The organism is Halopseudomonas sp., assembly GCF_036960865.1.
Taxonomy (GTDB): Bacteria; Pseudomonadota; Gammaproteobacteria; order Pseudomonadales; family Pseudomonadaceae; genus Halopseudomonas.
The window spans coordinates 1-56,055 of record NZ_JBALWE010000004.1; the positions used below are offsets into that span (position 1 = coordinate 1).

Sequence of the window (56,055 nt, forward strand, 5' to 3'; positions counted from 1 at the left end):
CCTAACGATAGATTGTTGAGGTTTGAATTTTGCGGACTTCCATGCGGGCACATTCCTTTGCTTTTATGCCTAACGCCCGCAGCACGGGCAAAATTGTAGCGCAGCGGAAATTTTGTCCCAGTGCCTGCGTTTGTTAAGCATGCGGATTACCTGTCAGCTCATAGCGTTCGATGTAATACTCTGGACTATGAGCTGTGCCGGTTTGTATTAATTTCGCCGTATCGCGCTCCACTATAACGGGCGCATTTCCAGCCAAGGCATATTGTGTGTCCTGGGTTTCGATCCATTTTTTGGATGTGTAAAAAAACACCCAGCCCCAGTGCTTTTCAATAGTTGCACTATGGACGAGTACAATCTCATCATCTGTGGGCAACCATTCATGTGGGCCGCATACCTGCCTGGATACTAACTCTTCAGCTTGCTCTCTAGTGATCATGACTATGACTGCTTAACGCCCCAAGCAGGGGCAGATTTTGCGCTTTGAGCGCAGCGAAGCTAAATATGTCACACTGCCTTGGCTTGTTATGTGATCAAGATTCATATTCGATAAAATCCCACAGCCCTGCATCTTTGAAATTCCGAATAGCTTCTTCAACCAACTCAAGGGAAACCGAATCCTTAAACAGAGTTACTTTACGAGTTCTCTCTGTATCGTCACGGAAAACCTCGACCTGAATCTCGTCATCGCGATATAGCTCAACTCCGATGCCATCTCTTGGATTGACATCACTTGCGATGATGATTCTATCTTTTGGCAATGACATCCGGTCCCCCAGGTTTAAAACACATAACAGCTTACTAGACCGACGGCTTTATAATTGCATATCAGTGCCTTCCGCATATCAACGCTCCTCGCCGCCGACAGACCATAAAAAATGTTATTAAATTCAGTCGCTTGGCCATAAGCACCCAACCACTAGACGTATTATCGTGACTTCCGCATTTTGTGCGTTCAATAACACTGTATGAGATGCCGTGTTTCATACTGTGGTGCAGCTCGCCGCTGCCATGCGGACACAAGAACGCGCCGGCGTGGGCAAGCAAGCAGGTGCTGGAAAGCATGGGATTGGGGGCGGGCATTCTGCCTGGGGGCGAGATGCTTCTGGGTGCTGTAACACTGCGCGCCATCCTTGGGCTCCTGTAATCGGCACATTGCTGCTCATCGAAAGTAGCGCCATATCGATGCGCGGTAAAGCGAATGTTGCTCAGAACCTTACCTCTGCGCCCTCGATTTTCCCGGATGCGTATCGGCGCTCTATGCCCCGTTACACCGCACGCGCGGCCCCTTTTGTAGTGCCTTTCACGTTATCACTACAATTTTGCATACAAAATCTGCCATTTTTTGTACACAATATGCGACCTGCTCCGCCTGGCTAGCTGCTCACTTTGGTTATTGCGCTGTTTGCGCATGGCGCTGTGAGCGCAGGGGCGGAACAAAAAGTGCAAGCGCAACCGGTATGGCTGTAGCACCTGGCCATGCAAGGCAAACACAACAAGACGCAAGGAAGGGCTCATGGCTAACGACGACTTTCAGATCCGCGACATTGATCCGTCGCTGTACAACGAGGACCTGGCGCCACTGCCGCCGGGCAAGCGCACCTGGGGCTGGTTCGAGATTTTCAACGTCTGGTCCAACGATATTCAAAGCCTGTTTGGCTATACGCTGGCAGCGACCCTGTTCATCTCGTACGGCCTGAGCGGTTGGGCGGTGCTGGGCGGCATCGTGCTGGCGGGCTTTATCGTCATGGGGCTGGTGCAGCTGACCGGTAAACCCAGCGTGAAATACGGTATTCCCTTCCCGGTGATGGCGCGCTCCAGCATGGGCATACGCGGGGCGAACTTCCCGGCGGTGGTGCGCGGCATAGTGGCGATCTTCTGGTATGGCGTGCAGACCTACTTTGCCTCCACCGCCGTGGCGCTGCTGCTGAATGCGGTGCTGGAGTCTCCGGCCGATGCGGCCACCTTTATGGGCATGACCGCCATCGGCTGGCTGTCTTACTGCCTGGTCTGCGCCTTCCAGGTGCTGCTGTTTGTGCGCGGCATGGAGTGGATTACCCGCTTCCTGAACTGGGCTGGCCCACTGGTGTATGTGGTGATGATCGCGCTGATGTTGATCATCTGGTACCAGGCCGGCCCCAGCCTGCTGAATGAGCTGGGCAGCATCTTCGCCGGCAGCGGCGAGTATGCGGCGGGCCCGGTGGCCGCCTTCTTTGCGGTGGTGGGCACCATGGTCGCCTACTTTGCGGCGGTGGTGATCAACTACGGTGATTTTGCCCGCTTCGTGAAAGACGATAAGCAGATGACCAAGGGCAACTTCCTTGGCTTGCCGGTCAGCCTGGCGATCTTTTCGTTGATTGCGCTGGTGATCACCGCGGGTACCGTGGTGGTGTTTGGTGAGACGCTGACCAACCCGACGGATATCGTCGCCCGCGTCGACAGCCTGACGCTGACCATCATCGCGGCGCTAACCTTCTTTGCTGCGACCGTGGGCATCAATCTGGTTGCCAACTTTATTCCGCCCGCCTACGACATTGCCAACCTGGCGCCCTCGCGCATCAGCGCACGCACCGGCGGCTTTATTACCGCGGCCATCGCCTTCTGTATTGGTGCGCTCTGGGTGTCCTTTATCAGTCAGGTAGGCATCGCCGCCTTCGTCGATACCCTGGGCGCGATTCTGGCGCCGCTCTACGGCATCATAGTCGCGGACTACTACCTGGTGCGTAAGCAGCAACTGAACCTGCAGGATCTGTTCAGCGCCAAAGCGGGCTCTACCTACTACTTTGACGGCGGCTGGAACCGCAAGGCGATGATTTCCTTTGCGGTGGCCTCAGTGTTTTCCGTGGCCTCGGTATGGGTGCCGGCGGTCAGCCAGCTGCATGGCTATGCCTGGTTGCTCGGCGCGCTGCTGGGCGCGGTGCTGCATTACCTGCTGATGCGCAATGCCGCCGCCCTGCACGCAGCCCGGGGCGTTGAAAGCCAGGGCTAGCCATCGCCTCGCGCCGGTTCATTAGGGCCGGCGCTGGAGCGGATGACTAAAGGCGTTGGAAGGCCTCGCCGATGGATTGGCCGGCCTTGCGCAGCCACACCTTGGTGCGCTGACGCTCCATCATGCTCAGCTGCGCACCATCGCTGCTCTTCAGGTTGATGGCCGACCAGAAGCTGAGGGCCAGCTTGTCGATACGGTGCAGGGTGGCGCTGTGCAGTTCGGGGATGTCGACCACCGCAACCAGCTGCGGCACCTCGGCGCTGCTCAGTACCGCGTCTATGTCGCTGAAGTCGTTGCCCCGGCCGTGGTTTTTGACCACTACAAAGGGCATGACCGCGCCGTACTTCTGCTGAAAGGCCTGCAACAACATAACCGAATCGCGGCCGCCATCCACCACGTACCAGAACACCGTCTTCAGCCCCAACTCTTCGCACATCTCCAGCACGCCGCTGTCTTCCAGCCAGCGATCCAGAAAGCGCTGGCTCTGCGAGGGCAGGTCGACCAGCAATTGCTTGTCTTCGTCATCGGTGGCCATTTCAACGATCTGATCAATGCTTTCAAAATCGTCCAGCACAATGGGCTGGGTGAACTCGGGGTAATAATGGGTGAGGGTAGCGTGCGACTGGTCGGCATCAAAACCGGCGTACAGCAGGCCGTTATCCAGAAAATACTGTGACAGCAGGCGTGACACGACGGACTTGCCGACACCGCCCTTCTCGCCACCAACGAAGTGAATGGTACTCATGAACGCATCCTGTGCAGGGCTGGGAAAGAGATTGCAATGCGAAATATAGGCCAGCAATACGACCGGGTTGTGACGTTAGTTGCGCATCGCGCTCCAGCCTAACCCAATCTGCCGCTAGCCGCGCAGCGCCGCCCAGGTCTGCTGCCCGACAATCCCGTCGACCACCAGCCCTTTAGCGCGCTGAAAGGTCATCACCGCCAGTTCGGTGGCCGGGCCAAAGTCGCGGTCGATTGCCAACGGCACACCCTTGGCGGCGAGCAGTTCCTGCAACTCGCCTACCGCATCACCAAAGGAGCCGCGACGCAGCGCCGCGGTGCTGCCGCCCTGACGCTGCGAAATGCCGATGGCCTCGATGGCGGCAATCGCGGTTTTGGCCTTTTGCAGATAGTTGCGCCGGTCTTCCAGTCCGTTCAGGCCACCATTGACCAGCCGAGTGGCGCGAATCAGATCGTCGCGATCGGCCACCGGGTTGATGTCGCGCATCTGCCAGTATTCGCAGGCGATGCGCAGCGAGGTCAACGGGTCGGCGGCCAGCTCGGGGTTGTCTTCCAGCGGCAGGTTCAGCCGCGCGGCCATGCTGCGGTAATTGGCCCGGCCGGTCAGCTGGATCAATCCCCGACCCTTATAGCGCCGGCCATCGCCGCGCTGGGTGTTGCCCAAGTCGCGGCGACCCTCGTAGGCAGCGCCGGTGGCGAATTCTTCGGTGGTGCGGAAACCCGCGCACTCATGGGTTACCTGCCCCATGAAGTGGGCAATGCGCAGGCGATTGTTGATCTGATAATGCGCCAGGGTGGGCGCGAGGGCGGCGGAAATCTCACCGACAATGCGCATTTGCGCCTGGGCCAGATTGCCGGAAAATCGCGGTGCTACTGCAAGAATGAAGTTGCCATCGACGGGAATCATGCGGCCGGGCTCCCCTGTTGAGTGTGCAGGTTAATGATCCGGAGATCACCAGACGGCACTGCTCAACGTCGCCGCGACTTGCGGCTTGCCGGCCACAACGACCCCATTTATCAGACGCAGGGGTCGAGGTGTTCGATGCAACAGCGGCAAGCACATCTGCAAGCTTAGCCGGGCCGGCGCTGAATGCCAGACCGCAAGTCGGAGAATCAGAGCGCCAGCGGCAAGCCAAGGGTGACGTTGCGATGCTGCTGCAACAGCTGCATAAAGCGGGCGGGGTCTTTCACCAGCACGCCGCGCTGACCGCTGTGCTGCTGCGCGGCCAGTTGACGCGACAGCCAGAAGCGCAGTGCGGCGACGCGCAGCATGTCGGGCCAGCACTCGTGCTCGGCAGCAGTAAAGCTGCGCTGGCTGGCGTACCCGGCGAGCAGCGCCTGGGTGCGGCGCGGGTCGAGGCTGGCATCGGCGCGCAGGCACCAGTCATTCACGGCGATGGCCACATCGTAGAGCGTCCAGCCACTGGCCGCGTTGTAAAAATCGATCACGCCGCTGAGGTGGTGGCCATCGAACATGACGTTGTCGCGGAACAGGTCAGCATGCAGCACGGCGCGCGGCAGCCCTGGGTCTTCACGCTGCCAGGCCGCCAGGGTGCTCAGCAGGCTGTCGAGCAGCTCGGCCTGCGCGCCGCTGCTGGCGGCCAGTTGCTGGCGAGTTTCGCTCAGCATCCATTCCAGCCCGCGCTCACTGGGCCGCGCCAGTGGCGTTTGCACCGTCGCGCTGTGCAACCGGGCCAGCCAACGGCCAACGGCCTCGCAATGCGCCGGGTCGGGCTGTTCGACATGCCGTCCCGGCAACCTCGGCTGCAACAACGCAGGCTTGCCATTGAGTTGCTGCAGGCAGCGGCCTTGGCGATCGGCGATTGCGTAGGGCACGGATAAACCCGCCTGATGCAAGCACTCGAGTAGTTCGACAAAGAACGGCAGAGCTTCGTTATCGCCGCGCTCGACCAGCGTCAGCACGTATTCGCCGCTGCTGCAGCTCACGAAAAAGTTGCTGTTCTCACTGCCGCCGGCAATGCCGGAGAAGGCCACCAGGCGCCCCAGCTCATAGCCCTCCAAGAAGGTCTCGAGCTGCGCCTGGCTAACCTCGGTAAAGACCGACATGGCTCAACTCACCACTCAAAGATTTTCCAGGAAGGAATGCGCATGCCATCGGGCTGGTCGGAGCGCATGTAGTTGCCCTCATCATCCACCGCGACCAGGTAGTAGGGCGCGCCGTTCTTCGGAATGACTTTGATGGCATAGAGAAAGCCGTTCACGCGGTACTCTTCCACCGTACGTTCGCCCTCTTCACGGATGGTCACATCGGGCTCGGCGGTAACTGCGTCCTGCGCCATAACCGAGAAACTACTTGCCAGCAGAAGCGTGGCCAGGCCACGGCCAAATAGTCGAATCATGGTAGTCTTGTCCTATTGTTGAGTAACGCCCCCATTCTAGACCCTTTACCTCCGGAAATGTTGACCTGACGCATGACTGACTCCGCTCCCCTTGTATTAGTAGATGGCTCCTCGTACCTGTACCGGGCCTTCCACGCGCTGCCCCCGCTGACGACCTCAAAAGGCCTACCCACGGGCGCAGTCAAGGGCGTGCTGAACATGCTCAAGAGCCTGCGCAAGCAATATCCGCACAGCCCCATTGGCGTAGTATTCGATGCCAAGGGGCCGACCTTCCGCGATACCATGTTCGAGCAATACAAATCCCACCGCCCACCGATGCCCGATGACCTGCGCGTGCAGATCGAGCCGCTGCACGCCAGCGTCAAGGCGATGGGCTTGCCGCTGCTGTGCGTTGAAGGCGTCGAAGCGGACGACGTGATCGGCACCCTCGCGCGCGAAAGCGCTGCCAACGGCCGCGCGGTGGTGATCTCGACCGGCGACAAGGACATGGCGCAACTGGTCGACGGCCATATCACCCTGGTCAACACCATGACCAATACAGTGATGGACATTGACGGGGTCAAGGAGAAGTTCGGCATTGGCCCCGAGCTGATCATCGACTACCTGGCACTGATGGGCGACAAGGTCGATAACATTCCGGGCGTGCCCGGTGTGGGCGAGAAAACCGCCCTGGGCCTGCTGACCGGCCTCGGCGGCGGGCTGGATGTCATTTACGCCAATCTGGAAAAAATACCCGAGCTGCCGATTCGCGGTGCCAAGAAGCTGCCCGAGAAGCTCGCCGAGCACAAGGACATGGCCTATATGTCCTACGCGCTGGCGACCATCAAGCTCGACGTTGACCTGGATATTCGCGCTGATGCGCTGATGCCGGGCGCAGCCAACCGCGAAGCGCTGATCGAGCTGTATCAGGAGTTGGAGTTCAAAACCTGGCTCGACGACCTGCAACGCGAAGCCAAGGCCGCCGCACTCGATGGCGACGCCGCTGCCGAGGTAGCGCCCGAGCAGGAAAACCATTACGAGACCATCACCGAGCAGGCCGACTTCGACCGCTGGCTCGACAAGCTGAAAGCCGCCGAGCTGTTTGCCTTTGATACCGAGACCACCAGTATCCACGCACAACTGGCTGAATTGGTGGGCGTATCGCTGGCGGTCAGCCCGCACGAGGCCGCCTATATCCCGGTAGCGCACAGTTACATGGGCGTGCCCGACCAGCTCGACCGCGATCAGGTGCTGGCCGCGCTCAAGCCCTATCTGGAAGACCCGAACAAGGCAAAAGTGGCGCAGCACGCCAAGTACGACATCAACGTGCTGGCCCATTACGGCATCAATGTGCAGGGCGTGGCCTTCGACACCATGCTCGAATCCTACGTGCTGGACGCCACCGCCACCCGTCACGACATGGACAGCCTGGCACTCAAGTATCTGGGCCAGGGCACCATCAAGTTCGAAGACATCGCCGGCAAGGGCGCCAAGCAGCTGACCTTTGATCAGATCGCGCTGGAGCAGGCCGGGGCTTATGCTGCGGAAGATGCCGATGTCACCCTGCGTCTGCACCAGACGCTGTGGGCAAAACTGCAACCGCAAGAGCGGGTAGCCAAGGTGTTGCAAGAGATCGAGATGCCGCTGATGCCAGTACTGGCACGGATCGAGCGCTACGGCGCGCTGGTCGATGCCAAGCTGCTGGGCGAGCAGAGCATCGAACTCGGCGAGAAGATGGTTGCGCTGGAGCGCGAGGCCTTTGCCCTGGCAGAGCAGGAGTTCAATCTGGGCTCACCCAAGCAACTGGGTGCGATCCTGTATGAAAAGCAGGGCTTGCCGGTGCTGTCCAAGACCGCCAAGGGGCAACCTTCGACCGCCGAATCGGTGCTCGCCGAGCTGGCTGAACAGGGTTACGAGCTGCCACAAGTGATCATGCAGTACCGCAGCGTCAGCAAGCTGAAAAGCACCTACACCGATCGCTTGCCGGAGCAGATCAACCCGCGTACCGGGCGCATCCATACGTCCTATCACCAGGCGGTTGCCGCGACCGGGCGGCTGTCGTCCTCCGACCCTAACCTGCAGAACATCCCGATTCGCAGCGCCGAGGGCCGGCGCATTCGCCAGGCCTTTATCGCGCCCAAGGGCTACAAGCTGCTGGCGGCGGATTATTCGCAGATCGAACTGCGCATCATGGCGCACCTGGCGCAGGACCCAGGCCTGCTGGATGCCTTTAAGCACAACCTCGACGTGCACAAGGCGACTGCGGCAGAGGTATTCGGCGTTGAACTGGATGCCGTCACCAGCGACCAGCGGCGCAGCGCCAAGGCGATCAACTTCGGCCTGATCTACGGCATGAGCGCCTTTGGCCTGGCCAAGCAGATTGTTGTCGACCGCAAACAGGCGCAGGCCTATATCGACCGCTACTTTGCTCGCTACCCCGGCGTGCTGGCCTACATGGAACGCACCCGCGAGCAAGCAAGCGAGCAGGGCTATGTCGAAACCCTGTTTGGTCGCCGTCTGTACCTGCCGGAGATCAACGCCAAGAATCAGGCCATGCGCAAGGGCGCCGAGCGAACCGCAATCAACGCGCCCATGCAGGGCACCGCTGCCGACATCATCAAGCGCGCCATGATCAAGGTCGATCAATGGCTGGCCAGCAGTAAACTGGACGCCCGCGTGATCATGCAGGTACACGATGAACTGGTACTGGAAGTTCACGAAGACCAGATCGAGGCCGTCAGCCAGGGGTTGCAGGAACACATGGGGCAGGCCGCCGAACTGGATGTGCCCTTGCTGGTCGAAGTGGGAGTGGGCAACAACTGGGACGAGGCGCACTAAGCGAGCGACCAGCCGCCGCACGCCTCTAGCTTGCCGGTTGCAGACGAAAAAGCCCGAGCCTAAGCGCGGGCTTTTTCATAACTAACCGATCTAAATCTTTTTTTGAACTTAGCTGCAACTCACCCGTCAGACATTACATGGACGGCTTGATAGCCATTCATGCTCCTTAGATGTGATTTAGTGTTGGCAGAAAACCGGGCACTCCCTTTCCTAGCACAGCCCGGTAGTTAACCCCGAGCCTCCCTCCCCATAGAAGCTCGGGGTTTTTTTTGCCTGCGATTTGGCACCGCGAATCAATGCGCTGCGTCATCACCCCAGTCGTCGTCACTCAGCTCTTCCGGTTCATCGTCTTCCGGGTCGTATCCCTGCAGCTCTTCTTCTGGCGGATACAGCCATTGCTCAAGGCGCGCGTAGGCCTCTTCGATGCCTTGCCGTTTGGGCGCAGAGAACAGCTGCACGGTCGACATCTCACCAAAGGTCTTGCGCATGGTGGACTGAATTTTCAGCAGCGCATTTTTTGCCGCACCAAAGGCCAGCTTGTCCGACTTGCTGAGCAGCACGTGGGCAGGAATATTACTCATCTGCGCCCAGTCGAGCATCATGCAATCGAACTCCGACAGGGGATGGCGAATATCCATCACCAGGACGACACCGGCGAGACTGTTGCGCTGGGTCAGGTAGGCATCGAGATGCTGCTTCCAATGCTCTTTCAGTTCCAGCGGCACCTTGGCATAACCATAACCGGGTAAATCCACCAGACGGCGCTGATCGTCAAGCTGAAAGAAATTGATCAGCTGCGTGCGGCCGGGGGTTTTCGAGGTGCGCGCCAAGCGCGCGTGGGTCAGGGTGTTGAGCGCGCTCGATTTGCCGGCGTTGGAGCGACCGGCAAAGGCCACTTCCAGACCGATATCAGCGGGACACTGCTCGACCAGACTGGCACTTTTAATGAAAGTAGCCTGTTGGCAGAGCGATATGAGAGGCGTAGTAGACGACATGGGAAACCTGTTGATTCCGCCCGACGGGCTGGAAAGCTGATGACATTCACGTTTGCGGCCTGCTTAGTATATAATGCCGCGGTTGTGGGAAGCACTGACCAATTCCCCTGGCATGCACGCCAGGCCGTTTTTCAGTCCTGCTCACCCAGCATCGTGTACCTGCGGCAGTTCGCCCATTGCGCCGGACGAAGGCGGCAGCTAGCATGAGCGGAATATAAGGCAACCTGTGATGAAAACGCGGTCATCAAGGCCGGGCAACAGGTAATGCCACCATTTTTCTTTTAGCCGTAATTGGATTAGCCGATGAATAAACTACTCGTTAGTCTGGTATTGACCCTGGGTGTTGCCGCCTCTGCGCATGCCGTTCAAGGTGATGCAGAAGCCGGCCAGGGCAAGGTAGCCGTCTGCGGGGCCTGCCACGGCGCTGACGGCAACAGCCCTGCCCCGAACTTCCCCAAACTGGCCGGCCAGGGCGAGCGCTACCTGCTCAAACAACTGACTGACATCAAGGAAGGCCGCCGCAACGTAGTAGAAATGACCGGGCTGCTGACCGATCTCGATGAGCAGGACCTGGCGGATATCGCTGCCTACTTTTCTTCCCAGACTCAGACCATGGGCGTTGCAGACCCGGCCTTGGCCGAGCGTGGCGAGGCCATCTACCGCGGCGGTGATCTGGAGACCGGCCTGCCGGCATGCACCGGCTGCCACTCGCCGACCGGCAAGGGCAACCCACCGGCAGGCTTCCCGCACCTGGCCGGCCAGCACGCTACCTATACTGCCAAGCAGCTGACTGACTTCCGCGAGGGTGACCGCACCAACGATGGTGACGCCGCGATCATGCGCACGGTGGCCAGCCGCCTGAGCAACAAGGACATCGCCGCAGTCGCCAGCTACATCGAAGGCCTGCGTTAAGCAGCCTCGTACGGCACGCAAAAAAGGATGGCCTCGGCCATCCTTTTTTTTACCCGGGGAAAATGCGGCGACGTTACCAACGGCAACATGGTGCGGCAGCTTGCATCTGGTAATCAGGGAATCTTTGTTCTACTGTCGGGTCTGAAAAGCAACATAATCCAATTAATTACCTGCTTCACTATCTGCTTTGGAGAACTACATGCGTGCGTTGTTATCCGTTGGTCTGATCTGGCTGCTCGGCAGCTTCGGCATGGTTCAGGCGCAAGATGCCCCTTATCAGGCTGGCGTGAATTACGTAGTCCTGCCGACCCCGGCCCCCACGCTTGACCCCGACAAAATAGAAGTATCAGAACTCTTCTGGTACGGCTGCCCCCATTGCTTCGCATTCCAGCCCACCATCCACGAATGGTCCAAAACGCTGCCCGAAGACGTCAACTTCCGTCCAGTACCCGCCATGTTCGGCGGTGAATGGAACACCCACGGCCAGCTGTTCTATACACTGGAAAGCCTCGGCAAGCTGGATGAAACCCACGATGCGGTGTTCAACGCCATTCACAAGCAGAACAACAAGCTGAAAGATCAGGAAGCGATGATCGAGTTTCTTGAGCCCTATGGCATCAGTGAAGAGGACTTCGTGAAGGCCTGGGACTCTTTCGGCGTGAAGAGCAAGATGAATCAAGCTGAACAGCTCGCCCGCGCCTACCGCGCCAGCGGCGTACCCTGCCTGATCGTCAACGGTAAGTACCGGATTGAGGGCAAGATGGCCGGCAGCTTCGAGAACATGCTGAAAATCGCCGAGTACCTGGTTGAGCAGGAACGCCAAGCGCAGTAAACAGGAGCATCGCATGCTATCGGCTGGCAACATTGCAGGATTTCGCAATACCCGCGGCTCAATGTCGTCGGCCGAACTGCGCACCAACCATCACTGTCAGGGCGCAGCACAGGCCCTGCCCGATGTATTGCGGCTACTTAGCTTCAATATCCAAGTGGGTAACAACACCCAGAAGTTTCATCACTATCTGACCCGCAGCTGGCAGCACCTGTTGCCGCATGCCGGCCGTCAGACGCAGCTGGGCAAGGTCGCCCAATTGCTCAATGACTTCGATCTGGTTGCCCTGCAGGAAGTGGATGGGGGCAGCTTACGCTCCGGTTTCGTCAACCAGGTGGAGCACCTGGCTCGCGAATGTGGCTTCCCGTACTGGTATCAGCAGCTCAATCGCAACCTCGGACGCTTTGCACAGCATTCCAACGGTCTGCTCAGCCGCTATGCGCCAGACTTGCTGGAAGACCACAAGCTACCCGGTGTCCTGCCCGGACGCGGTGCCATTCTCACCCAATTTGGCGACGGCCCGGAATCCTTGCTGGTAGTAATGATGCACCTGGCGCTCAGCCCCAAGGGCCGAGCCAATCAGTTGGCCTACATCCGTGAACGGATCGCGGATCATCGCCACGTCGTCTTGATGGGCGATATGAACACCCACGCTGAAGACCTGCTGGAAAAGTCGCCGCTGCACGGCAGCAAGCTGCACACGGCAACACTGCCCGGCACCTATCCAAGCTGGAAACCGGCCAAGGTTCTGGATCATATTCTGATCAGTCCCAGCCTCAGTATCGAGCAGGTAGACGTGCTGCCGCACGCCATTTCCGATCACCTGCCCGTGGCCATGCACATACGTTTGCCTGCCAGCCTCTGCGAGGGGAGCAGCAAGAGCTAGCCAGAACCTCAGGTTCACCTATAATCTCTGGAAAAACCGTCCGGAGCCACCATGTCTGATACTCACCGATACTCCCCTGACGCCGAGCCAGCGCAAATGGCCAGCGAACAGGAGGAGTTGCTCAAGCGTGGCCTGGTGAGAGTGAGTATCGCCGCCGATGGCATCGATCCTTTACTCGACCGACGCCTGAAGGAGCTGCGCAACTCCCTGCGCAGCGACGCGCCGCCGAAAATGCTGGGCGCCCTGCTACCCGATCTGGAGCGTGCGGTGCTGGCGGCAGACCAGTCGCGTCAGCAACGCAGCAACGAAATATGTACTCAGTTGAAAAAGCTGATTCGGCAGCTGCAGGACCAAGAACCACCCAAGGAAACCGATAGGGCGCTGCGCACCCTGAGCAAGCAGTTGGATGCTGCAGACAATCTGGCACAAAGCCTGCCGCGCCTGCTAAGGGATCTCACTCAGTTGCAAGCCGCGGCCTTGAGCAGCAGCCCGGAAGAGGCTTCGTCCGGGCTCTGGTCACGGCTATTCGGCAAATCCAGCGACTCGCCAGCCGCCTCGCGCGCGCAGGAAGAAGAGGCCGCCCAACCAGCGATCACAGAACCGCTGGCCGAAGCGCCTGAGACCGAGGCCCTAGAGCCGGACGACGCGCCGATCTCCACCGCAGCCGCCGCCCAGGCCGCTGGCGGCAAAGTCAGTGGCAATATCAGCGGCGAGGAGCAGAATTATTCTAAAGTCGCGGCGCATATTGAATCCATCCTGCTCAACCTGCTCAGCGAGATCCAGCTGCTGGACGAACAGGAGCTCGCCTGCCAGCGGCTGCGCGAGCAAATCGGCAGGGGCCTGAACTGGTACGAACTGACCGCTGCACTGGACGCGCTCACCACCTTGGTGCTGAATGCCCAGCAGAACCGGCAGGTTGAATTTGAGCGCTACCTGCAACAGCTGAATCAACGCCTGAGTCAATTCCAGGGCAATCTGGAAGAAGCACAAAATTCCTACGCCGACTCCCTTGATGAAGGCCGTTCGCTTGAAGGTGCGATTCGTGGCGAGGTTGAGGTATTGCACGAAGATGTGAGGGAGGCCGACGACCTCAACTCGCTCAAGGCCAATGTCGAGGCGAAACTCAATGCCCTCTTAAGCAAGGTGGATCAGGCCCGCGAGCTGCGCGAAGCTCGCGAAAGCCAAGTGTCTGAGCGCCTGAAGGTAATGGTAGAGCGTATCCAGGTAATGGAGGTGGAAGCCCACACCTTCCGCAAGCATCTGGAGGAGCAGCGCCAACAGGCCATGGTCGACAGCCTGACCGGTCTGTCCAACCGCGCAGGTCTACAGAAGCGCATGGACGAAGAGTATGACCGCTGGCAGCGTTACGGTGGGCAACTGCTGCTGGTGGTGCTGGACGTGGACCACTTCAAGTCGATCAACGACCGTTTCGGCCACCTGGCCGGCGACAAGGTACTGCGGCTGATTGCCACCCAGCTTTCCCGACGACTGCGCAAGACCGACTACATCGGCAGATTTGGCGGTGAAGAATTTGTCGTGCTGATGCCCGGCACCTCGCTCGAGCAGGGCGCGATCGCGCTGGAGGAACTGCGCGCCGGAATTGAGGCCAGTCCCTTCCACTTCAAGAACGAGCCGGTGCCGGTGACCATCTCCATCGGCTACACCCAGTTCTGCCAGGGCGACACCCTCGACGAGATCTTTGATCGAGCAGACAAGGCGATGTACCGCGCCAAGGAGCTGGGCCGCAACCGTGTTGTGCAGGATAGCCAAAGCGCGATGGCCTGACCTGCAGCCGTGTTAACCTGCGTTTTTGCGACCGCGACAGGAATCTCCCCTTGAGCTATTGGAAAGTCTTGCTGCCGGCGCTGGCCCTGTTGGCCGGCTGCAGTGAGCAATTGATCATCGACGACCGTTATCACGCTCGCAGTCAGGACAGCCGTGTGCAGTACATCGTGCTGCATTACACTTCATCGGGCTTTGAGCGCTCGTTCAAGGTACTCACCGAGCAGGACGTCAGCAGTCATTATTTGATCAGTGACCACGATCCGGTGATCTACCGGCTGGTCGATGAAAATCGGCGTGCCTGGCATGCCGGTGACAGCAGCTGGCAGGGACGTACCTGGCTTAACGCCAGCTCCATTGGCATCGAAATGGTCAATGAAGGTTACGTGGATCAGCCCGACTGCCGCCGCTGGCAAGCCTGGGATCAACGCCAGATCGACGCCCTCATCTTACTGCTGCGAGATATTCAACAACGCAACGATCTCGGCCCCGATGCCGTGATCGGTCACAGCGATATTGCACCGCAACGCAAAGTCGATCCCGGCCCGCTGTTTCCCTGGCAGCAGTTGGTGGATGCTGGCGTGGCCAGCGGTCCGGATACACAACGTGTGCACGTCATGCACAACTGGCTGGACGGCCGCGTACCCGCGGTCAGCTGGTTTCAGGGGGCACTGGCCGAGTACGGCTACCAGGTGCCACAACACGGCGAGCTGGACGGCGCCACGCGCAATGTGCTCGCGGCCTTTCAGATGCGTTTCCGGCAGAGCGATTATAGCGGCCAGCCGGATAGCGAGACCGCCAGCCTGCTGGCAGCACTCGCGCCCGAGCAGGCCAGCGCGCTGATCAGTGCCCCGGCGCCTCGCTGGTACACACCAGCCGAGAATCCATCAGTGCCGCCGTCCGGTGCACGGCTGCCGCCCTGTACTGCTCATCCTCCAGCAGGCTGAAGAAGGCGGCCAGGGTCGGAAACTCGAATACCAGTACCTGATCCCATTGTTCGCCCTGCGGCGCGATCAGGGTGTGCAATACCCTGCTCTGCAAACGGATATGCGCGCCCACTGCCGCCATGCTCTCGCTGACCGCGCGCAGGTAACGCGCGTAGGCTTCGCGCCCCGCGCAGGGGTGGGCGTCGGTGCCGGAGGGGTATTCCGCGTGGGCATTGAAGCGCAGCAGGTTGAGCATCTGGATCGGCGCATCAGCCGGCACTTTCTCACGCAGGTTCTTCAGGTTGCTGGTACTGGTATCAAGACTAGGCATGTCGCTTCCTTTGCAGCAGGGCTGGACTAACTGTCAGCAAAGCAGGCAAGCTCGCCCTACGCCAGCCGCCTGCGGCAGAAAACCCGGCGTTGTAGATCGCATCACAGGATCGTTTCACAGGACATCAGGCATACATGCTCAACTGGATCTGGCTTGGCTTCTTCCTTAGCGCCTTTGCCGCAGCCCTCTGGCAATGGCTGGGGCTGGGCGATACCGAGGTGTTCAGCCGGCTGGTCAGCGCGCTCTTCGACATGGCCCGCCTGAGCGTCGAGATCACCCTGGTGCTGGTCGGCACCATGACCCTGTGGCTGGGCTTTCTGAACATTGCCGAGAAGGCCGGGCTGATCAAGCTGATGGCCCGCTTGCTTGACCCGCTGTTTCGCCGCCTGATGCCCGAGGTGCCCAGCGGGCACCCGGCGCTGGGGCACATCACCATGAACTTTGCCGCCAACGTGCTGGGCCTGGACAACGCCGCCACGCCAATCGGCATCAAGGCCATGCACTCCTTGCAGACGCTGAACCCGAGCAAGGATACCGCCAGCAACGCCCAGATCCTGTTCATGGTGCTCAACACCTCCTCGCTCACCCTGCTGCCCGTGACCGTGTTCATGTACCGCGCCCAGCAGGGCGCCAGCGACCCCACCGAGGTCTTCCTGCCGATCCTGCTGGCCACTACAGCGTCGAGTCTGGTGGGCCTGCTCAGTGTGGCGCTGATGCAGCGGCTCAAGCTATGGGACCCGGTGGTACTGGCCTACCTGGCCGCCGGCGCGGCCTTCCTCGGCCTGCTGCTGACCACTCTGGCAGGGCTGTCTTCCGAGGCCTTGGCCGCCACCTCTACGCTGGTCGGCAACCTGACGTTGTTCGGCATCATCATAGCTTTTTTGCTGGTGGCCGCGCTGCGCAAGGTGAACGTCTACGACAGTTTCATCGAGGGCGCCAAACAGGGCTTTGAGGTGACCATCTCGCTGTTGCCCTTTCTGGTCGCCATGCTGGTGGCCGTGGGCGTGCTGCGTGCCAGCGGGGTGCTGGACGCCGGGCTGGGCGGGATTCGCTGGCTGGCCGAGGCCTTCGGCTGGGACACCCGCTTTGTCGACGCCCTGCCCACCGCCTTCATCAAGCCGCTGTCGGGCAGTGGCTCACGCGCGATGATGATCGAAACCATGAACACCTTCGGCGTAGACAGCTTCCCCGCGCAACTGGCTGCCACATTTCAGGCCAGTACGGAAACCACCTTCTACGTGTTGGCCGTATACTTTGGCGCGGTGGGTATCAGCCGCGTGCGCCACGCGCTGGGCTGCGCCCTGTTGGCCGATCTGGCCGGCATGCTCACGGCCATTGGCGTGTGTTACTGGTTTTTTGGCTGACCCTGCTGACCACGCCAGGGCTTGGCGCTGTGCTAACCTGCCCCTAACACACACCCGCTTGCGGCCTGCAGTCAGCCGCTGCTAGCCGAGAGAGACGCATGCCCGCCCCCCGTTTTGAACAACTGCACCGCAGCCCCGGCCCCTGGTTTGTCGCGCTGGGCGGGGCCGGTATGTTCGGGGCCAATTTCTATCTGTACGGCTCCGCTGGCGAGTGGATTGCGATTGACTGCGGCTTTGCCCTGAATGCCACGCCCAGCGGGCGCAACAGCGTGTCGGTTCCTAGCCTGTCGGCACTGGAGCGGCACGACATCAAGCTGTCAGCTATCCTCATCACCCATGGCCATGAGGATCACATCGGCGCCATCCCACATATCTGGCGCGCCATGGACTGCCCCATCTACGCCAGCCCCTTTGCCGCACGACTGATTCGCGCCAAGCTCGACCCCGGCCTGAGCTGGCCGCGCATTCACGAGATTCAGCCGCTGGAACCCATCGGCATTGGCGCCTTTCAGGCTGAGTGGATACCGGTCACTCACTCGATTCCCGAGTCCCACGCCATCATGCTGGAGGTCGCCGGCAAGCGGTTGTATCACAGCGGCGACTGGAAGCTCGATCCGCAGCCGCTGGTCGGCGGCCTGACCGCACAGGGCCGTCTGCAGGCGCTGGGGCGCCAAGGGGTCGATGTGATCATTGGCGACTCCACCAATGCCCCGGTGGCTGGTGCCAGTCGTTCTGAAGCGGCAGTACAGAATGGCCTGCAGGATGCCATTCGCGGTTGCCGCGAACGGGTGATCGTCACCTGCTTTGCCAGCAACCTGGCGCGCCTGCACAGCCTGGCCGAGATCGCCTTTGACTGCGGACGCTACGCCGCGCTGCTGGGCCGCAGCCTGGTCAGCATGCATGGCTTTGGTCGGGCACAGGGTTACCTGAACAGCAGACCCGGTTTCATCGGTCCGTGGGAGCTGGGACACCTGCCGCGCGAACAGCAGCTGTGGATCTGCACCGGTAGCCAGGGCGAACCGGCCGCCGCCTTGGGACGCTTGGCCAGCGGCAACCATCCGCAGCTGAGCCTGGAGGCGGGCGATACCGTAGTGTTCTCGTCGCGCTTGATTCCCGGCAATGAAGAAGCGTTGGCACGGATCAAGCAAGGCTTGAAAGAGCAGAGCGTGCAGATCATCGATGACGAGATGGCACCCATTCACGCCTCCGGCCACCCGCCGCAGGAAGACCTGCGCCAGCTGTACGGTTGGTTGCAGGCACGCCACCTATTGCCGGTGCACGGCGAGCTGTATCACCAAAAAGCGCACATGCAGTTTGGCCGCAGCCTTGGCCTGGGCGGCCTGGTACCTAACAACGGCGACCTGATCGATCTCAGCGCCCAGCCCTGCAAGGTAGCCGAGCTACCGCACGGGCTGGTTGAGCTGGAACAGCGCTAAAGCCAACCGCCTACCAAGGCTCGTGGAAAGGGCGTATTTCAGCCAGGAAAGACCAGGCGTCACGCGCCTGATGCGCCAGATGAAACACCTCATCGGCAATGGAGGCGGGGTGAATGAAAAAGTCATCCGGCGCATCGGGCAGGCGCTCGCGCTGCCAGGGCAAATCGATAACCGCATCGATGATCAGATAGGCCACGTGCACGCCCTTGGGCCCCAAGTCCCGCGCGATGGACTCGGCCAGAATCCGCTGCGCGGCCTTGCTCGGTGCGAACCCGGCAAAGTGTGTCTTGCCGCGTTGCGCTGAGGTATTGCCAGTGACGATCAAGGCACCCTCACCAGCCGCGACCATCGCGGGTGTGGTCAGGCGCGCCAGATGCAGCAAGGCCATGGTGTTGATCTCGAAATTGCGCCGCAGCACTTCGGGGTCGATATCCATGAAGCTGCCAAAGGCACCACCCACCGCGTTGTGCACCACCACCTTGGGCGAGCCCACCTGGCCGATAGCCGCTTCCAACGCCGCCAGATCGGTTACATCGCACGGCATCGCGATAGTATCAGGCAGCTCTGCAGCAAGCGCCGCCAGGCGCTCGGCATCGCGCGCCAGCATGGCTACCCGATAGCCGCCTTCGACAAAGCGCCGTACCACGGCGGTACCGGTACCCGGGCCAACGCCCGTCACCAGGGCGAGAGGTTTGGATTGTTCAGACATAACTGTTACTCCGCGTCGTGCGCGAGTGCCTCGCGCAGAAAATCGAGCCGATCATTGCCGAAGAACATCTGCTCCCCGACAAACATCGTCGGTGAGCCGAACACACCGCGTGCGGCCGCTTCATTGGTGCTGCTCTCCAGTGCAGCGAATACCTCAGGGCTATCCATGCGCGCCTCTATGACGCTGACATCAACGCCGGTCGCCGCGATCACCGCGAGAATCTCCTGCTTGTTGGTCAGCGCTATGGCTTCGCCCCAGCAGGCGCGGTACAGCGCCTCGGTAATGCTGGCTGCGTCCGCAGCTGAAGAGGCGGCCAGCACTGCGCGCAGGCAGGCTTCCCCGTCGACGCTTTTCATGTCGGCTGGGTTCAGCGGCACGCCATAGCGCTTGGCCCAACGCCCCAGATCCGCCCGCGCATAACGCGCCTTGGCGCTGCAGATCAACGTGGTAGGCACGTTCCCGACCTGCTCCATCACCTTGAGGACAATCATGGGTTTCAAGCTGATCTCCACCCCCATGTGCGCGAGTTGGCTGTACGCCATGTAGCTGTAGGGACTGCGAAAATCAAAGTAGAACTCGACTGTGTGCGACATGCGTCAGTACCTTTTCTTCGGTTGCAGAACCGTCGTCAGCGTTTGACCGCTAGCGGCGATGGGGATGAATTGACCAGCGCAGCAGGCTCGCCGGCGGCGCTGAACCAACTGCGACGCCAGACGGCGAAAGCGATCAGCAGTCCATATACCAGCATCGCCAATGCCAGGGCGTAGAAGACAACAACCACGCTGCCGCTCAGTTGCAGCACCAGCCAACCGCCGCCCAGCGCGACGCCCAGACGAACAAACCCGGCAATCAACGGCCAGCGCAGCCGGCCAGCACCCTGAGAGGCGAAGTACAGCGCCAGCCCCAGCCCAAAGAAGCCGTAGGTGGGCCCAACAATGCGCAGATAATCGGCCCCCGCCGCGAGCGCCACGGGGTCATGCGTAAACAGACGCAGCCAATGCTCGGGCCAAAGCGCCGCACTCAGACCTATGGCTTCAGTGGTCACAAAGGCAACCAAGCCTCCGGTCATGCCGATGCGCAAGGCGCGCTCCCGCTGCCCGGCGCCCAGATTGGTGCCCACCAGCACCACCAGCGGCGCGCCTATGCCAAAGGCCAGCGGCACCAGCAGGTACTCCAGACGCACGCCAGTGCCAAAACCCGCTACCGCCTGCACTCCCGCACCCGCCGCCACCAGCGCGGTAGCTCCAGCGATGATGACATTGGTCAGTACCGTGGTGATGGAAGACAGCAGGCCGATGTGCAGAATATCGCGCAGATAACGCCAGGCCACCGGCGTGCGGCTCAGCCTGACGACGCAGCGACCGGAGAGAATGAACCACAACATCGCCAGCGCTCCGCCAACGAAGAACAGCACCATGGCCACGCCACCACCGGCGATACCCAGCCCCGGCAGCGGGCCCAAGCCGAAGATCAGCAGCGGCGACAGCGGGATCAGCAGCAGCACGCCGGCGCAGGTCACCAGGGCAGGAAACAACATATTGCCGGTACCACGAATCACGCTGGCCAGCGCATTCATCAGCCAGAGCGCGGGCGTACCGGCGAACACCACATTGGAGTACTCAAGCGCTGCGGCGAGCGAGGCGCCGTCGCCACCCATGAAGCGATACAGCGGCGAGCCGAACATCAGGAACAGCAACGAGAAGAGCAAACCTATGGCACCGTTGATCAACAACGCATGCCAGACCAGCGCGTTGGCATCGCTGCGCCGACCCGCGCCCAGCGCCCGCGCCACGGCAGAGGAAATGCCGCCGCCCATGGCGCCGGCCGACATCATCTGCATCAGCATCACGCCGGGAAACACCAAGGCCATGCCGGCCAGTGCATCAGTCCCCAACTTGGCCACCCACCAGGTCTCGATCAGACCGGTAGAAGCCTGAGCACACATGATCAACACGTTCGGCCAGGACATCATCAGTAGCAGCGGCAGTATGGGCGCCTGCAGCAGTCGACGGGTGCGAGCATCGGCTTCGCCCTGGGATGCGGTGTTCGACTTCATACTGAACTACTCGAAAGGGGTTTTGTGCATATTAGATTATGATCAACATATAAGTAAATATGCTGGTCATCATCTAAAAAATGCAGGCAATCCTGACGTGCGTGGCGGCGTGTGCTCAGTACAGCAGGGGAGCCCACCCGCCAAGCGGCGGGTGGGCCTGATTCTGGCGGGCGGTTAAAACAGCTCCTTGGTCTGCTCCCACAGCATGCCCAGCGCGAGCAGGGGGGCACGCAGGCGCTGGCCGCCGGGGAAGGCCATGTGCGGCACTTTGCCGAACAGCTCAAAACCGCTGCTGGCCTGCCCGCTGATGGCCTCTGCCAGCAGCTTGGCAGAGAGGTGGGTAGCATTGACGCCGTGGCCGGAATAGGCCTGGGCGTAGAACACGTTGGGCTGATCCGGCAGCTTGCCGATCTGCGGTAGACGGTTGGCGCCAATGCCGATCATGCCGCCCCACTGGAAGTCGATCTTCACCCCGGCCAGTTGCGGGAAGACCTTGAGCATTTTGGGCTGCATGTAGGCGGCGATGTCCGCCGGATCACGGCCGGAGTAATGGCAGGCGCCGCCGAACAGCAGGCGATGGTCAGCCGAGAGACGGTAGTAATCCAGGGCCACGCGCTGATCGCACAGCGCCATATTCTGCGGGATCAGCCCACGTGCGCGCTCCTCCCCCAGCGGCTCGGTGGCAATGATGTAACTGCCGGCGGGAATCACGGTGCCACTGAGCTTGGGGTGCAATCGCCCCAGATAGGCGTTGCAGCCAATCACCAATTGCGCGGCCCGCACCTTGCCTGTCGCGGTGTGCACGGTGACGGTGGTGCCATAATCGATCTGTGTGACTGAGGAATGTTCGAACAGGCGCACGCCCAGGCTTTGCGCAGCGGCGGCCTCACCCAGAGCCAGATTCAAGGGATGCAGGTGACCCGAGCCCATGTCGCTCATCCCACCGATATAGCGGTCGGAGTTGACCACGCTGTGCAGCTGGTCGCGCTCGATCATCTTCAGTTCATGTGTATAACCCAGGGCTTCCAGCTCAGCCTTGTCGGCGAGAAAGCCTTCCATGTGCGCGGGCTTGTTGGCCAGGTCGCAGTAGCCCATGGTCAGGTCACAGTCGATGTTGAATTCGGCGATGCGCCGTTTGACGATCTCCACCGCCTCGATGCCCATCAGCTTGAGGTTGCGTACACCCTCGGCGCCAACCTGCTTCTCGAACTGGTCTACATCGTGACCCACCCCGCGAATGAGCTGGCCGCCGTTGCGACCACTGGCGCCCCAGCCAACCTGATGCGCTTCCAGCAGCATCACCGAGAGCCCCTTCTGCGCCAGCTCAATGGCGGTGTTCAGGCCGGTAAAGCCACCGCCAATGATGCAGACATCCGCCTGCTCCTCGCCTTGCAACACCGGCAACGTCAGTTGTCGATTGACGCTGGCCGCATAGTAGGAGGGAGCATGCTCGTGGGTGTGCGTGGGATTGGCTGACATGGGATATCCGTTTGAAATAGGCGAACGAGTGTCAATAAAAATTTACAGCAGCATAAACACTAAGCGCACACAGAACAATCACAATGCCACTTAATCTGCCTCGGGTATCGGAATGGCCAGGGTCTCTTTCAGCTCCTCCATGACGATATAGCTCTTCGACTCACGCACCCCCGGCAAGCGCAGCAGAATGTCGCCCAGCAGCTTACGGTAGGAGGCCATCTCCGAGATGCGCGCCTTGATCAGGTAATCAAAGTCGCCCGAGACCAGATGGCACTCCAGAACGTGCGGCAGCTTGATGGCAGCGCGACGAAAGTCATCAAATATGTCCGCCGACTTGGAATACAGACTGATCTCGACAAACACCAGCAGATTGGCCTGCAGCTTCTGCGGGTTCAGCCGGGCGCCGTAGCCGAGGATGAATTTCTCCCGCTCCAGCCGCTTGACCCGCTCCATACAGGGCGTGGTTGAGAGCCCCACGCGCTCACCCAGCTCCACGTAAGACATGCGCCCCTCGTTCTGCAGCAGCTCAAGGATGTGCCGGTCGATCTTGTCCAGCTCGCGGCTGGAGGCTCGTTTAGTTTTCATGAAAAATCTCTGAATATCGTTATTTATAAAGAATCTTTGCTCGCATATCTAAAAATAAACGAAAAATGAGACCAGATCACTTGCCATAGAATAGTGATATCGCCCACGGGCAACATTCTACTCATTTGGAGCGGCAACATGCAGGTGCTCATTCTCGGCAGTGGCGTTATCGGCATCACCAGCGCCTGGTATCTGGCCAAGGCCGGTCATCAGGTGACCGTGGTAGATCGGCAGAGCGGGCCGGCGCTGGAAACCAGTTTCGGTAACGCCGGCATGATCTCTCCCGGTTACTCGGCCCCCTGGGCGGCCCCCGGCGTGCCGCTGAAGGCAGTCAAGTGGATGCTGGCCAAACACGCACCGCTGGCCATCAAGCCCACCAGTGACCCACAGCAGTACCGCTGGATGCTGCAGATGCTGCGCAACTGCACCGAAGCACGCTATGCGGTGAACAAGGAGCGCATGATGCGGCTGGCGGAGTACAGCCGCGACTGCCTGATGGCGCTGCGCAAGGACAGTGGCGTGGATTACGAGCATCGCGAACTGGGCACCCTGCAGCTGTTCCGCACCCAGAAGCAGATGGATGCCGCCGCCCAGGACATCGCCGTGCTGCAGCGCTGTGGCGTACCCTACGAGCTGCTCGACCGCGAGGGCTGCGTACGCATCGAGCCCGGCCTGGCGCCCAGCGCGCACAAGATCGTCGGCGGCCTGCGCCTGCCCAACGATGAAACCGGCGACTGCCACCTGTTTACCACCCGCCTGGCGGCCAAGGCTGCCGAACTGGGCGTGCAGTTTCGTTTCAACTGCGAAATAGACGAACTGATCAGCGACGGCACCCAGATCAATGGCGTGCGCCTGGCCAATGGCGAAACCCTGCACGCCGACCGCTACGTACTGGCGCTGGGCAGCTTCTCGCCTAAGTTGGCGCGGCCGCTGGGTATGGAGCTGCCAATCTATCCGGTCAAGGGCTATTCACTGACACTGCCGGTGACCAACGACGCCATGGCACCGGTCTCGACCATCATGGATGAAACCTACAAGGTGGCCATGACCCGCTTTGCCGACCGCATCCGCGTGGGCGGCATGGCGGAGCTCACCGGTTTCGATGACAGCCTCAGCGACAAGCGGCGCGCCACGCTGGAGATGGTCATCAGCGACCTGTTCCCGCAAGGCGGCGCCGTCAGCGAAGCCACTTTCTGGACCGGCTTCCGCCCGATGACGCCGGATGGCACGCCGATCATCGGCGCCAGCGCTCTGCGTAACCTGTACTTCAATACCGGTCACGGCACCCTGGGCTGGACCATGTCCTGCGGCTCCAGCCAACTGCTGGCCGACCTGATCGACGGCAAGAAGACGGCGATTGGCGCCAGCGACTACCATTTCAACCGTTACGCACAAGACAAGGAACACAGCCCGCATGGCCATCCAGCGACAGCTCACTAGCGAGCGCATGAGTCAGATCGTCATTCACCAGAACACCGTCTATCTGTCCGGCCAAGTGGCTGCCGATGACGATCTGGACAAGGACGCGGCAACCCAGACCCGCAGCACCCTGCAGGAAATCGAAACCCTGCTGGCCCAGGCCGGCAGCGACAAAACGCGAATTCTTTCGGTGACCATCTACCTGAAAGACATCGACGCCGACTTTGCCGCCATGAACAGCGTCTGGGACCAGTGGCTACCAGCCGGCAGCGCGCCAGCCCGCGCCACCGTGGAAGCCAAGCTCTGCGAGCCGGAGATCCTGGTTGAAATGTCGGTGGTCGCGGCCATCTGACCGACTCTCTTAAAACCGACCCCCTCATCAGCCGCGCATTCCCGCCGCGGAACCGCGTCTGATAATCTAGGCTTTGGCGGGGCATCCAGCCCCGCATTTTTTCAAGACCCTATTCATGCGCCCAGCCCACGCCCTGATCGACCTCAACGCCCTGCGCCACAACTACCTGCTGGCCAAATCCCTGTCCGGCCAACGCGCGCTGGCGGTGATCAAGGCCAACGCCTATGGCCACGGCGCCGTGCGCTGTGCCGATGCCCTGGGTGAGATAGCTGACGGCTTTGCCGTGGCCTGCATCGAAGAGGCGCTGGAGCTGCGCGCCGCCGGCGTGAGCAACCCCATACTGCTGCTGGAAGGGTGGTTTGAGGCCGCCGAGCTGCCGCTACTGGTCGAACACCAGCTATGGGCCGTGGTGCATCATCAGGCGCAGCTGGAGCAACTGGAAGCCGCGCAAATAGCCAGCCCGCTGCATATCTGGCTGAAACTGGATACCGGCATGCACCGCGTCGGCTTCAGTCCGGCCGAGTATGCCGATATCTGGCGTCGCCTGGAACGCAGCAAACAGGTGGCCAGCCTGACCAAAATGACCCATTTTGCCCGCGCCGATGAGCCCGACACCGGCCGCACCGAAGAGCAGCTGGCGGTCTTCGCCGAAGCCACGCAGCAGTTGCAGGGCCCGGCCAGTCTATGCAACTCACCCGGCGTACTGGCCTGGCCAGCCGCGCATGGCGACTGGTTGCGCCCTGGCATCATGCTCTATGGCGCCACCCCGTTCAGCTTTGCTCAGGCACAGGCAGAACAACTGCAGCCGGTAATGCAGCTGGAATCGCGCATCATCGCCGTGCGCGAGTTGCCCGCCGGCGAGCCCATCGGCTACGGCTCGCGCTATATCACCCAACGCCCGACCCGCGTGGGCGTGGTCGCCATGGGCTATGCCGATGGCTACCCGCGCCACGCCAAGGACGGCACCCCAGTGCTGGTCGATGGCCAGCACAGCCAGCTGATCGGCCGGGTGTCCATGGACATGCTCACCGTTGACCTGACCGAGCTGCCCGGTAGCGGCCTGGGCAGCCAGGTGCGCCTGTGGGGCAACGGGCTCAACGCCAGTGAAGTCGCGGCCTGGGCCGAGAGCATCCCCTACCAGCTGTTCTGCAACCTCAACCGCGTGCCGCGCAGCTACATCGGCTGAACATCGCACCGCGCAGGCATGACTGGACAGTCTGCGATCTGTTGAAAATTCTGAACAGCCGTGCAATGATTCGGCTCACTGTGCACACCTGCCTGTGTAACCTGTCTGACTATTCCCTGGAGGAATCTGCCTTTGGACGTTGGTGCCCGCCTGAAAACCATCCGTAAACTCAAGGGTTTATCACAACGAGAACTGGCCAAGAGAGCCGGCGTTACCAACAGCACCATCTCGATGATCGAGAAAAACAGCGTCAGCCCCTCTGTCAGCTCGTTGAAGAAAGTACTCTCCGGCATCCCCATGTCGCTGGTGGATTTCTTCTCGCTGGAGCTGGAAGAAGATGCGCAGCGCAAGGTGATCTACCGCGCCGACGAACTGTTGGATATCGGCACCAATGACGTGACCATGAAGCTGGTCGGCAAGGGACACCCCAACCGCGCCTTTTCCTTTCTGAACGAGACCTATCCACCCGGCGCCGATACCGGCCCGGACATGCTTAATCACGAAGGCGAAGAAGCCGGCACCGTGGTCAGGGGACAGCTGGAAGTGACCGTGGGCGGCGAGGTGTATCTGCTCGAGAGCGGTGACAGCTACTATTTCGACAGCAACCAGCCGCACCGCTTCCGTAATCCGTCGGCCGATCAGGACTGCCTGCTGATCAGCGCCACTACCCCGGCCAACTTCTGAGCAGAAGGCGCAGCGTTAGCGCTGCGCCAAGGGCTCTGCATCCATGACCGGCGCGCCGGCAATGGCCTGATACACCGACACCATGGCCACCGCCGCGTCGATACGGCTCTGCACCAGATCACTGCGCACTGCGGTGAGCGCCTGCTCGGTATCCAGCACTTCAAAGTACTCGATATACCCCTGCTCGTAGCGCAGCCGCGCCTGCTCGACCGCTTGCTCGGCAGACTCGGTGGCGGTTTGCAGCCAGTCACTGCGGCGCTGCGACTGACGTACATTGACCAGCCCATTCTCGGTTTCTTCCAATGCGTTCAGCACCGTCTGCTGATACTGCGCCAGCCGCTCGGCGCCGCGGGCATCGGCCGCTGCGATACGCGCGCGCACTCCTTCTACATCCAGAAAGGTCCAGTCGATGCCCAGGCTGACGCGGCGCGACTCGGCACCAGCGGTGAACAGATCACCGCCGCTGCCGGCGACCGAACCGAGCAGCGCACCCAGGGTGAAGCGTGGAAACAGATCGGCGGTGGCCACACCAACCTGCGCGGTGGCGGCGGCCAGACGGCGCTCGGCGGCCTGAATATCAGGCCTGCGTCGCAGCACCTGGGCCGGTGTGCCTACCGGCACCTCGGTGACTACCTTGGGCATCGGCTGCTCTTCACTCAGCAGTGCATTCAGCGCCGCCGGGGGTTGCCCGCTGAGCACCGCGATCCGATGCATGCTCAGCTGCACGGCGGCCTCACGTTGCGGCACCAGCGCACGCAGCGAGTCCAGCTCGGCGGCGGCGCGCAAGCGGTCAAACTCGGTACCGCGGCCGGCATCCAGGCGAGCGCTGACAATATCCAGTGACTCCTGCTGCAAGGCTACATTCTGCCGCGCCACCGTCAGCAACTGCTGCTGTCCGCGCAGGGCAAAATAACTACTGGCGAGCTGACCGGTCAGCGCCACCTGTAACGCCTGAAAATCAGCCCCCGAAGCCTGCAGCTCGGCCTCGCTGGCCTCTACAGCACGCGCCAGCCGACCATAAAAGTCCAGCTCCCAGCTGGCCACCAGGCCGGCCGAATATTGCTCAACTCGCTGCTGGTCAGGCGTACTGCGCTCCACTTCGGCCAAGTGCTGCTCACTGGCTCCACCTTCAGCGCGCACACTCGGCCAGCGATCGCGCCGGGCCCCGCGCAGCAGGGCCTCGGCGCCCTGATAACGCGCCATCAGGGTTTGCAGATCAAGGTTGCCGGTCAGGGTGCGCTCTACCAGATTCGCCAGAATCGGGTCATTGAATCCGGCCCAGAAGCGCTGCTCCGCCGCGGGGTCCAACTGGCTGTTGGCCGCCTGACTGAAGTGGTCGACCTGCACCGGTGCCGGGGCCTGGTAATCCGGACCTACTGCGCAGGCGGTGACCAGCAGACTCAGGGCAAAGGGCAGCACGCGCTGCAAGGGTCTGTGCAGTCGCTTATTCATGGGTACTCTCCTGTTCGTGAGTCGCTTTGGCAGTTGCCGTGGGAGACGCTACCGAGGCTGGCGTCAACGCCAGCGATTTACCCGACAAGGTGCGCAGCGCGACGTAGAACACCGGGGTCAACAGCAGACCGAACAGAGTCACCCCCAACATGCCGGTAAACACTGTGATACCCATGGCGTTACGCACTTCGCTGCCGGCACCGGTGGCCAGTACCAGCGGCACCACCCCGGCGATAAAGGCGACCGAGGTCATGATGATCGGCCGCAGGCGCAGACGGCTGGCCTCCAGCGCGGCCTTGATGGTCTGCATACCCGCCATTTCCAGTTCGCGGGCAAATTCGACGATCAGAATCGCGTTCTTGCACGCCAGGCCCATCAGCACCACCAGGCCCACCTGTACAAACACGTTGTTATCGCCGCCACTCAGCCACACGCCAACCAACGCGGCGAGCAGACACATGGGCACAATCAGAATTACCGCCAGCGGCATCACCCAACTCTCGTAGAGCGCCGCCAGCACCAGGAACACCAGCAACAGCGCCAGCGGGAAGACCACCAAAGCCGCGTTGCCCTGAGTAATCTGCTGGAAACTCAGGTCGGTCCACTCCACACTCATGCCGGCCGGCAGCGTTTGCCCGGCCACCTCGGCCACCGTCGCCAGGGTTTCACCGGACGACAACATCGCCGGATCGGACTGACCGATCAGATCGGATGCCGGGTAACCGTTGTAGCGGATCACCGGATCGGGACCAAAACTCTGCGTCAGGCTGACCATGGTATTGAGCGGCACCATGTCGCCCTGGGCGTTGCGCGTGTACAAATGATCCAGGTCGCTGGCCTCGTCACGAAAGGACGCATCCGCCTGCGCCTTGACCTGATAGGTACGGCCGAACAGGTTGAAGTCATTGATGTACTGCGAGCCAAAGTACAGCTGCAGCGTGCCGAACAGGTCATCCAGCCGAACGCCTTGGGCCTTGGCCTGCAGGCGATCCACCTCGGCATCCAGTTGCGGCACGTTGGCCTGGTAGGAGGTGATCGGGAAGCCCAGGCCTGGGGTTTGCGCCAATGCCATCGCCAACGCATCGGTGGACTGCTGCAGCGCACCGTAACCGGCCCCGCTGCGATCCTGGATATACAGCGAATAGCCAGACCCGGCGCCCAGGCCAAACACTGGCGGCGGCATGAAGGTGATGGCAAAGCCTTCATTGATACCGCCCAGCTTGGCGTTCAGGTCGTCGGCAATTTCCAGTGCCGTGCGGTCGCGAATCGCGAAGTCGTCGAACAGCACAAACACAGTGGCGATATTCGGCGTATTGGTGCCCTGCAGCGCGTTAAAGCCGACAAAGGCTGCGGCGTCGGCCACGCCTTCGGTGCCCAGCGCCATTTCACTCACCCGCCGCGCTACCGCTTCGGTGCGGTCCAGGGTGGAGCCTTCCGGCAGGCGAATACTGCCAATCAGATAGGTCTTGTCCTGGGTTGGAATAAAGCCACCCGGTACCTGATTGAACATGAAGGCAGTGCTCGCCAGCAGGATCAGATAAACCCCGAACACCAGCCCGCGACGGCCAAAGCTGCGACCCACAAAGCGCTCGTAACGCAGCGCATTGCGCTGGAAGAAGCGGTTGAACGGGCGAAACAGCCAGCCAAAGCCGCGATCAAGAATACGCGTAGGCAAGTCCGGCGCAGCGCCGTGCCGCTTGAGCAGGGTCGCCGCCAATGCGGGCGACAGGGTCAGCGAGTTGATCGCCGAGATCACCGTGGTGATGGCGATAGTCACCGCAAACTGGCGGTAGAACTGACCGGTAATGCCGTCCAGAAAGGCCATGGGCACGAAGACGGCACACAGCACCAGACTGATGGCGATGATCGGCCCGCTCACTTCACGCATGGCCTGATGGGCGGCGGCCAAGGGCGCCAGACCCTGCTCGATATTGCGCTCGACGTTCTCCACCACCACGATGGCGTCGTCCACCACGATGCCGATGGCCAGCACCATGGCGAACAGCGTCAGGGTGTTGATCGAGAAGCCTAGCATCAGCAACACGGCAAAGCTACCGACAATCGAGACCGGCACCGCCAGCAAGGGAATCAGTGAGGCACGCCAGGTCTGCAGGAACAGAATCACCACCAGCACCACCAGCGCTACCGCCTCCAGCAGGGTGGTGATCACCGAGCTGATGGAGGTGCTGACGAACACCGTGGGATCGTAGGCGATTTCCCACTTCAGGCCTTTGGGAAAGTCGTCATCCAGCTCGGCCATCTTGGCGCGCACCGCCTTGGAGACGTCCAGCGCGTTGGAGCCCGGCGCCTGGAAAATCGGCAGGGCAACCGCCTGACGGCCATTAAGCAGGGCGCGCAGCGAATCTTCCTGCGCCGCCAGCTCGATCCGCGCCACATCGCGCAGCCGGGTGATCTGCCCATCGGCGCCGGTTTTCAGCACGATATCGCCAAACGCCTCTGTACTGTCCAGCCGCCCCTTGGCATTGATCGAGATCAGCAGGTCGGAGCCACCGGGCATCGGCGGCGCGCCAATCTGACCCGCCGAAACCTGCACATTCTGCTCCTGTACCGCCGCGCTGATATCGCCGGCAGTCACGCCCAGCGAGGCCGCCCGCTGCGGGTCGACCCACAGGCGCATGGCATAGTCACCAGCACCAAACAGCCCGGCCTGCCCCACGCCGGGGATGCGCGCCAGCTCGTCGCGAATGTGCAGCACCGCGTAGTTGCGGATGTAGGTGGCATCCAGACTGTCGTCCGGCGAGATCAGGTGCACCGCCATCATCAGGTTGGGCGACTGCTTCTGCGTAGTCACCCCAAGACGGCGCACATCTTCCGGCAGCCGCGGCAAGGCCTGCGAGACCCGGTTCTGCACCTGCACCTGGGCCTGATCCGGGTCAGTGCCCAGGGCAAAGGTCACGGTCAGCGCCAGGCTGCCGTCACTGCCGGCCACCGACTTCATGTAGATCATGTCTTCCACGCCGTTGATGGCTTCTTCCAACGGCGTGGCAACGGTTTCTGAAATGGTTTTCGGGTTGGCACCGGGGTAACTGGCGCTGACCAGCACGCTGGGCGGCACCACCTCGGGGTATTCGCTGACCGGCAACAGCGGAATGCTGATCAGGCCCACGGCAAAGATGATGATCGACAGCACCGAGGCAAAGATCGGTCGATCAATGAAAAAACGTGAAATATTCACGGCAAGACTCTCCCTGTGGCGCGCTCGCATGAGCGCGCCTCCTGGCAACAAAGATGTGGTTTTTGCGTATCAGAGAAACGCGATTACAGGCTGTTCTGCGCTATGGCGTTGGCCCGCTCGGCACTGGCCATGGCGACCGGTTCAGGCGCCACCTGCATACCCGGGAAGGCAATTTTCTGCAGGCCGTTGACCACCACACGGTCGCCGTCGGCCAGACCCTCGCGGATCACCAGCAGGCCATCCATGCGCCGGCCGGTCTGCACAAAACGGCGGGTCGCCTGATTCTGCTCATCAAGCACGTAGACATAGCGGCGATCCTGATCGGTCAGCACGGCTTTCTGGTCAATCAGAATCGCCTTGCTGGCCGCGGCTACCGGCATCTGCACGCGGGCGAACTGCCCCGGACGCAATAGCCCCTGCGGATTGGCCACCACGGCGCGGTATTGCAGAGTCCCCGTGGCCGCATTGAACTGATTGTCGACAAAGTCGAGCTGGCCGTTGTGCGGGTAGTCCTGGGTGTTGGCCAGGCCCACCTTGACCGGCACCGCGCTCTGCTCGGCGCTGGTGTAGGGATTGTTGTCGGCGGTCTGCTGGTCGCTCTCGAAGTACACATACATGGGGTCAACCGAAACCAGCGTGGCCAGCAGCGTGCTGTCGGCGGTGGCCAGGTTGCCGCGGGTGATTTCCGCTCGCCCCATGCGACCGCCCACCGGAGCCTTCACTTCGGTGTAGGCCAGATCCAGCTTGGCGTTATCGAGTGCCGCCTGGGCCGAATTGACACCCGCGCGGGCAATCGCCCGGGCCGCGCTACGCTGCTCCAGCTCTTCGCGGGAAATGGCGCGGCGCTCCCACAGTTGTTCGGCACGTTTGGCTTCGCGGTCACTCAACTGCAACTGGCTGCGCGCTCGCTCCAGCTCAGCCGCAGCCATTTGCAGGCGCGCCTGATAAGGCCGCTGATCAATTACAAAGAGCACGTCGCCCTGCTTTACCAGTTCACCTTCGGTAAAGGCCACGCGATCAATATAACCGCTGACGCGTGGCCGCAAGGCCACGGTTTCCGGTGCGGCAACGCGGCCGGTAAAGGTATCCCACAACGTTACCTCGCGGGCACTCACCGTGGCCACCTGTACGGCGGGCGCCGGCGGCGGCGCAGCAGCAGCCTCCTCACCCTGGGCATCGCAACCGGCGACTAACGCCAGCAGCAGCCCGAGTGCGCCGAGTTGTTTTACGTTCCTTAGGGCGAAAGTAGTCATGCTGTTTGCTCCCTGTGTGCAAATTGGCCTGGCAATACGTATGAGCCCTGCGCGCACGAGGCGAACCGGTTCAGGCAGGGCTTTGGTATGGGGGGAACGATACGCGGCCAGGCGCGCTACCCGATAGCGTAGTACTGCGCATAAATTGCCTAATTCTGTTTTTATCAGAGAAAAAGGCAATAACCGTTGTGCGCGACTTTGGGGCTGGCAAGCTGAGAAACAGCACTACGATAAAGCAAAACACTGCCTTGCAGCCTTTGATTTGCGCGATCCTGCAAGCTTATTGCCTTATCCTGCAAAAGCATTCAGGCTGTCACAAGAGAAACAAACAAGCTGCGTATACTATCGCGAAACTCCAGAACGAGGTGTTACCGCATGATCGACATCAACGCCCAGCTTGCGCAACCCGAAGCGCCCCTGTGTCGCCGCTTGGCCGAGCTGGCGTTGGAGCATGCAACCGCCGACGGAATACACGATACCTGCATTCCCGGCCTGCAGATGTTCCGAGCCGATCAGCCCAGCGCGCTGAATTGCGGCGTTTATGATCCGGCGCTGTGCGTCATCGCCCAGGGCAGTAAAACCGTGCAACTGGGCGACAAGGAAATTGCCTACGGCCCGCTCACCTACATGATCTCGGCGGTCGATCTGCCGGTGGTCGGCGCCGTGATAGAAGCCTCGGCGCAGGAGCCTTATCTGGCCGTCAAACTGTCGATCGATCCGCAGGAAGTCGCAGAAATGGTCCTGGAGCTGGGGGATACTCTGCCGCCGCTGGATCAGCAACGCGATTGCCCGGCAGCAGCCTGCGGTCTTAGCGTCGCGCCGGTCAACGTCGGCATTCTGGAAGCCATGACACGGCTGGTGTCCTTGCTCGACTCCCCGGCGGACTGCCGCATACTGGCGCCCTTGGTCCGCCGCGAGATCATCTACCGCGCGCTGATCGGGGAAATGGGCTGGCGCATGCGCGACTTCGTCGCCACCGATAGCCAGGCGCATCGTATTTCCAAGGTGATTGCCGTACTCAAGGATCGCTTTGCCGAGCCGCTGCGCGTGCGCGAGCTGGCCGATGACGTCAATATGAGCGAGTCGACCCTGTTTCATACCTTTAAACAGGTGACGCGCATGTCGCCGGTACAGTTTCAGAAGAAATTGCGCCTGCACGAGGCGCGGCGGTTGATGCTCAGTGAAGGGCTGGAAGCGGCCACTGCCAGCTACCGCGTGGGGTATGAAAGCCCCTCGCACTTCAGCCGCGAATACCGGCGCATGTTTGGCGCACCGCCACGGGCCGATGTAATCAAACTGCGTGGCGAGCAGCCCATGCTCGCCACTATGTAAGGCAGGCGCTACCGGTCAGTCTTTCTGCTCAATAGGGCGGGAAGCTGCCGAGGATTTTGCCAACCAGCCGGTTGATTTGCTCTTCTCGCTTGGCGGGCGTTTGCGGACGCTCGCTCAGCGTATCGCTCTCACTACCGCGCCAGACCAGCTTGCCGTCACTGTTGTCGAGCATGTCGACCTGCAGTGTCAGCTCCTTATAGTCAATACTCTGGGTCTGGATCGACGGACCACCCCAGAAACCACCCCATCCTGTGCCCCAATAGCCGCCAAAGCTGGTGGTAACGTTGTCTTGGCGGTTCTCCACTATCAGATAGGTCTTCACCTGGAGGTCGGCGGCCTGGCCTTCAACCGGTGGACGCAGGCCCCGCAGCTCCATCTGGTTGGCAACCGAGGCCTTGACCCGTTCGGTAGTCAACTCGCCGGTCAGACGCGGATCGTTCTCGGGACGGTAGGACACGGCCGGGTCGGCGAACTGCCAAGTGCGATAAGCGGAAAAGTCGCGCGAGGCATCGTAGTCAGGCTGCACCGCCGCGCCCTGGCAGGCGGCAAGCAAGAGCACAGCGGGCAGCAGTATAAATAGTCGACGCATTTCAACACTCCACGGGGTGATCAGTGAGCGTGTAGACGCTGACACCGCCCCCTTCATGGCAGCCAGCTGTAGCCGCTGATGAAGTGAACCGCGCCAACGCGTACCACGATGCCTGAGTGTAACCCGTGCCCACGGGCATTGCCGCTACCCACCACACAAACACCCGCCGAAAGCTCTTGCAATTTGCACGACGCAAACAGGCCTGTCGTGCAAAGCGCAAGTGTTGAGCACTCACACAAAACACTCAAGCAATTGATTTAATTAAATAAATTAAAAATCAAAAAGCTGGCACAGCCCCTGCAATACCTTTTACATCGGCACACAATGACAGCGCCGAATACGGACAAAAAAATGATTTACAGGAGAAACACCATGTTCAAGATGAAAACAATCGCACTTGCTACCGCTACCGCTGGCCTGATGGGCATCATGCCTCTGGCTGCCCACGCCGACGACGGCGATCTGGCCGAAGCACGTCAGGAAGGTTCAGTCTGGACTGCGATTGCCTTGAATCGCCACCTGAACCCCTTCAGCATCGATGTTGATGTTGAGAACGGTGTTGCCAAACTGACCGGTGAAGTGGAAAACGACGTTGACCGTGATCTGGCCGAAGAAGTCGCCATGAGCATCGACGGCGTGACCGAGGTTGACAACCAACTGAAGGTGAACCCCGACGTCGAGACCAACTCCAACGACGATGGTACGCCTACCCTGTCGCAGAGCTTCAGCAACGCGACTACCACGGCCACCATCAAATCGAAGCTGCTGTGGAACAGCAACACCGAAGGTCTGGACGTGAACGTCACTACCAAGAACGGTGTGGTATCCCTGAGCGGTACTGCCCAGTCTGAAGCAGCCAAGGATCTGGCTGGCATGTTGGCCAAGGACACTGACGGTGTGCGCCGCGTAGACAACGAGATCAAGGTCAACGCCGATGCGACCGCCGCAGCCAAGGCACAGAACGCAGCCGATGACGCTGGCGAAGCGATCAGCGATGCCTGGATCACCAGCAAGATCAAATCCAGCTACCTGCTGAGCAGCAACCTGAGCGGTTTGGATATTTCGGTCGACACCAATAACGGTGTAGTTGCCCTGAGCGGCACCGTGATGTCAGACGCCGAGAAGGATCTGGCCATCAGCACCGCCAAGAACATCAAAGGCGTTAAAGACGTGACTGCAGAAAACCTGCGTACCGCCAGCTGATCAACTGGCCGGCCTAATCAGGCCGGCATCCTCACCTCTGTAACTGAAAACAGATGCACAGAAGGAGATAGATCATGAGCAATAAGACAACGGCTGAATTGAACGATCTGATCGAGATCACCCGTGACGGCAAGCGCTTTTACGAGCATGCCCGTGACGAGGTCAAGGACCCACAGCTGCAGGCGCTGTTCAAGGATATGGCGCAGGCCAAGACCGACGTCATTGTCGCACTCGAAGGCAAGGTAGCCGCCAACCATGAAGTCCCCGCCAGCGGCGGAACCTTCACTGGCAAGATGCGCCAAGTGTACGCCGATACCCGCGCAGCACTGTCCAGCGACGAAGGTGCGACCTACATCGCTCAGCTGGAAGAAGCCGAGGACCGGATTCTGCACGCCTTTGAAGATGCCATGGACAGCAAAAACCCGGACCTGCGTGCCGACATTACGGCGCAAATGCCCAAGGTGCGTGCTTGTCACGACCGCATGCGCGACCTGAAAAAAGCGCAGTAATCACGATCGCCGTAACAAACGCAGTAAACCAGCATTGTCGCTAGCCAGGGCTTGCACCTGGCGCGACAAACCAGAGTAAGAGCCAGTGCAGCTGACCTGACAGGGAAGCGCAGCGAGGCTTGCCACCAAGGAGAAACACCATGCTTAGTTGGGCTATTACATTTCTGATCATCGCCATCATCGCTGCCGTACTGGGCTTCGGTGGCATCGCCGGCACGGCAACGGGTATTGCCAAGATTCTGTTCCTGGTCTTCCTGGTGCTGTTCATTGTGTCCTTCATCATGGGCCGCCGACCGCGACCCTGATAGCAGACATTTACTGCAAACACCCGCTCATGCGGGTGTTTTTATGTCCGGCACATTCAGCTTGACCGTGCCACCGGCAATAAAGCGATACAGCACCGCCCCCAGCACACCGCCGATGATCGGCGCCAGCCAGAACAGCCACAATTGCGCCACCGCCCAGTCGCCGACAAACACGGCTACGCCGGTGCTGCGCGCCGGGTTGACCGAGGTATTGGTGACCGGAATGCTGATCAGGTGGATCAGCGTCAGACACAAACCGATGGCGATGGGCGCAAAACCGGCTGGCGCACGCGAATCCGTGGCCCCCATGATCACCAGCAGGAACATCATGGTCATCACCACTTCACACACCAGCGCGGCCTGCAGAGAATAGCCGCCAGGTGAATGCGCACCGTAGCCGTTGGACGCAAAGCCGTCAGCCAAGTCAAAGCCGGCCTGACCACTGGCGATGACATAGAGCACCGCGCCAGCCAGCACGCCACCCAGCACTTGGGCAATAATGTAGGGCGCCAGCTCATTCGCCGGAAAACGGCCGCCAGCCCAGAGGCCAATGCTCACCGCCGGGTTCAGATGACACCCGGAAATATGGCCGATGGCAAAAGCCATGGTCAGCACGGTCAAACCAAAGGCGAGCGCGACCCCCAGCAAACCGATGCCCACGTCCGGAAAACCCGCGGCCAGCACCGCACTGCCGCATCCGCCCAAGACCAACCAGAAGGTACCGCACAATTCCGCTGCGTAAGCTTTCATACACTGTCCTCTGTGCTCTGGCGTCGCTTCCCCTGCGTTACAGGCCTTGGGTTAGGCGACCCGTATATTGCATCCGGGGTATCCGCATGCCCCATAAGCATAGGTCGCCCGAGACCAGAGACAAGCTGACGCACGACCTTCTGTCAGAAGACCACGGACGCTCGGCTCCGCCATACGCCCGCCAGTGAATCAGCTCACTACCGGCACCAGCATGGCATCACCCGCAGCGAAGAGCTTGCGCTGCTCATCGCCCAGGGCGTAGATCTCTGCCGCCGCAAAGATCTGCTGCCGGCCCGGCTTGACCACCCAACCGCGAATAACGAAGGTGTCTGCCACCGCCGGCCGCAGACATCGCACCGTGTACTGGGAGGCCAGCACACGGTCGGTTTGGGTGATGGCGGCAAAGCCGCAGGCGGTGTCGATGAGGGCACCGAGAATACCGGCATGCAGAAAGCCGCTGTACTGACCGAACTCCTCACGCCAGGGCAGGTGCAGAGTGACCTCACCCGGCGCAGCTGACATCAGCTGTAGACCCAGCCAGCGATTGAACGCGGCCATAGGCAGTATCTGTTGAATCTTGTCCTGCACTTGTTGGTTGTGCTGCATGAGAGCCTGCCTCTTATCTGCCGTTGGGTTATCGCGCTACCTTGAATACCGCACTGGCCGAGGCGCATAACTGCGCGTCGGCATAGATCCGCGCCGCTGCGTAACACAGTGTGCCGCCGGTGCGCAGCACCTCGGCACGGACCTCAAGCCACTGGCCCTGGCGTGCTACGCCAAGGTAGTCGAGCGTCATGCTGACCGTCACCAGACCCTGAATATCCGGCATGCGTGCGGCGCAGCTCAGGCCCATGGCATTGTCGGCCAGCGCCGAAATCAGTCCACCGTGCACGAACTCGCGGCTATTCACATGCGCCTGCCCTGCGCGCAGGCCCAGGCTCAGGCCCGCGTCGTGGGTGCGCTGATAGATTGGCTGCCAGGGGTCGGTCAGGCCACTGCGACGGTCATGCAATTGGTATCCCGCTGGAATCTCTGTGCTACCCATGACTTTCTCCCCATGATTTATTTTTTAATGTAGACCAGTCTATATAATATATACCCAGAGTCAAACTCGGATGCGTTGGCGTTGGCGTTGGCGTTGGCGTTGGCGTTGGCGGGGAAGTGGGAGCAGCCGAAGGCTGACTAGTGCTGGCAGCATCGGCTGGTGTCAGGGGCGTCGGGTCAGCGGCGGTCGATCAGCGCCGCCAGGTCATCGCAAGCCTGGGTAATCGGCAAGGCGGTGGCTTGCACGCGCGCCATCAGCAGGGCGCCCTCTACCGTGCTGACCATCAGTTGCGCCCAGCGTTGTGCCTGCTCGGCTGCCACCCCGTCGTCCTGCAATTGCGCTGCAAAGACCTCACACCAACTGGCAAATGCCTGCTGCCCGGCCGCGGCCAGCGACGGCGATTGCGGCGTGGTTTCCAGCAGCGTGGTGGCGATCGGGCAGCCTTCGGCAAAGCCCGCCTGGGTCATCCAGCCGGCTAGCAGCTGGCCATAGGCTCTGAGCATGTCCGCCGCGCTGGGATGCTGGGCGCGCAGGTCAGTCAGGGTCTGGGTAACAACGCCAGCAGCGACCACTATGGCTTCTTCGCCCAACTGTTCCTTGCCGCCAGGAAAGTAGTGATACAACGAGCCCTTGGGCGCCCCACTGTGCTTGAGGATGTCATTCAGACCGGTGGCGGCATAGCCGCGCTGACGAAACAGACGGATGGCGGAGGTAATGATGCTGTTGCGATGTTTGGCGGCAGCGGCCATGGCATTTACCTGCAGGCAGTAGCTGATGTTTATACAGACCAGTCTATCTGATCGACTGCAGCGCGCACACCGGCAGCTGCCTGGCTGCTAGAATCCAGCCTTTATTGCCTGCGGACCCGCCATGAAACGTTTCATCCTGCTCGACACCGCCCCCATTCCCGGCACCACCGACGCGCTCTGCCTGTTTGAATACGGCGACGACTTTGTGATCAAGATTCAGGGCGGCAAGGGCGGCCAACTGATGAACACCCGCACCCACGGCTCAGAAGATGCGCTCGCTGCCATCCCTTGCAGCGCGCTGAGCAGCAAGGCCGACGCGCGGGTGCTGATTGGCGGGCTCGGCATGGGTTTTACCCTGGCCGCGGCGCTCAAGCAGTTGGCGCCGAGCGCCGAGGCGGTGGTCGCCGAACTGGTGCCCGGCGTGATCGAATGGAACCAAGGCGCGCTGGGCGAGAAGTCCGGCAAGCCCCTGAGCGACCCACGCACCCGCGTGGTCAATCAGGACGTGGCCGAGCTGCTCAAGAACGAGCCCGGCGGCTTTGACGCCATCATGCTGGATGTGGATAACGGCCCCGAAGGCCTGACGCAAAAATCCAACAGCTGGCTGTATTCCCCCGGCGGGCTGGAAGCCTGCGCGCGTGCACTGCGTCCCAAGGGCACGCTGGCCGTCTGGTCAGCCAGTGCCGACCGCTCCTTCTCGCAACGTTTAGGCAAGGCCGGTTTCAAGGCGCGCGAAGAGCAGGTGTACGCGCACGGTAACAGCGGCACCCGGCACACCATCTGGATCGCCCAGCGCAAATAACCCGTATTAACGACACATAGGAGAGAACGTCATGAGCAACAGCAAACCGGAAGGCGTACAGGTGCGCCGTGAAGTCATGGGCGACGCCTTTGTGGATCGCGCGCTGAACAACGCCACCGAGTTCAGCCAACCACTGCAGGATTTCGTCAACGAACACGCCTGGGGCGGCGTGTGGAATCGCGAAGGGTTGGATCGCAAGACTCGCAGCCTGATTACCCTCGCCGCGCTGACTGCGCTCAAGTGCCCGCAGGAGCTTAAAGGCCACGTGCGCGGGGCCTTGAACAACGGCTGCAGCGTGGATGAAATTCGCGAGGCTCTGCTGCATTGTGCGGTCTACGCCGGCGTACCGGCGGCGATCGACGCCTTTCGTGCGGCGCAGGAAGTGATCGACAGCTACCAGAGCGCCTGAGCCGCGATGGACATCAGCTTGGCGCGGACCTTTCTCGAGATAGTGCGCAGCGGCAGCCTGGTCGCCGCCTCTGAACAGTTGCACGTGACCCAGGCCGCCATCACCGCGCGGGTGCAGAGCCTGGAAAGTCAGCTCAATTGCAGTCTGTTAGTGCGCAACCGCGCCGGCGCGCGCCTGACCGCCGATGGCGAAGCCTTTGTCGCCTACGCCAACCAGATGGTACAGGCCTGGGAAGCCGCCCAGCGCGACCTGCCGTTGCTGCAGGGCTTCGACAAAGTGTTACGGGTCGGCGGCGAAACCAGCCTGAGCAACCCGCTGATGCTGCACTGGGTACGCGAGCTGCGCCAGCAGGTCCGTGGACATACCATTCGCGCCGAGGTTGGCGAGGGCGCGCTGCTACTGCGCAAGCTGGAGCAGGGCACACTGGACGCGGCCCTGGTGTTCCAGCCAGCGTACTGGCCTGGCCTGCAGGTGGAGGAGTTGCTGGAAGAGAAGCTGATTCAGGTGTGCCTGCCAGAGCAGCCCGAGCCCTATATCTATATCGACTGGGGCGAGGACTTTCGCCGCCAGCACGATGCCGCGCTGCCGGAGAAAGCCAGGGCCGAGCTCAGTTTCAACCTGGGGCCGCTGGCGCTGCAATACCTGCTCGAGTGCGGCGGCAGCGGCTATTTTCGCCGCAGGGTGGTGCAAAGCTATCTGGATCAGGGCGTACTGCAGCGCGTACCGCTGGCGCCTGAATTCAGCTTCCCGACCTTTCTGGTTTACGCCCGCGAGCGTGACAACCCGGTGCTGCAACAGGCCATCGCCCTGCTGCGCGCCGCCGCGCAAAACAGCACCGACTGGTCGCAACGCTGGAGCCCGGAGCTGTAACTCTGGGCTAGTTCAAGTGCCGCAACAGAGCGCGCTGCAGCGCGGCGATCAGATCGGTCTGGGTCACCAGTCCCACCAGCCTTCCCTGCTCCAACACCGGCAGGCAATGCAGACCACGCTCACTCAGCAGCGGCACCAGCTCGACAATATGGCAGTGCTGGTCAACCGCCACCACGGGTGAACTCATCACCTCGCGCAGTGGCGTTTTCTGGCCACCGCCACCGCGCAGGAGCCGGCGCCCGCCACGCCCGGCAAAGTCGGCGAGATCAACCAGGCTGACGATGCCCACCAGCTGCCCTGTCTGATCCAGTACCGGCAATACGCGCAGCCGGTGCTGCTGCAGCAGCTGCAGGGCCTCTCGCACGCTGGTGTCGGGCGCAACCCAGTGCAGATCACGCGACATCACGTCGGCGGCGCACAGCGCACCCATATTGCGGCGCAGCGCCGAGACCTCGGTCCGGTGAATGATCTGCGCCAGGTCTTCGCGGGTGATATCGACAAACTCGCCGAACTCAGCCAGCGCTGCATCCATATCCGCATCGGTAATGCCCACCCGCAGGGCTGCCGGCGCGTCGCGGGTATGCTGCAGGTCAATCACTGGCGCCGGCCGTTTTGGATAGCGCACCCCGGTCAGGTTGTTGTAGATCAGCGCAAACGCCAGCAAGGCAACGGCGTGCAACAGCACCGGCAGAATCGCCAACTCGCCCAGCTGCTGCAACGCCGGCCCGGCCAGCACCACGCAGAGCGCAACGGCACCGCCCGGCGGATGCAGGCAGCGCAGCAGAAACATGCACAACAGACTGAGCCCAACCGCCAACGCGGCCATGCCCAGGGTATGGCCGCCAAAATGCGCTACCACCGTGCCCACCAGCGCTGCCAGCAGGTAGCTGCCGAGGATCGCACGCGGCTGCGCCAGGGTACCGGAGGGCACGGCAAACAGCAGAATTGCGGAAGCCCCCACCGGGCCAATCAACAGCAGGGCGACCGGCAGACCAAACACCCACTGGCACAGCCAGACACTGACCAGAATCCCCAGCGTGGCGCCCACCCCGGCCCGCAACCACTCCTGCGGGCGCGGCTGAATGGCATTGTTAACACGACTGAAAAAAGCGGCGGGGCTGAGATTGATCATCGGCGGTATCGGTCACTAAAGGAAAAACGGCGCGCTTCGGGTTAACTCACCCAGAAGCGCGCCGCGCAGTGTGCCGACATCAATGAATAACAACCAGTCAATAATAATTGACTTTAACTACAGCAATTTCTAATTAAAACCGCGCGCAAACCTCAGGCTGCGAAGCGCTGCTCCAGATAGGCATTGATCGCCTTGGACTCGTACAGCCAGGACGACTCGCCATTTTCTTCGATGCGCAGGCAGGGCACCTGGATCTTGCCGCCCTGCTCCAGCAGCGTCTGCCGGTCGGTCGGGTTGTTCTTGGCGTCGTGCAGCGCAATCGGCAGGTTGAGGCGGCGCAGCGTGCGGCGTGTCTTCACGCAGAACGGGCAGGCATTGAACTGGTAAAGGCTCAGCTGCGCCGCCGCCTGGTCTACCTTTGCCTGGGCTTCGGGGGTACGTTTCATCTTGCGCGGGCGGGTGATGAAACTGAGGAAAATGATCACTTGGCCAAGGCCAACGCGCAGGGCTTTCAACAACATGGACATACCTCCGGTTCAGTACAACAAAGGCGCGCAGCTTACCTGATTCATCGCGCCAACGCCCGCCGGGCTGACGAGCGCGGCAGCAGCGGCTCGGCCTGCGCGCCCGGGTGCGGCATAATGTACCCCGCACCATCAACCAGCGAGCCCTACCGATGAACCCAGAAGACCTGCTGTTGCTGGTCAGTCGCGAGATGCCCTTTGGCAAATACAAGGGCCGCCTGCTGGCTGACCTGCCCGGCCATTACCTCAACTGGTTTGCCCGTGAGGGCTTTCCCAAGGGCGAGATCGGCCGCCTGCTGCAGCTGATGCAGGAGATCGACCACAACGGCCTTAAGCCGCTGCTCGACCCCCTGCGCGGACGCGGCCAGCGCTGATTCCCCGCACTTCAGGCGATACCGCCATTGGCGCGCAGCACCTGACCGTTGATCCAGCCGCCTTCGGCACCGGCCAAGAAGGACACCACCGCGGCAATATCCTCAGGCTGGCCCAGGCGCTCCAGCGGCGACATGTGCGCCAGGCGTTGCACCATCTCTACCGTCTTGCCGTTCAGAAACAACTCGGTTTCCACCGGCCCCGGCGCCACCGCGTTGACCGTGATCTGTCGACCGCGCAGTTCCTTGCTGAGTACCTGCGTCATGGCCTCAACAGCCGCCTTGCTGGCGTTGTAGATGGCGTAGCCGGGCATTTTCAACGCCAGCGCCGAAGTCGACAGATTGATGATGCGGCCACCCTCGTTCAGCCGGGTCGCCGCCTCGCGCAGACAGGCAAACACCCCCTGCACGTTCACGGCGAAGGTCTGCGCGAACAGCTCATCCGAGGTATCGGCCAGCGGCATGGTCTGCATGATCCCGGCGTTGTTGACCAGCACATCCAGTGGCCCCAGCTGCTGCTCGCACTGGGTAAAGAGCGCGCGCACCTGGTCCGGCTGTGCCATATCGGCCTGAATGGCCACGGCCTGGGCACCGACTGCGCGCAGCTCGCTGACCAGCTTGTTTGCCTCAGCGGCGCTGTTGGCGTAATTGATCGCCACCGCGAAACCGTCGGCGGCGAGCCGGCGGGCTATTTCAGCGCCAATACCACGCGATGCGCCGGTAATCAGGGCGATCTTCTGTTGCTGATTGGACATCTAGCTACCTCCTGATCTGATTGAACTACCAGCATGCGCCGCTCACCAGCAGAGTCAAATGCACAAAACTCGCCGACGATGGACAGAAACTCCAAGCCGTTAAAACGGCTAACGCCGCCTTTGGCCCGGACAACGCGACAGCCGCCGACGCCTGATTCGGGAACCCTGACGCCACCCGGTGCTCTATGCTGATAGTTCCAGATGCGGGGCAAGGCCATCGGGACTGTCCGTCACCAAGCCGCCGCCACTCAGCAGAGACAACCGGGAGTAAGGGAAATGGCAAAATTGCTGGTGCTTTATCATTCCATGTACGGCCACATAGAAACCATGGCACAAGAAGTCGCCGCGGGTGCAGAGCAGGTCGACGGCGTTAGCGTCACCATCAAGCGAGTGCCGGAAACCATGCCGGAAGAAGCCTTCAAGGCGGCGGGCGGCAAGACCGACCAGGCTGCTGAAGTCGCCAGCCCCACCGAACTGGCCGACTACGACGGCATTATCTTCGGTACGCCCACCCGCTTCGGCAACATGAGCGGACAGATGCGCACCTTCCTCGACCAGACCGGCGGCCTCTGGGCCAAAGGTGCATTGCACGGCAAGGTTGCCAGCGTGTTTGCCTCTACCGGTACCGGTGGCGGGCAGGAAATGACCATCACCTCGACCTGGACCACGCTCGCGCACCACGGCATGATTCTGCTGCCGATCGGCTACGGTGCGAGTGAGCTGTTCGACATCAGCCAAAGTGCCGGCGGCACACCCTACGGCGCCACCACCATTGCCGGCGGTGACGGCTCACGCCAACCCGACGACCGCGAACGGGCGATCGCGCGCTATCAGGGCCAATACGTGGCGCAAACCCTGCTCAAACTCAAAGCTTGACCTACTGACGGCGGCCGGCCAGCGCCGGCCGCCGTCCCTCAACCTCCTCACGCAGCCTAAAGAACGCCCGACGGAACGATTGAATTACGGTCAACATTTAAATAGCATTACAGTCGTAATTCAAACATTCCCCCCGGAGCGCGCAGCATGAACAGTTCAGGCCACCTTGGCACGGCGTTGGTCACAGGCGCATCCTCGGGTATCGGCGCGGCGTACGCCGACCGCCTGGCCGGGCGCGGATATAACCTGCTGCTGGTCGCCCGGGACCTGGCTCGCCTCGAACGCCTTGCCAAGCGGCTGGCCAAGAACTATCGCATCCAGGTCGAAGTATTGTCGGCCGATCTCAGCCTGACAGCCGGCATCGAGCGCGTTGCGCAGAGATTGCGCGCTGATAAGCAGATCACGCTGCTGGTCAACAATGCCGGCATGTCCCTTACCGGCTCGCTGGCCGAGTCAGATCGTTACAGCGTGGCTGAGTTGTTGCAGTTGAATGTGCTGGCCTTGACCCTGTTGTCCAGCGCGGCGGCCGTCAACTTCGGCATGGCTGGTCGGGGTGGCATTATCAATCTTGGCTCGGTGGAGGCCTTGCTGCCAGAGCGCTTCAACGCCGTATATGCGGCGAGCAAGGCCTATGTGCTGAGCCTGACGCAAAGCCTGCAGGCAGAGATCGGCGAGCGCGGGGTACAGATACAAGCGGTATTGGCCGGAACCAAGGGGAGCGGCGTAAGGCCCTGCAGCCTGCCGCATGCTGCCGAGCCCCTGATGATGGATACGGGCGAGTTGGTAGACGCCGCCTTGCACGGCTTTGATCAGGGCGAGCTGGTGACCATTGCCTCCCTGCCCGACAACACCGACTGGCAGCGGCTGCTGCAGGCGCGCCTGCCACTGGCACCGCCGTTGTCACCCCAGCGGCCCGCCGCTCGCTGCAGCTGAAAGCTTGCCGGTGCTGCGGTTGGCAAGGCAGAGCAACTCAGAGGCTCAGTCTGCGGCGTTCTCGACCAGCAGGTTGAGTTGCTCGCGAGTGCCATTCAGCAGCCGGTCGGACAAGGCCTGATCGTTGACGCTGCGCGAGAGCAGCAGCGCGCCGACCAGTGCCGAGAGTATCAGCACGCTTTTGTCCTCGGCATCATCCCCCGCCAGCTTGCCAGCCAGATTGGCCAGGCGATCACCAACCATCTGGTCGGTGATCGCGCTGGCCTGGCCCCGCTGGCCCAGTTCGGCCGACATCGTCGGCAGCGGACAGCCGTGATCCGGGTTGTTGCGGTGCTCCGGCGACAAATAGGTGTCGATCAGCGCCGAGGCCGGCGCATCCGGCCCCAGATGCATGGCCAGCGAGGCGCGCAAGCTGTCTGTAGCGTGCTGCAGGGCCTTTTCAACCAGCTCATCCTTCGACTTGAAGTGGGCGTAAAACCCGCCATGGGTCAGGCCCAGCGCTTTCATCAACGGCTGCAACCCGGTAGCACCCACGCCGTCACGACGAAAGCGACGCGACGCCTCCTCCAGAATCATCTGGTGGGTTTTGGCCTTGTGATCTTCCGAATAACGCATAGCGTCTCCCGCCGTTAAATACAGATCGTCATTCTATACCCGACTGGCCGCCAGCGCAGCATCAGGCATGACCACTGGTAGTCAGCGCCGACGACGCGTCCGCCGGCCGGTCTTCGCGCAGCACCAGACTGCACAGCGCCGGCAGGAACAGCAGCGTGAGCAGCGTCCCCATGGTTACCCCGCCAATCAGTACAAAGGCCAACGAGGACCAGAACACCGAGAACGTCAGCGGAATGAACGCCAGCGCTGCCGCCAGCGCGGTCAGCACCACCGGCCGCGCACGGCGCACGGTGGCCTCCACCACGGCCTCATGAATTGGCATGCCATGATCCTGGTTCTGACGGATCTGGTCGGTGAAAATCAGCGTGTTGCGCATCAGGATGCCGCCAATACCGATCAGCGCCAGAATCGCGTTGAAGCCGAATGGCTGGTTGAAGATCAGCAGCGCCGGCACCGCACCCACCAGACCCAGCGGCGCCGTGGCAAAGACCATGAACATGACCCCAAAGGAGCGCACCTGGAACATGATCACCACCAGCATCAGCAGAATCATGATCGGAAAGAGCACCGCCAGCGCCTTGTTGGCGATGGCGCTTTCCTCCACCGGGCCGCCCATGGTGATGCGGTAACCCGGCGGCAGCTCGGCGAGCAAATCCTGCAGATCGGCGTAGGCCGCCAGCTCGGCGTCCGGCGGCTGAATACCCGGCGCGGTATCGGCGCGCACTTCAAAGGTGGGCTCACGATTGCGGCGGCGCAGGATCGGGTCTTCCATCACCGGTTCAAAGCGGCCCACCTGCTGCAGGGGAATCGAGCGGCCAGCATCGCTGGTAATGGTCAGATTCTCGATACTGTCCAGATCCTCGCGCTGGGCATTGATCGCCCGCACCACCACCGAGACGGTACGGTTGCCCTCGCGCACCTCGGTAATCGGATTGCCCGACAGCAGGGCATTGATCTGGGATTTCACCTGCGCCGGGGTAAAGCCCAGCAGACGCAGGCGATCCTGATCGAGCACCAGCCGATAGCTGCTGGCTTTTTCGCCCCAGTCGATGAAGGTGTCGCGGGTCATGGCGTTGGCATCCACGCGCGCGCGCACCTGCTCGGCAATCTCACGCAGCGGCCCCAGCTCCGGGCCACTGACCCGGAATACCACCGGGAAGGGTACCGGCGGACCGAATACCAGTTGGGTGACGCGCACCCGCGCGCCTGGGAATTCACCCGCCGCCACCCGTTCACGCATGCTCGCCATCAGCTCGTCACGCGCTTGAGCGTCGGCCGTTTGCACGATGATCTTGGCAAAGGCCGGATCCGGCAGCTCCGGATTCAGCGAGAGGAAAAAGCGCGGTGCGCCGCCGCCCACATAAGCATCGACCAGCTGTGTTTGCGGCTCCTGCAGCAGCGCCTGCTCCACCCGTGCCACCACCGCTTCGGTATTCTTGAACGCAGTGCCCGGCGGCATATAGACCTCGAGCATCACCTCGGAGCGGTCGGAGTTGGGGAAAAACTGCTTCTTCACCACGCCCATGCCCATCACGCAGGCGACAAACACCAGCAGTACCACGCCGGTCACCGGCCAGCGCCAGCGAATGCAACGCTCGACCAGGGCACGCAGGCGACGGTACATCGGCCCGGCGTAGAGCGCGTCGTGGCCACCGCTGACCGGCTTGATGTTGGGCAGCATCTTCACCCCCAGATAGGGCGTGAACACCACAGCCACCAGCCAGGAAGCAATCAGCGCAAAGCCGACAATCCAGAAGATGTTGCCGGCGTACTCACCGGCGCCGGAGCGAGCAAAGCCCACCGGTAGAAAGCCGATGATGGTCACCAGGGTGCCGGTGAGCATCGGCGCGGCCGTCGAGGACCAGGCAAAGGTAGCCGCCGACAGGCGGTCCATGCCCTCTTCCAGTTTCACCACCATCATTTCAATGGCGATGATGGCGTCGTCCACCAGCAGCCCCAGCGATAGAATCAGCGCGCCCAGGGTAATACGGTCGAACTCGCGCCCGGTCATCAGCATGATGACGAACACCACCGCCAGCGTCAGTGGTACCGCGGCGGCCACCACCAGGCCGACACGAAAGCCCAGCGCCAGAAAGCTGATCACCATGACCACGCCCAGCGCCACAAAGAACTTGAGCATGAATTCATCCACCGCCCGGCTGATCTTGCTCGCCTGGTCCGACACCTTGGTGAAGTGAATACCCAGCGGAAGACTGTCGTGCAGGCGCTGTTCCTCGGCGATCAGCGACTTGTCCAGCTCCAGGCCGTTGAAGTGCTTCTGCATGATCACACCGAGCATCAGCGCCGGCTCACCCTGATGGCGAATACGGTAGCTGGCCGGGTCTTCGTAGCCCTGGCGCACCTGCGCCACGTCGGCGATGCGCAGCACCCGTCCATTGGCGACGACAGGAACGTTTTCAATCTGCTCGAGACTGTCAAAGGCGCCATCCAGCCGGATATAGGCGCGCGGCCCGGCGGTCTCGACCGAGCCGGCCGGTGCCACCGCGTTCTGCCGCGCCAGCGCGGAAAAGATCTGATCCGGGGTCAGGCCCAGGGTGGCCAAGCGCTGATAGGAAAACTCGACAAAAATACGCTGCGGCTGCTCGCCCAGGATATTGACCTTCTTTACCCCCGGCAGGTGCAGAAAACCCTGGCGCAACTCTTCGGCCAACTGCACCAACTGGCGGTGCGGCAGTTGTCCGGCTTCCAGCGCGTAGAGCGCAAAGTAGACGTCGTTGTACTCGTCATTGAAGAACGGGCCGTGCACGCCATCGGGCAAACTGCTGGCCTCATCGGAGAGCTTCTTGCGGGTCTGGTAGAACAGCTCGGGGATCAGCTCGGGCGGCGCGGCATTGGAGAAGATCACCTTCATCGCCACAAAACCCGGTTGCGCCGTGGTTTCTACCCGGTCGTAATAGTCCAACTCCTGGATCCGCTTCTCCAGCCGATCCGCCACTTGCTCCTGCATTTCCTGCGCGGTGGCGCCCGGCCAGGCGGCGGTAATGGTCATCACCTTGACGGTGAAGGAGGGGTCTTCGGCGCGCCCCAGTTGGCCGAAGGCAAACGCCCCGGACAACAGCACGGCAATGATCAGAAACAGCGTAACCGCCGGATTACGCACCGCCATCGCGGAGAGATTGAAGCTCGCCATGATCAGAGCGTCCGCGCAGCAGAGTCGACCGCCCAGGACGGCGGCGGCAGCAGCTCGACAGCATCCCCCTCATGCAGCAGGTGCGCGCCCAGCGCGACTATCTGCTGGCCTTCTTCCAAACCGGCAGACAGCAGCGCATATTCCTGCCCCAGACTGGCCACCGTGACCGGGGTAAAGCGCACGCGGCTGGCGTCCTCGATAACCCAGACGCCAACCCCCTGGCCACGGTCGTAGAGCGCGCCCAGTGGTACCCGGGTGAGCGCCGAACTGGCGCTGTCATCCAGATGAATACTGATGGTCGAGCCGATGGCCAACGGCGCCTCACCGTCGGCCAGCACGTAGCGGGCGCGGTAGGTGCGGGTGATCGGGTCCGCGGAGGCAGACAGTTCACGCAGCTTGGCCGGGATGACCGTATCGGGATCACCAAACAGCTGCGCAGCAGCGTTGTGATCCGCCAGGTGACGCTGAGTTTCCGGGATGCTGATAACTGCCTCGCGCGCGCCGCTGTGTGCCAAGGTCGCCACAACCTGCCCGGCCGCCACCACCTGACCACGATCGGCCAGTACATCGGTGATCACGCCGTCGGCATCGGCACTGAGTTTCGAGTAACCGCGCTGGTTTTCCACCTGCGCAGCATCAGCGCGGGCGGAGGCCATATTCGCCTCGGCCACGCGCAGGCCGGTGACCACTTCGTCGAAGGCGCGGCGCGACACCGCGCCTTTTTCCGCCAGCTCGCGATAGCGCTTCTCGTCGTCGCGGGCCTGCTGCAACGAGGCCTGCGCCGAGCGCACCCGATTATTGGCAGCGCGCAGGGCCAGTTCAAAGTCGTCCACGTCCAGCACCAGCAACACATCACCCTTGTTGACCCGCTGACCGGGATCAACTCGCCGCTCGATGACCTTGCCGGCCACCCGGAAGCCCAATTCACTCTCGGTGCGCGCGGCAACAACGCCGGTAAAGGTGGCGCCACGACTGGCCGCCGGATGTACCTCGGTCGCCAGCACCAGACGCGGCTGGGCAACAGGGGCTTGCGCCTCGGTCTGGTCTTCCTTGCTGCAGCCAACGACAGCAACCAAAAGACACGTCAGCAACAGGGTTTTGCCTGCAGACATCCTGAACTCTCCCTAGCGGGGCCAAGGGCGGCCCGACATTTTTTATGTTATTGGCTGATGGCTTCCAGCAGGGTAGCCACACCCTGACCACCGGCAATGCACTGGGTGGCCACCGCGTATCGCCCACCGGTGCGCTGCAGCAGCGAAGCCGCCTTACCGGTAATGCGCGCGCCGGTAGCACCCAACGGATGCCCCAAGGCCAGCGCGCCGCCATCGAGATTGACCCGCTCCAGCGGCATGCCCAATTCACGCAGGCAGGCGATCGACTGGCTGGAGAACGCCTCGTTGATCTCCATCAGGTCGATATCATTGATGCTCAGCCCCGCGCGGGCAAGTACTTTACGCGTTGCCTCCACCGGCCCCATGCCCATGATCTCTGGCGCACAGCCGCCCACCGCCACCGCCTTGATCCGCGCCAGCATCGGCAAACCGTGGCGCAGGGCAAAGTCTTCGGTGCACACCAGCACCGCAGCGCTGCCATCGGTCAGCGGCGAGGCGGTACCTGCAGTGACCACACCACCGAAGGCGGGCTTGAGCTGAGACAGCGCTTCCAGATTGGTGCCTGGGCGGATGCAACCGTCTTCGGTGACCTGGCCATCCGGCGTCTCGATCGGCACCAGTTCATCATTCAACAGGCCGGCCTCACGCGCCTTGGCGGCCTTAGCGTGCGACAACACCGCCAGTTCATCCTGCTCTTCACGGCTGATGTCAAAGCGTCGAGCCACTTCTTCAGCGGTATGCCCCATGGCCATGTAAACCTCGGGGTAGCTCTGCAGCAACTGCGGGTTGGGGGAGGGGTTGAAGCCGCCCATGGGCACCCGCGTCATCGACTCGACCCCGGCGGCAATATACGCCTCGCCCGCGCCCAGCATCAGCTGGCCAGCGGCGAAATGAATCGCCGTCATCGACGAGCCACAGAAGCGGTTGACGGTGACGCCACCCAGGGTCTCGGGGAAGCCGGCACGAAAGCTGGCGATGCGGGCAATGTTGGTGCCCTGTTCGGCTTCAGGGTAGGCACAGCCCATGATCACATCTTCCAGCAGCGCCGGATCTAGATCGAGGCGGGCCACCAGGCCGGCCAGCACCTGCGCGGCCAAGTCGTCGGGCCGCAGATTGATCAGCGCGCCCTTGCGCGCAAAGTGGAACGGGGAGCGAACATAACCGGCAATGACGATGGATTTCATGCTGTTTTCCTCTGGGACAGGGACACTAATTACGATTGAATGATAAGCATAATTTAAATCGCCTGTATAGCATGACAACCATAATTAAATGCGCTTACCCCCGTCCGCCCTGGTCAGGTAGGGCAGAAAGAGTTCACCCATGTCCTCGGCCAGTGCCTCGATGTGCGCCGGGTCGGTGTCGCGTTGGGCAAAACTGCGCAGCCCGATGACCTGCCCCTGCAGCAGGCGCGCCAGCCGCGCGCAGTCCACCTCCGCACGCAGCTCGCCTTGTGCCTGCGCGCGCTTCAGCTGCTCGGTCAGAATGCGCTCCATCTGGTTCAGCACCTCATTCGCCTGCTGCTGCAGTGCCGGCTCTTCCTCGTTCACTTCCAGCAGGGTCTTGATCACCATGCAGGCCCGTGGCGGCGTGCCCGCGCGTACCAGGCAGGGTCCGGCGAGGCTGCGCAGGTAGCGCTTGAAGCCCGCCGCCAGATCCGCTTCGGCGGTAAGGCACTGCGCCAGTTCGTCCGCCATCTGCCGCGCGTAGCGGTTCAATGTTTCGCTGAACAGCTCACGCTTGCTGCCAAAGGTCGCGTATAGGCTGCCGGGGCGCATATCCAGCGCCTGCTCTAGGTGTTTCATCGAGGTGGCGTGGTAGCCGCGCTGCCAGAACAGGTTGACGGCTTTATCCAGCGCAATGTTGCGGTCATGGCGGGCAGGTCTGGGCATGGTTGACTCCTGGCGGACGCGGCGGTGTTTGAACAAGCGCTCAATAATAACTTGAATGATCACTCAACTATAACTATCGTGCAAACTTGAACGATCACTCAAATACACCCAAAACCCTTGGAGATACCCGATGACAGAGTTCACCCTGCACTACAAAACCTCGGCCCCGGACGCATCCAAACCCCTGCTGGAAAAGTCAGAGAAAGGTTTTGGCCGCATCCCCGGCCTGCATGCAGTCATGGCCGAAGCCCCGGGCCTGCTGGAGGGCTATCAGATACTGCACGGCCTGTTCCAGAACAGCAGCTTCAACGCCGCCGAGCTGACCGTGGTATGGCAGACGATCAACGTCGAACACGCCTGCCATTACTGCGTACCGGCCCACACCGGCATCGCCAGGATGATGAAAGTGCCGGACGAGATCACCGAGGCGCTGCGCAACGAAACCCCGCTGCCCGACAGCAAGCTGGAAGCCCTGCGCACCTTCACTCTGGCCATGGTGCGTAAGCGTGGTGAAGTGGATAAGGCCGATCTGGAGGCCTTCTACGCCGCCGGCTACACCCAGCGCCAGGTACTCGAGGTCATCCTCGGTGTGGCACAGAAGGTGATGAGCAATTACACCAACCACGTGGCGCAGACCCCGGTGGATGAGATTTTTCGCCAGTACGAGTGGCATCCGGCCAAGTAAGCCTATAGCGCGCCTCAGGCCGGGAAGCTGATACGCACCAGCAAGCCGCCGGCCGCGCCCTGATGCAGGCTGATATCAGCACGGTGGGCGCGGCAGATCTCGCCGACAATCGACAGTCCCAGCCCGGTCCCTTCCGGGCTTTGGTGGTAAAACCGCTCGAACACGCGGTGGCGCTCCTCTGGTGGTATGCCCGGGCCGTTGTCTTCCACTTCCAGTTGCCGGTCAGCCCCCAGACGCAGAATGATCTGCCCACCCTGCGGCGTATGCTGCAAGGCGTTGTCGATCAGGTTGCCGAGCAACTCCTGCAGCAACGTCGGCTCACCCCAGACCGCGAACTCCTGCTCTACCTCCAGCGCCAGGGCCACCGCATGACCATGCGCCAACGGCGCCATGGCCAGTGCCAGCTCCTGCACCAGCGGCGCCATGGGTACCAGTTCGGCACTGCCCTCGGCTACCGCGCGGGCACCCCGTTCAATCCGCGCCATCGACAGCAAACGGTTGGCCAGCTGGATGGTGCGGTCGGTGCTGTGCTCTGCCTCGTGCAGAGCCTGGCGCCAATCCGCTGCCCGCTCGCTGCGCAGCCCCAGCTCGATACGCGCCTTGAGCGCCGCCAACGGGGTGCGCAGCTCGTGCGACGCCTCGGCAATAAAATCGCGCTGGCGTTCAAAGTTCTCGCGCAGGCGGCCGGTAAAGTGATTGATCGCATCCACCAGCGGCCGCACCTCGCGCTGCAAACCCTCGGTCTGAATGGGCCGCAGATCATCACTGCGCCGCTCGGCCACCTCCAGGCGCAGCCGTTGCAGCGGGCGCAGAGCCGCGGTGACCGCCAGCCAGGCCAGCAAGAGCGCGCTGGCGGCCAGTACGCTCAGATTGATCAATGACTGGCGCAGCAGGTTGCGCGCCATGCGTTCGCGCGCTTCCAGGGTTTCGGCTACCCGAATCTCGGCCATGCCCTGGTTGCTGGCGCCGCTGATGGGTTGCAGCAGGCTGACCAGCCGCACGCCAGTATTGCGGTATTCGGCGTTGTAGAACCGCGCCAGCGCCGGGTAGTCGTCGGTCAGGGCGATACTGTCGTCGGCGGCCGGCAGGTCTTCATAGCCGGACACGGAGCGCCCCTGCAGATCCAGCACCTGATAGTAGAGTCTCCCGGTGATGTCGTAGGCGAAGTTGTCCAGCGCGATGTAGGGCACCTCGACCGAGAGCTCGCCATCTTCATCGTACAGCCGCTCGGCAATCGCCCGCGCCGAGGACAACAAGGAGCGGTCATAAGCGGTATCGGCGGCGCGGCGTGCATTCCAGTAGGCGGCAGTACTGGCCAGAATCAACAGTAGCGAGAGCACCAGCGCCAGGCGCGATAACAGGCGGCCGCGCAGGCTGCCGGCCAGTTTCACGCCTCGGCCTCCAGCAGGTACCCCAACCCGCGAAAGGTGACGATGCGCACGCCGCTGCCATCCAGCTTGCGGCGCAGGCGCGAGATGTAGATCTCAATCGCTTCAACGCTGGCGTCCTGATCCAGACCAAATACCTTGCCGGCGAGTTGCTCCTTGCTCATCAGCCGACCGGGACGGGCGATCAGGTTTTCCAGCACCGCGTGCTCGCGCGAGGGCAGAGCCAGCGGCTCGCCGCCGAGGCTGAAACGCCGGTCGTTCAGGTCGTAGACCAGCGCACCGCACTGCTGCTGCCGCTCACCGCCCATCAGGCTGCGCCGCAGCAGGGCGTTGACCCGCGCTTCCAGCTCGCTCAGTTCGAAGGGCTTGGCCAGATAATCGTCGGCGCCCAGGTTCAGCCCGCGCACCCGGTCAGCTACCTCGCCGCGGGCGGTCAGCATCAGCACGGCCAGGGTCTGGCCGCGTTCACGCAATTTGCGCAGCACCTCAAAACCGTCCAGGCGCGGCAGCCCCACATCCAGAATCGCCAGCGCGTAATCCTCGCTACGCAGGGCCAGATCAGCGGCTACGCCGTCATGCAGACTGTCCACGGTCCAACCCCCGTGCTTGAGCACGCGGGCCAGGCTTTCAGCCAGTTCGGGGTCGTCTTCTACCAGCAGAATTCGCACTGCCATTCTCTCTTGCTAGGCTCCTGATTGGCTGAGTGTACACCGCCTCACTACCGCCGACAGCGCGACATTACTGGCCTTGCGCATGAAAGGTTGCTGAAAGGTTGGCGCATTAGCATCGCCCGACGGTCACCCACCGACAGCACCAACACAAAAAAAACAATGGAGTATCCGCATGACGACAGCACTCGCACACCGCCGGCTATTGCCTGGCGCTCTGATCAGCTCCGCTGGCCTGTTGCTCGCCCCGTTCGCCCTGGCTGACGGCTTTGTCGACGACAGCAGCGCCAAACTCAGCACCAGCAACATCTACTTCAACCGCGACTTCCGTGAAGGCACTGGCCAATCCAAGCGCGAAGAGTGGGCGCAGGGCTTCATTCTCGATTTGCAGTCCGGCTATACCGAAGGCGCCGTGGGTTTTGGCCTGGATGCCAAAGCCATGTTGGGCGTCAAGCTGGATTCCAGCCCGGACCGCACCGGCACCGGCCTGCTGCCGACCCATGATGATGGTCGCGCCGCCGATGAATACAGCAAGCTGGGCCTGACCGCCAAGGCGCGCTACTCCGAATCCGAACTGCAGATCGGCACCCTGACGCCGAAGATTCCCGTGCTGCAGCCCAACACCAGCCGGATTCTGCCGCAGACCTTTCAGGG

At 61.7% G+C, this 56,055-nt stretch carries 56 protein-coding genes (1 of these 56 only partly in view); 25 read left to right on the plus strand and 31 right to left on the minus strand.

What is annotated here, in order from left to right; translation table 11 throughout:
* Positions 1–133: 133 nt before the first annotated feature.
* Positions 134–436, minus strand: a complete 303-nt coding sequence (locus tag V7747_RS06380) for a YrhB domain-containing protein (RefSeq protein WP_335615223.1) — start codon at positions 434–436, stop codon at positions 134–136.
* Positions 437–530: 94 nt separating this feature from the next.
* Positions 531–764: a hypothetical protein gene (locus tag V7747_RS06385; protein WP_335615224.1), complete on the minus strand. Its 234-nt coding sequence runs from the start codon at positions 762–764 to the stop codon at positions 531–533.
* 749 nt (positions 765–1,513) lie between these two features.
* Here V7747_RS06385 and V7747_RS06390 point away from each other — a divergent pair.
* Positions 1,514–2,986, plus strand: coding sequence for an NCS1 family nucleobase:cation symporter-1 (locus V7747_RS06390; RefSeq protein ID WP_335615225.1), 1,473 nt, complete (start codon positions 1,514–1,516; stop codon positions 2,984–2,986).
* 46 nt (positions 2,987–3,032) lie between these two features.
* Here the strand turns inward: V7747_RS06390 and V7747_RS06395 are convergent, their stop codons facing one another.
* From V7747_RS06395 to V7747_RS06410, 4 genes are all read right to left on the minus strand, one after another.
* The gene (locus tag V7747_RS06395; RefSeq protein ID WP_335615226.1) at positions 3,033–3,731 is read right to left on the minus strand and encodes a mobilization protein; all 699 of its coding nucleotides are present in this window, start codon (positions 3,729–3,731) and stop codon (positions 3,033–3,035) included.
* Positions 3,732–3,845: 114 nt separating this feature from the next.
* Positions 3,846–4,634 carry a peptidoglycan-binding protein gene (locus V7747_RS06400; RefSeq protein WP_335615227.1) on the minus strand — a complete coding sequence of 263 codons (789 nt, stop codon included), beginning with the start codon at positions 4,632–4,634 and terminating at the stop codon, positions 3,846–3,848.
* 206 nt (positions 4,635–4,840) lie between these two features.
* On the minus strand, positions 4,841–5,794 hold the full coding sequence (locus V7747_RS06405) for a homoserine kinase (protein WP_335615228.1): 954 nt from the start codon (positions 5,792–5,794) through the stop codon (positions 4,841–4,843).
* A gap of 8 nt (positions 5,795–5,802) precedes the next feature.
* Positions 5,803–6,087 carry a DUF2782 domain-containing protein gene (locus V7747_RS06410; protein WP_335615229.1) on the minus strand — a complete coding sequence of 95 codons (285 nt, stop codon included), beginning with the start codon at positions 6,085–6,087 and terminating at the stop codon, positions 5,803–5,805.
* A 72-nt stretch (positions 6,088–6,159) separates the two neighbouring features.
* On the opposite strand from V7747_RS06410, the gene polA reads away from it, so the two are divergent.
* Positions 6,160–8,904 (plus strand): DNA polymerase I, encoded by a 2,745-nt coding sequence (polA, locus tag V7747_RS06415; protein ID WP_335615230.1) that lies wholly within the window; start codon positions 6,160–6,162, stop codon positions 8,902–8,904.
* A 293-nt stretch (positions 8,905–9,197) separates the two neighbouring features.
* Here the strand turns inward: polA and yihA are convergent, their stop codons facing one another.
* Positions 9,198–9,899: a ribosome biogenesis GTP-binding protein YihA/YsxC gene (gene yihA / locus V7747_RS06420; RefSeq protein ID WP_335615231.1), complete on the minus strand. Its 702-nt coding sequence runs from the start codon at positions 9,897–9,899 to the stop codon at positions 9,198–9,200.
* 303 nt (positions 9,900–10,202) lie between these two features.
* Between yihA and V7747_RS06425 the strand changes: the two genes are divergently transcribed.
* The 5 genes from V7747_RS06425 (at position 10,203) to V7747_RS06445 (ending at position 15,255) form a co-directional block, all read left to right on the plus strand.
* The gene (locus V7747_RS06425; protein ID WP_335615232.1) at positions 10,203–10,811 is read left to right on the plus strand and encodes a c-type cytochrome; all 609 of its coding nucleotides are present in this window, start codon (positions 10,203–10,205) and stop codon (positions 10,809–10,811) included.
* Positions 10,812–11,010: 199 nt separating this feature from the next.
* Positions 11,011–11,643, plus strand: coding sequence for a thiol:disulfide interchange protein DsbA/DsbL (locus V7747_RS06430; RefSeq protein WP_335615233.1), 633 nt, complete (start codon positions 11,011–11,013; stop codon positions 11,641–11,643).
* Between the two features lie 61 nt (positions 11,644–11,704).
* Positions 11,705–12,526, plus strand: a complete 822-nt coding sequence (locus V7747_RS06435) for an endonuclease/exonuclease/phosphatase family protein (RefSeq protein ID WP_335615532.1) — start codon at positions 11,705–11,707, stop codon at positions 12,524–12,526.
* 51 nt (positions 12,527–12,577) lie between these two features.
* A complete protein-coding gene (locus tag V7747_RS06440) occupies positions 12,578–14,311 on the plus strand; it encodes a GGDEF domain-containing protein (RefSeq protein ID WP_335615234.1) in 1,734 nt (577 codons plus the stop codon).
* Positions 14,312–14,361: 50 nt separating this feature from the next.
* Positions 14,362–15,255, plus strand: a complete 894-nt coding sequence (locus tag V7747_RS06445) for an N-acetylmuramoyl-L-alanine amidase (RefSeq protein WP_335615235.1) — start codon at positions 14,362–14,364, stop codon at positions 15,253–15,255.
* Here V7747_RS06445 and V7747_RS06450 read toward each other — a convergent pair.
* Positions 15,152–15,565, minus strand: coding sequence for a DUF1330 domain-containing protein (locus V7747_RS06450; RefSeq protein ID WP_335615236.1), 414 nt, complete (start codon positions 15,563–15,565; stop codon positions 15,152–15,154). The two genes, V7747_RS06445 and V7747_RS06450, sit on opposite strands and share 104 nt — an antisense overlap.
* Before the next feature lie 134 nt (positions 15,566–15,699).
* Between V7747_RS06450 and V7747_RS06455 the strand changes: the two genes are divergently transcribed.
* Together V7747_RS06455 and V7747_RS06460 are read left to right on the plus strand one after the other, a co-directional pair.
* Positions 15,700–16,929, plus strand: a complete 1,230-nt coding sequence (locus V7747_RS06455) for a nucleoside recognition domain-containing protein (protein ID WP_335615237.1) — start codon at positions 15,700–15,702, stop codon at positions 16,927–16,929.
* Positions 16,930–17,027: 98 nt separating this feature from the next.
* Complete coding sequence (locus V7747_RS06460) at positions 17,028–18,365, plus strand: ribonuclease J (protein ID WP_335615238.1); 1,338 nt, start codon at positions 17,028–17,030, stop codon at positions 18,363–18,365.
* A gap of 10 nt (positions 18,366–18,375) precedes the next feature.
* Here the strand turns inward: V7747_RS06460 and V7747_RS06465 are convergent, their stop codons facing one another.
* The 5 genes from V7747_RS06465 to V7747_RS06485 form a co-directional block, all read right to left on the minus strand.
* Positions 18,376–19,074, minus strand: coding sequence for an SDR family NAD(P)-dependent oxidoreductase (locus tag V7747_RS06465; RefSeq protein ID WP_335615239.1), 699 nt, complete (start codon positions 19,072–19,074; stop codon positions 18,376–18,378).
* A 5-nt stretch (positions 19,075–19,079) separates the two neighbouring features.
* The gene (locus V7747_RS06470; RefSeq protein ID WP_335615240.1) at positions 19,080–19,667 is read right to left on the minus strand and encodes a 2-hydroxychromene-2-carboxylate isomerase; all 588 of its coding nucleotides are present in this window, start codon (positions 19,665–19,667) and stop codon (positions 19,080–19,082) included.
* 35 nt (positions 19,668–19,702) lie between these two features.
* The gene (locus tag V7747_RS06475; protein ID WP_335615241.1) at positions 19,703–21,130 is read right to left on the minus strand and encodes an MATE family efflux transporter; all 1,428 of its coding nucleotides are present in this window, start codon (positions 21,128–21,130) and stop codon (positions 19,703–19,705) included.
* 174 nt (positions 21,131–21,304) lie between these two features.
* The gene (locus tag V7747_RS06480; RefSeq protein ID WP_335615242.1) at positions 21,305–22,609 is read right to left on the minus strand and encodes an NAD(P)/FAD-dependent oxidoreductase; all 1,305 of its coding nucleotides are present in this window, start codon (positions 22,607–22,609) and stop codon (positions 21,305–21,307) included.
* Between the two features lie 90 nt (positions 22,610–22,699).
* On the minus strand, positions 22,700–23,194 hold the full coding sequence (locus V7747_RS06485) for an Lrp/AsnC ligand binding domain-containing protein (protein ID WP_092286665.1): 495 nt from the start codon (positions 23,192–23,194) through the stop codon (positions 22,700–22,702).
* A gap of 138 nt (positions 23,195–23,332) precedes the next feature.
* Between V7747_RS06485 and V7747_RS06490 the strand changes: the two genes are divergently transcribed.
* The 4 genes from V7747_RS06490 (at position 23,333) to V7747_RS06505 (ending at position 26,835) form a co-directional block, all read left to right on the plus strand.
* Positions 23,333–24,634, plus strand: coding sequence for a D-amino acid dehydrogenase (locus V7747_RS06490; RefSeq protein ID WP_335615243.1), 1,302 nt, complete (start codon positions 23,333–23,335; stop codon positions 24,632–24,634).
* Positions 24,609–24,965 carry a RidA family protein gene (locus V7747_RS06495; protein WP_335615244.1) on the plus strand — a complete coding sequence of 119 codons (357 nt, stop codon included), beginning with the start codon at positions 24,609–24,611 and terminating at the stop codon, positions 24,963–24,965. Before V7747_RS06490 ends, V7747_RS06495 begins: the two co-directional genes overlap by 26 nt.
* Before the next feature lie 115 nt (positions 24,966–25,080).
* Positions 25,081–26,151, plus strand: a complete 1,071-nt coding sequence (alr, locus tag V7747_RS06500) for an alanine racemase (RefSeq protein ID WP_335615245.1) — start codon at positions 25,081–25,083, stop codon at positions 26,149–26,151.
* Between the two features lie 132 nt (positions 26,152–26,283).
* Complete coding sequence (locus tag V7747_RS06505) at positions 26,284–26,835, plus strand: cupin domain-containing protein (protein WP_092286673.1); 552 nt, start codon at positions 26,284–26,286, stop codon at positions 26,833–26,835.
* A 15-nt stretch (positions 26,836–26,850) separates the two neighbouring features.
* Here V7747_RS06505 and V7747_RS06510 read toward each other — a convergent pair whose 3' ends face one another.
* The 3 genes from V7747_RS06510 to V7747_RS06520 all read right to left on the minus strand — a co-directional run bounded on the left by V7747_RS06510 (position 26,851) and on the right by V7747_RS06520 (position 32,736).
* Positions 26,851–28,287, minus strand: coding sequence for an efflux transporter outer membrane subunit (locus V7747_RS06510; RefSeq protein ID WP_335615246.1), 1,437 nt, complete (start codon positions 28,285–28,287; stop codon positions 26,851–26,853).
* Complete coding sequence (locus V7747_RS06515; protein WP_335615247.1) at positions 28,280–31,483, minus strand: efflux RND transporter permease subunit; 3,204 nt, start codon at positions 31,481–31,483, stop codon at positions 28,280–28,282. Before V7747_RS06515 ends, V7747_RS06510 begins: the two co-directional genes overlap by 8 nt.
* Positions 31,484–31,566: 83 nt before the next feature.
* Positions 31,567–32,736, minus strand: a complete 1,170-nt coding sequence (locus V7747_RS06520) for an efflux RND transporter periplasmic adaptor subunit (protein WP_335615248.1) — start codon at positions 32,734–32,736, stop codon at positions 31,567–31,569.
* Positions 32,737–33,111: 375 nt separating this feature from the next.
* On the opposite strand from V7747_RS06520, the gene V7747_RS06525 reads away from it, so the two are divergent.
* Positions 33,112–34,068 carry an AraC family transcriptional regulator gene (locus V7747_RS06525; RefSeq protein WP_335615249.1) on the plus strand — a complete coding sequence of 319 codons (957 nt, stop codon included), beginning with the start codon at positions 33,112–33,114 and terminating at the stop codon, positions 34,066–34,068.
* 28 nt (positions 34,069–34,096) lie between these two features.
* On the opposite strand, the gene V7747_RS06530 is transcribed toward V7747_RS06525, so the two are convergent.
* On the minus strand, positions 34,097–34,657 hold the full coding sequence (locus V7747_RS06530) for a DUF4136 domain-containing protein (protein ID WP_335615250.1): 561 nt from the start codon (positions 34,655–34,657) through the stop codon (positions 34,097–34,099).
* A gap of 372 nt (positions 34,658–35,029) precedes the next feature.
* Here V7747_RS06530 and V7747_RS06535 point away from each other — a divergent pair, with 372 nt between their 5' ends.
* The 3 genes from V7747_RS06535 (at position 35,030) to V7747_RS06545 (ending at position 36,674) form a co-directional block, all read left to right on the plus strand.
* Entirely contained in the window at positions 35,030–35,860 is an 831-nt protein-coding gene (locus tag V7747_RS06535; RefSeq protein WP_335615251.1) for a BON domain-containing protein, read from the plus strand.
* A gap of 74 nt (positions 35,861–35,934) precedes the next feature.
* Positions 35,935–36,369 (plus strand): ferritin-like domain-containing protein, encoded by a 435-nt coding sequence (locus V7747_RS06540; RefSeq protein ID WP_335615252.1) that lies wholly within the window; start codon positions 35,935–35,937, stop codon positions 36,367–36,369.
* A gap of 140 nt (positions 36,370–36,509) precedes the next feature.
* Positions 36,510–36,674: a DUF1328 domain-containing protein gene (locus V7747_RS06545; RefSeq protein WP_092286687.1), complete on the plus strand. Its 165-nt coding sequence runs from the start codon at positions 36,510–36,512 to the stop codon at positions 36,672–36,674.
* Between the two features lie 27 nt (positions 36,675–36,701).
* Here the strand turns inward: V7747_RS06545 and aqpZ are convergent, their stop codons facing one another.
* The 4 genes from aqpZ to V7747_RS06565 all read right to left on the minus strand — a co-directional run bounded on the left by aqpZ (position 36,702) and on the right by V7747_RS06565 (position 39,218).
* Positions 36,702–37,424 (minus strand): aquaporin Z, encoded by a 723-nt coding sequence (aqpZ, locus tag V7747_RS06550; protein ID WP_335615253.1) that lies wholly within the window; start codon positions 37,422–37,424, stop codon positions 36,702–36,704.
* Positions 37,425–37,613: 189 nt separating this feature from the next.
* Complete coding sequence (locus V7747_RS06555; protein ID WP_335615254.1) at positions 37,614–38,030, minus strand: PaaI family thioesterase; 417 nt, start codon at positions 38,028–38,030, stop codon at positions 37,614–37,616.
* Between the two features lie 28 nt (positions 38,031–38,058).
* The gene (locus tag V7747_RS06560) at positions 38,059–38,469 is read right to left on the minus strand and encodes a PaaI family thioesterase (protein WP_335615255.1); all 411 of its coding nucleotides are present in this window, start codon (positions 38,467–38,469) and stop codon (positions 38,059–38,061) included.
* A gap of 176 nt (positions 38,470–38,645) precedes the next feature.
* Complete coding sequence (locus tag V7747_RS06565) at positions 38,646–39,218, minus strand: TetR/AcrR family transcriptional regulator (protein ID WP_335615256.1); 573 nt, start codon at positions 39,216–39,218, stop codon at positions 38,646–38,648.
* A gap of 121 nt (positions 39,219–39,339) precedes the next feature.
* On the opposite strand from V7747_RS06565, the gene V7747_RS06570 reads away from it, so the two are divergent.
* The 3 genes from V7747_RS06570 to V7747_RS06580 are packed head-to-tail and all read left to right on the plus strand — an operon-like array spanning position 39,340 to position 41,299.
* Positions 39,340–40,020: a spermidine synthase gene (locus V7747_RS06570; protein ID WP_335615257.1), complete on the plus strand. Its 681-nt coding sequence runs from the start codon at positions 39,340–39,342 to the stop codon at positions 40,018–40,020.
* Between the two features lie 31 nt (positions 40,021–40,051).
* Entirely contained in the window at positions 40,052–40,429 is a 378-nt protein-coding gene (locus V7747_RS06575; protein WP_335615258.1) for a carboxymuconolactone decarboxylase family protein, read from the plus strand.
* 6 nt (positions 40,430–40,435) lie between these two features.
* Positions 40,436–41,299 (plus strand): LysR family transcriptional regulator, encoded by an 864-nt coding sequence (locus V7747_RS06580; protein ID WP_335615259.1) that lies wholly within the window; start codon positions 40,436–40,438, stop codon positions 41,297–41,299.
* Between the two features lie 7 nt (positions 41,300–41,306).
* Here the strand turns inward: V7747_RS06580 and V7747_RS06585 are convergent, their stop codons facing one another.
* Together V7747_RS06585 and V7747_RS06590 are read right to left on the minus strand one after the other, a co-directional pair.
* A complete protein-coding gene (locus V7747_RS06585) occupies positions 41,307–42,431 on the minus strand; it encodes an HPP family protein (RefSeq protein ID WP_335615260.1) in 1,125 nt (374 codons plus the stop codon).
* 152 nt (positions 42,432–42,583) lie between these two features.
* On the minus strand, positions 42,584–42,952 hold the full coding sequence (locus V7747_RS06590; RefSeq protein ID WP_335615261.1) for a glutaredoxin domain-containing protein: 369 nt from the start codon (positions 42,950–42,952) through the stop codon (positions 42,584–42,586).
* Positions 42,953–43,107: 155 nt separating this feature from the next.
* Between V7747_RS06590 and V7747_RS06595 the strand changes: the two genes are divergently transcribed.
* Positions 43,108–43,329: a DUF3820 family protein gene (locus V7747_RS06595; RefSeq protein WP_092286708.1), complete on the plus strand. Its 222-nt coding sequence runs from the start codon at positions 43,108–43,110 to the stop codon at positions 43,327–43,329.
* A gap of 11 nt (positions 43,330–43,340) precedes the next feature.
* On the opposite strand, the gene V7747_RS06600 is transcribed toward V7747_RS06595, so the two are convergent.
* The gene (locus V7747_RS06600) at positions 43,341–44,081 is read right to left on the minus strand and encodes an SDR family oxidoreductase (RefSeq protein WP_335615262.1); all 741 of its coding nucleotides are present in this window, start codon (positions 44,079–44,081) and stop codon (positions 43,341–43,343) included.
* A gap of 276 nt (positions 44,082–44,357) precedes the next feature.
* On the opposite strand from V7747_RS06600, the gene wrbA reads away from it, so the two are divergent.
* The gene (gene wrbA, locus V7747_RS06605) at positions 44,358–44,957 is read left to right on the plus strand and encodes an NAD(P)H:quinone oxidoreductase (RefSeq protein ID WP_335615263.1); all 600 of its coding nucleotides are present in this window, start codon (positions 44,358–44,360) and stop codon (positions 44,955–44,957) included.
* 147 nt (positions 44,958–45,104) lie between these two features.
* Positions 45,105–45,890, plus strand: a complete 786-nt coding sequence (locus V7747_RS06610) for an SDR family NAD(P)-dependent oxidoreductase (RefSeq protein WP_335615264.1) — start codon at positions 45,105–45,107, stop codon at positions 45,888–45,890.
* A gap of 45 nt (positions 45,891–45,935) precedes the next feature.
* Here V7747_RS06610 and V7747_RS06615 read toward each other — a convergent pair whose 3' ends face one another.
* The 5 genes from V7747_RS06615 to V7747_RS06635 form a co-directional block, all read right to left on the minus strand.
* The gene (locus tag V7747_RS06615; protein ID WP_335615265.1) at positions 45,936–46,505 is read right to left on the minus strand and encodes a TetR/AcrR family transcriptional regulator; all 570 of its coding nucleotides are present in this window, start codon (positions 46,503–46,505) and stop codon (positions 45,936–45,938) included.
* Between the two features lie 61 nt (positions 46,506–46,566).
* Positions 46,567–49,656: an efflux RND transporter permease subunit gene (locus tag V7747_RS06620; protein WP_335615266.1), complete on the minus strand. Its 3,090-nt coding sequence runs from the start codon at positions 49,654–49,656 to the stop codon at positions 46,567–46,569.
* 2 nt (positions 49,657–49,658) lie between these two features.
* Positions 49,659–50,768, minus strand: coding sequence for an efflux RND transporter periplasmic adaptor subunit (locus tag V7747_RS06625; protein ID WP_335615267.1), 1,110 nt, complete (start codon positions 50,766–50,768; stop codon positions 49,659–49,661).
* A gap of 47 nt (positions 50,769–50,815) precedes the next feature.
* Positions 50,816–51,952 (minus strand): thiolase family protein, encoded by a 1,137-nt coding sequence (locus V7747_RS06630; RefSeq protein ID WP_335615268.1) that lies wholly within the window; start codon positions 51,950–51,952, stop codon positions 50,816–50,818.
* A gap of 84 nt (positions 51,953–52,036) precedes the next feature.
* Positions 52,037–52,660 (minus strand): TetR/AcrR family transcriptional regulator, encoded by a 624-nt coding sequence (locus V7747_RS06635; RefSeq protein ID WP_335615269.1) that lies wholly within the window; start codon positions 52,658–52,660, stop codon positions 52,037–52,039.
* 130 nt (positions 52,661–52,790) lie between these two features.
* Here V7747_RS06635 and V7747_RS06640 point away from each other — a divergent pair, with 130 nt between their 5' ends.
* Positions 52,791–53,345: a carboxymuconolactone decarboxylase family protein gene (locus V7747_RS06640; protein ID WP_335615270.1), complete on the plus strand. Its 555-nt coding sequence runs from the start codon at positions 52,791–52,793 to the stop codon at positions 53,343–53,345.
* 14 nt (positions 53,346–53,359) lie between these two features.
* Here V7747_RS06640 and V7747_RS06645 read toward each other — a convergent pair whose 3' ends face one another.
* Positions 53,360–54,736 (minus strand): sensor histidine kinase, encoded by a 1,377-nt coding sequence (locus V7747_RS06645; RefSeq protein ID WP_335615271.1) that lies wholly within the window; start codon positions 54,734–54,736, stop codon positions 53,360–53,362.
* Positions 54,733–55,401, minus strand: a complete 669-nt coding sequence (locus V7747_RS06650; RefSeq protein ID WP_335615533.1) for a response regulator — start codon at positions 55,399–55,401, stop codon at positions 54,733–54,735. Before V7747_RS06650 ends, V7747_RS06645 begins: the two co-directional genes overlap by 4 nt.
* 175 nt (positions 55,402–55,576) lie before the next feature.
* On the opposite strand from V7747_RS06650, the gene V7747_RS06655 reads away from it, so the two are divergent.
* Positions 55,577–56,055: the 5' end (the start) of an OprD family porin gene (locus tag V7747_RS06655; protein ID WP_335615272.1), read on the plus strand. Its footprint extends 784 nt past the window's final position; only the first 479 of its 1,263 coding nucleotides appear in the window; the start codon lies at positions 55,577–55,579; the stop codon falls past the right edge of the window.

Excerpts from the sequence above, each read along its gene's own strand:
- V7747_RS06380 (WP_335615223.1), bottom strand. The coding sequence starts at position 436 with ATGATCACTAGAGAGCAAGCTGAAGAGTTAGTATCCAGGCAGGTATGC.
- V7747_RS06385 (WP_335615224.1), bottom strand. The coding sequence starts at position 764 with ATGTCATTGCCAAAAGATAGAATCATCATCGCAAGTGATGTCAATCCA.
- V7747_RS06390 (WP_335615225.1), top strand. The coding sequence starts at position 1,514 with ATGGCTAACGACGACTTTCAGATCCGCGACATTGATCCGTCGCTGTAC.
- V7747_RS06395 (WP_335615226.1), bottom strand. The coding sequence starts at position 3,731 with ATGAGTACCATTCACTTCGTTGGTGGCGAGAAGGGCGGTGTCGGCAAG.
- V7747_RS06400 (WP_335615227.1), bottom strand. The coding sequence starts at position 4,634 with ATGATTCCCGTCGATGGCAACTTCATTCTTGCAGTAGCACCGCGATTT.
- V7747_RS06405 (WP_335615228.1), bottom strand. The coding sequence starts at position 5,794 with ATGTCGGTCTTTACCGAGGTTAGCCAGGCGCAGCTCGAGACCTTCTTG.
- V7747_RS06410 (WP_335615229.1), bottom strand. The coding sequence starts at position 6,087 with ATGATTCGACTATTTGGCCGTGGCCTGGCCACGCTTCTGCTGGCAAGT.
- polA (WP_335615230.1), top strand. The coding sequence starts at position 6,160 with ATGACTGACTCCGCTCCCCTTGTATTAGTAGATGGCTCCTCGTACCTG.
- yihA (WP_335615231.1), bottom strand. The coding sequence starts at position 9,899 with ATGTCGTCTACTACGCCTCTCATATCGCTCTGCCAACAGGCTACTTTC.
- V7747_RS06425 (WP_335615232.1), top strand. The coding sequence starts at position 10,203 with ATGAATAAACTACTCGTTAGTCTGGTATTGACCCTGGGTGTTGCCGCC.
- V7747_RS06430 (WP_335615233.1), top strand. The coding sequence starts at position 11,011 with ATGCGTGCGTTGTTATCCGTTGGTCTGATCTGGCTGCTCGGCAGCTTC.
- V7747_RS06435 (WP_335615532.1), top strand. The coding sequence starts at position 11,705 with ATGTCGTCGGCCGAACTGCGCACCAACCATCACTGTCAGGGCGCAGCA.
- V7747_RS06440 (WP_335615234.1), top strand. The coding sequence starts at position 12,578 with ATGTCTGATACTCACCGATACTCCCCTGACGCCGAGCCAGCGCAAATG.
- V7747_RS06450 (WP_335615236.1), bottom strand. The coding sequence starts at position 15,565 with ATGCCTAGTCTTGATACCAGTACCAGCAACCTGAAGAACCTGCGTGAG.
- V7747_RS06455 (WP_335615237.1), top strand. The coding sequence starts at position 15,700 with ATGCTCAACTGGATCTGGCTTGGCTTCTTCCTTAGCGCCTTTGCCGCA.
- V7747_RS06460 (WP_335615238.1), top strand. The coding sequence starts at position 17,028 with ATGCCCGCCCCCCGTTTTGAACAACTGCACCGCAGCCCCGGCCCCTGG.
- V7747_RS06465 (WP_335615239.1), bottom strand. The coding sequence starts at position 19,074 with ATGTCTGAACAATCCAAACCTCTCGCCCTGGTGACGGGCGTTGGCCCG.
- V7747_RS06470 (WP_335615240.1), bottom strand. The coding sequence starts at position 19,667 with ATGTCGCACACAGTCGAGTTCTACTTTGATTTTCGCAGTCCCTACAGC.
- V7747_RS06475 (WP_335615241.1), bottom strand. The coding sequence starts at position 21,130 with ATGAAGTCGAACACCGCATCCCAGGGCGAAGCCGATGCTCGCACCCGT.
- V7747_RS06480 (WP_335615242.1), bottom strand. The coding sequence starts at position 22,609 with ATGTCAGCCAATCCCACGCACACCCACGAGCATGCTCCCTCCTACTAT.
- V7747_RS06485 (WP_092286665.1), bottom strand. The coding sequence starts at position 23,194 with ATGAAAACTAAACGAGCCTCCAGCCGCGAGCTGGACAAGATCGACCGG.
- V7747_RS06490 (WP_335615243.1), top strand. The coding sequence starts at position 23,333 with ATGCAGGTGCTCATTCTCGGCAGTGGCGTTATCGGCATCACCAGCGCC.
- V7747_RS06495 (WP_335615244.1), top strand. The coding sequence starts at position 24,609 with ATGGCCATCCAGCGACAGCTCACTAGCGAGCGCATGAGTCAGATCGTC.
- alr (WP_335615245.1), top strand. The coding sequence starts at position 25,081 with ATGCGCCCAGCCCACGCCCTGATCGACCTCAACGCCCTGCGCCACAAC.
- V7747_RS06510 (WP_335615246.1), bottom strand. The coding sequence starts at position 28,287 with ATGAATAAGCGACTGCACAGACCCTTGCAGCGCGTGCTGCCCTTTGCC.
- V7747_RS06520 (WP_335615248.1), bottom strand. The coding sequence starts at position 32,736 with ATGACTACTTTCGCCCTAAGGAACGTAAAACAACTCGGCGCACTCGGG.
- V7747_RS06525 (WP_335615249.1), top strand. The coding sequence starts at position 33,112 with ATGATCGACATCAACGCCCAGCTTGCGCAACCCGAAGCGCCCCTGTGT.
- V7747_RS06530 (WP_335615250.1), bottom strand. The coding sequence starts at position 34,657 with ATGCGTCGACTATTTATACTGCTGCCCGCTGTGCTCTTGCTTGCCGCC.
- V7747_RS06535 (WP_335615251.1), top strand. The coding sequence starts at position 35,030 with ATGTTCAAGATGAAAACAATCGCACTTGCTACCGCTACCGCTGGCCTG.
- V7747_RS06540 (WP_335615252.1), top strand. The coding sequence starts at position 35,935 with ATGAGCAATAAGACAACGGCTGAATTGAACGATCTGATCGAGATCACC.
- V7747_RS06545 (WP_092286687.1), top strand. The coding sequence starts at position 36,510 with ATGCTTAGTTGGGCTATTACATTTCTGATCATCGCCATCATCGCTGCC.
- aqpZ (WP_335615253.1), bottom strand. The coding sequence starts at position 37,424 with ATGAAAGCTTACGCAGCGGAATTGTGCGGTACCTTCTGGTTGGTCTTG.
- V7747_RS06555 (WP_335615254.1), bottom strand. The coding sequence starts at position 38,030 with ATGCAGCACAACCAACAAGTGCAGGACAAGATTCAACAGATACTGCCT.
- V7747_RS06560 (WP_335615255.1), bottom strand. The coding sequence starts at position 38,469 with ATGGGTAGCACAGAGATTCCAGCGGGATACCAATTGCATGACCGTCGC.
- V7747_RS06565 (WP_335615256.1), bottom strand. The coding sequence starts at position 39,218 with ATGGCCGCTGCCGCCAAACATCGCAACAGCATCATTACCTCCGCCATC.
- V7747_RS06570 (WP_335615257.1), top strand. The coding sequence starts at position 39,340 with ATGAAACGTTTCATCCTGCTCGACACCGCCCCCATTCCCGGCACCACC.
- V7747_RS06575 (WP_335615258.1), top strand. The coding sequence starts at position 40,052 with ATGAGCAACAGCAAACCGGAAGGCGTACAGGTGCGCCGTGAAGTCATG.
- V7747_RS06580 (WP_335615259.1), top strand. The coding sequence starts at position 40,436 with ATGGACATCAGCTTGGCGCGGACCTTTCTCGAGATAGTGCGCAGCGGC.
- V7747_RS06585 (WP_335615260.1), bottom strand. The coding sequence starts at position 42,431 with ATGATCAATCTCAGCCCCGCCGCTTTTTTCAGTCGTGTTAACAATGCC.
- V7747_RS06590 (WP_335615261.1), bottom strand. The coding sequence starts at position 42,952 with ATGTTGTTGAAAGCCCTGCGCGTTGGCCTTGGCCAAGTGATCATTTTC.
- V7747_RS06595 (WP_092286708.1), top strand. The coding sequence starts at position 43,108 with ATGAACCCAGAAGACCTGCTGTTGCTGGTCAGTCGCGAGATGCCCTTT.
- V7747_RS06600 (WP_335615262.1), bottom strand. The coding sequence starts at position 44,081 with ATGTCCAATCAGCAACAGAAGATCGCCCTGATTACCGGCGCATCGCGT.
- wrbA (WP_335615263.1), top strand. The coding sequence starts at position 44,358 with ATGGCAAAATTGCTGGTGCTTTATCATTCCATGTACGGCCACATAGAA.
- V7747_RS06610 (WP_335615264.1), top strand. The coding sequence starts at position 45,105 with ATGAACAGTTCAGGCCACCTTGGCACGGCGTTGGTCACAGGCGCATCC.
- V7747_RS06615 (WP_335615265.1), bottom strand. The coding sequence starts at position 46,505 with ATGCGTTATTCGGAAGATCACAAGGCCAAAACCCACCAGATGATTCTG.
- V7747_RS06620 (WP_335615266.1), bottom strand. The coding sequence starts at position 49,656 with ATGGCGAGCTTCAATCTCTCCGCGATGGCGGTGCGTAATCCGGCGGTT.
- V7747_RS06625 (WP_335615267.1), bottom strand. The coding sequence starts at position 50,768 with ATGTCTGCAGGCAAAACCCTGTTGCTGACGTGTCTTTTGGTTGCTGTC.
- V7747_RS06630 (WP_335615268.1), bottom strand. The coding sequence starts at position 51,952 with ATGAAATCCATCGTCATTGCCGGTTATGTTCGCTCCCCGTTCCACTTT.
- V7747_RS06635 (WP_335615269.1), bottom strand. The coding sequence starts at position 52,660 with ATGCCCAGACCTGCCCGCCATGACCGCAACATTGCGCTGGATAAAGCC.
- V7747_RS06640 (WP_335615270.1), top strand. The coding sequence starts at position 52,791 with ATGACAGAGTTCACCCTGCACTACAAAACCTCGGCCCCGGACGCATCC.